The organism is Butyricicoccus sp. Marseille-Q5471 (genome assembly GCF_951230135.1).
In the GTDB taxonomy this organism is placed as follows: Bacteria; Bacillota; Clostridia; order Oscillospirales; family Butyricicoccaceae; genus Agathobaculum.
This window is the reverse complement of the sequence record NZ_CATNVC010000003.1, coordinates 1-57671: the sequence shown is the minus strand read 5'-3', so window position 1 is coordinate 57671 and position 57671 is coordinate 1. Positions and strand designations below refer to the sequence as shown.

56 protein-coding genes, 2 tRNA genes and 1 riboswitch (1 of these 59 running past the window's edge) are annotated in these 57671 nt (G+C 47.8%); of the genes, 40 read left to right on the top strand and 18 right to left on the bottom strand.

Annotation, left to right across the window (positions count from 1 at the left end):
• The 4 genes from QOX26_RS04805 to QOX26_RS04790 all read left to right on the top strand — a co-directional run.
• Positions 1-220 carry the 3' portion of a hypothetical protein gene (locus QOX26_RS04805; protein WP_283673773.1) on the top strand. 626 nt of this gene lie to the left of the window's left edge, so only the last 220 of its 846 coding nucleotides appear in the window; its start codon lies off the left edge, out of view; it ends in the stop codon at positions 218-220.
• Between the two features lie 43 nt (positions 221-263).
• Positions 264-338, top strand: a riboswitch (Fluoride riboswitch).
• Positions 339-383: 45 nt separating this feature from the next.
• On the top strand, positions 384-1550 hold the full coding sequence (locus QOX26_RS04800; protein WP_283673772.1) for a cation:proton antiporter domain-containing protein: 1167 nt from the start codon (positions 384-386) through the stop codon (positions 1548-1550).
• 45 nt (positions 1551-1595) lie between these two features.
• Positions 1596-2078: a DUF523 domain-containing protein gene (locus tag QOX26_RS04795; RefSeq protein WP_283673771.1), complete on the top strand. Its 483-nt coding sequence runs from the start codon at positions 1596-1598 to the stop codon at positions 2076-2078.
• Positions 2065-2829, top strand: a complete 765-nt coding sequence (locus tag QOX26_RS04790; RefSeq protein WP_283673770.1) for a 4Fe-4S dicluster domain-containing protein — start codon at positions 2065-2067, stop codon at positions 2827-2829. The genes QOX26_RS04795 and QOX26_RS04790 overlap by 14 nt, the downstream gene beginning before the upstream one ends.
• A gap of 108 nt (positions 2830-2937) precedes the next feature.
• Here the strand turns inward: QOX26_RS04790 and QOX26_RS04785 are convergent, their stop codons facing one another.
• The 4 genes from QOX26_RS04785 to QOX26_RS04770 all read right to left on the bottom strand — a co-directional run bounded on the left by QOX26_RS04785 (position 2938) and on the right by QOX26_RS04770 (position 7499).
• A complete protein-coding gene (locus QOX26_RS04785; protein WP_283673769.1) occupies positions 2938-5406 on the bottom strand; it encodes an ATP-dependent Clp protease ATP-binding subunit in 2469 nt (822 codons plus the stop codon).
• Between the two features lie 35 nt (positions 5407-5441).
• Positions 5442-6443, bottom strand: a complete 1002-nt coding sequence (locus QOX26_RS04780) for an ATP--guanido phosphotransferase (RefSeq protein ID WP_283673768.1) — start codon at positions 6441-6443, stop codon at positions 5442-5444.
• Positions 6440-6976, bottom strand: coding sequence for a UvrB/UvrC motif-containing protein (locus tag QOX26_RS04775; protein ID WP_283673767.1), 537 nt, complete (start codon positions 6974-6976; stop codon positions 6440-6442). Before QOX26_RS04775 ends, QOX26_RS04780 begins: the two co-directional genes overlap by 4 nt.
• A gap of 70 nt (positions 6977-7046) precedes the next feature.
• A complete protein-coding gene (locus QOX26_RS04770; RefSeq protein ID WP_283673766.1) occupies positions 7047-7499 on the bottom strand; it encodes a CtsR family transcriptional regulator in 453 nt (150 codons plus the stop codon).
• A 303-nt stretch (positions 7500-7802) separates the two neighbouring features.
• Here QOX26_RS04770 and QOX26_RS04765 point away from each other — a divergent pair, with 303 nt between their 5' ends.
• The 7 genes from QOX26_RS04765 (at position 7803) to QOX26_RS04735 (ending at position 12734) form a co-directional block, all read left to right on the top strand.
• A complete protein-coding gene (locus QOX26_RS04765; protein ID WP_283673765.1) occupies positions 7803-7973 on the top strand; it encodes a DUF362 domain-containing protein in 171 nt (56 codons plus the stop codon).
• 260 nt (positions 7974-8233) lie between these two features.
• A complete protein-coding gene (locus QOX26_RS04760) occupies positions 8234-9460 on the top strand; it encodes a cation:proton antiporter (RefSeq protein ID WP_283673764.1) in 1227 nt (408 codons plus the stop codon).
• 133 nt (positions 9461-9593) lie between these two features.
• Positions 9594-10421, top strand: a complete 828-nt coding sequence (locus QOX26_RS04755) for a hypothetical protein (RefSeq protein WP_283673763.1) — start codon at positions 9594-9596, stop codon at positions 10419-10421.
• Between the two features lie 27 nt (positions 10422-10448).
• The gene (locus QOX26_RS04750) at positions 10449-12089 is read left to right on the top strand and encodes a SulP family inorganic anion transporter (RefSeq protein WP_283673762.1); all 1641 of its coding nucleotides are present in this window, start codon (positions 10449-10451) and stop codon (positions 12087-12089) included.
• 18 nt (positions 12090-12107) lie between these two features.
• Positions 12108-12455, top strand: coding sequence for an arsenate reductase family protein (locus tag QOX26_RS04745; RefSeq protein ID WP_283673761.1), 348 nt, complete (start codon positions 12108-12110; stop codon positions 12453-12455).
• A gap of 65 nt (positions 12456-12520) precedes the next feature.
• A tRNA-Ser gene (locus QOX26_RS04740) sits at positions 12521-12609 on the top strand.
• 35 nt (positions 12610-12644) lie between these two features.
• Positions 12645-12734 (top strand) — tRNA-Ser (locus tag QOX26_RS04735).
• A 114-nt stretch (positions 12735-12848) separates the two neighbouring features.
• Here the strand turns inward: QOX26_RS04735 and QOX26_RS04730 are convergent.
• From QOX26_RS04730 to QOX26_RS04715, 4 genes are all read right to left on the bottom strand, one after another.
• Positions 12849-14498 (bottom strand): recombinase family protein, encoded by a 1650-nt coding sequence (locus QOX26_RS04730; protein WP_283673760.1) that lies wholly within the window; start codon positions 14496-14498, stop codon positions 12849-12851.
• The gene (locus QOX26_RS04725; RefSeq protein WP_283673758.1) at positions 14495-14635 is read right to left on the bottom strand and encodes a hypothetical protein; all 141 of its coding nucleotides are present in this window, start codon (positions 14633-14635) and stop codon (positions 14495-14497) included. The genes QOX26_RS04730 and QOX26_RS04725 overlap by 4 nt, the downstream gene beginning before the upstream one ends.
• Before the next feature lie 116 nt (positions 14636-14751).
• Positions 14752-17016: a hypothetical protein gene (locus QOX26_RS04720; RefSeq protein WP_283673757.1), complete on the bottom strand. Its 2265-nt coding sequence runs from the start codon at positions 17014-17016 to the stop codon at positions 14752-14754.
• A gap of 121 nt (positions 17017-17137) precedes the next feature.
• Positions 17138-18511, bottom strand: coding sequence for a hypothetical protein (locus QOX26_RS04715; protein ID WP_283673756.1), 1374 nt, complete (start codon positions 18509-18511; stop codon positions 17138-17140).
• Positions 18512-18829: 318 nt separating this feature from the next.
• On the opposite strand from QOX26_RS04715, the gene QOX26_RS04710 reads away from it, so the two are divergent.
• Positions 18830-20524 (top strand): hypothetical protein, encoded by a 1695-nt coding sequence (locus QOX26_RS04710; RefSeq protein ID WP_283673755.1) that lies wholly within the window; start codon positions 18830-18832, stop codon positions 20522-20524.
• A gap of 447 nt (positions 20525-20971) precedes the next feature.
• Here the strand turns inward: QOX26_RS04710 and QOX26_RS04705 are convergent, their stop codons facing one another.
• From QOX26_RS04705 to QOX26_RS04670, 8 genes are all read right to left on the bottom strand, one after another.
• Positions 20972-22240: a HipA protein gene (locus QOX26_RS04705; protein WP_283673754.1), complete on the bottom strand. Its 1269-nt coding sequence runs from the start codon at positions 22238-22240 to the stop codon at positions 20972-20974.
• 109 nt (positions 22241-22349) lie between these two features.
• Positions 22350-23084, bottom strand: a complete 735-nt coding sequence (locus QOX26_RS04700) for a Fic family protein (RefSeq protein ID WP_283673753.1) — start codon at positions 23082-23084, stop codon at positions 22350-22352.
• A 96-nt stretch (positions 23085-23180) separates the two neighbouring features.
• Complete coding sequence (locus QOX26_RS04695; RefSeq protein WP_283673752.1) at positions 23181-23732, bottom strand: recombinase family protein; 552 nt, start codon at positions 23730-23732, stop codon at positions 23181-23183.
• A 228-nt stretch (positions 23733-23960) separates the two neighbouring features.
• Positions 23961-24248: a hypothetical protein gene (locus tag QOX26_RS04690; protein ID WP_283673751.1), complete on the bottom strand. Its 288-nt coding sequence runs from the start codon at positions 24246-24248 to the stop codon at positions 23961-23963.
• Between the two features lie 13 nt (positions 24249-24261).
• On the bottom strand, positions 24262-25197 hold the full coding sequence (locus QOX26_RS04685) for a class II glutamine amidotransferase (protein WP_283673750.1): 936 nt from the start codon (positions 25195-25197) through the stop codon (positions 24262-24264).
• Between the two features lie 2 nt (positions 25198-25199).
• Positions 25200-26303, bottom strand: a complete 1104-nt coding sequence (locus tag QOX26_RS04680) for a zinc-binding protein (protein ID WP_283673749.1) — start codon at positions 26301-26303, stop codon at positions 25200-25202.
• A 78-nt stretch (positions 26304-26381) separates the two neighbouring features.
• Positions 26382-26750, bottom strand: a complete 369-nt coding sequence (locus tag QOX26_RS04675; RefSeq protein WP_283673748.1) for a DUF3846 domain-containing protein — start codon at positions 26748-26750, stop codon at positions 26382-26384.
• Between the two features lie 97 nt (positions 26751-26847).
• The gene (locus tag QOX26_RS04670; protein WP_283673747.1) at positions 26848-27180 is read right to left on the bottom strand and encodes an XRE family transcriptional regulator; all 333 of its coding nucleotides are present in this window, start codon (positions 27178-27180) and stop codon (positions 26848-26850) included.
• Positions 27181-27262: 82 nt separating this feature from the next.
• Here QOX26_RS04670 and QOX26_RS04665 point away from each other — a divergent pair, with 82 nt between their 5' ends.
• Together QOX26_RS04665 and QOX26_RS04660 are read left to right on the top strand one after the other, a co-directional pair.
• A complete protein-coding gene (locus QOX26_RS04665) occupies positions 27263-27580 on the top strand; it encodes a hypothetical protein (RefSeq protein WP_283673746.1) in 318 nt (105 codons plus the stop codon).
• Positions 27581-27665: 85 nt separating this feature from the next.
• Positions 27666-27926, top strand: a complete 261-nt coding sequence (locus QOX26_RS04660; RefSeq protein WP_283673745.1) for a hypothetical protein — start codon at positions 27666-27668, stop codon at positions 27924-27926.
• Positions 27927-28140: 214 nt separating this feature from the next.
• Here QOX26_RS04660 and QOX26_RS04655 read toward each other — a convergent pair whose 3' ends face one another.
• Together QOX26_RS04655 and QOX26_RS04650 are read right to left on the bottom strand one after the other, a co-directional pair.
• The gene (locus tag QOX26_RS04655) at positions 28141-28644 is read right to left on the bottom strand and encodes a VanZ family protein (RefSeq protein WP_283673744.1); all 504 of its coding nucleotides are present in this window, start codon (positions 28642-28644) and stop codon (positions 28141-28143) included.
• Complete coding sequence (locus tag QOX26_RS04650) at positions 28641-29099, bottom strand: VanZ family protein (protein WP_283673743.1); 459 nt, start codon at positions 29097-29099, stop codon at positions 28641-28643. Before QOX26_RS04650 ends, QOX26_RS04655 begins: the two co-directional genes overlap by 4 nt.
• A 297-nt stretch (positions 29100-29396) precedes the next feature.
• Here QOX26_RS04650 and QOX26_RS04645 point away from each other — a divergent pair, with 297 nt between their 5' ends.
• The 26 genes from QOX26_RS04645 (at position 29397) to QOX26_RS04520 (ending at position 57533) form a co-directional block, all read left to right on the top strand.
• Positions 29397-30248, top strand: coding sequence for a tyrosine-type recombinase/integrase (locus tag QOX26_RS04645; protein WP_283673742.1), 852 nt, complete (start codon positions 29397-29399; stop codon positions 30246-30248).
• A gap of 432 nt (positions 30249-30680) precedes the next feature.
• Complete coding sequence (locus tag QOX26_RS04640; RefSeq protein ID WP_283673741.1) at positions 30681-31352, top strand: HD-GYP domain-containing protein; 672 nt, start codon at positions 30681-30683, stop codon at positions 31350-31352.
• Entirely contained in the window at positions 31345-32055 is a 711-nt protein-coding gene (locus tag QOX26_RS04635; RefSeq protein WP_283673740.1) for a helicase associated domain-containing protein, read from the top strand. Before QOX26_RS04640 ends, QOX26_RS04635 begins: the two co-directional genes overlap by 8 nt.
• Before the next feature lie 346 nt (positions 32056-32401).
• Positions 32402-33139, top strand: a complete 738-nt coding sequence (locus QOX26_RS04630; RefSeq protein ID WP_283673739.1) for a YveK family protein — start codon at positions 32402-32404, stop codon at positions 33137-33139.
• Positions 33120-33986 (top strand): CpsD/CapB family tyrosine-protein kinase, encoded by an 867-nt coding sequence (locus tag QOX26_RS04625; protein WP_283673738.1) that lies wholly within the window; start codon positions 33120-33122, stop codon positions 33984-33986. The genes QOX26_RS04630 and QOX26_RS04625 overlap by 20 nt, the downstream gene beginning before the upstream one ends.
• Positions 33976-34668 carry a CpsB/CapC family capsule biosynthesis tyrosine phosphatase gene (locus QOX26_RS04620; protein ID WP_283673737.1) on the top strand — a complete coding sequence of 231 codons (693 nt, stop codon included), beginning with the start codon at positions 33976-33978 and terminating at the stop codon, positions 34666-34668. Before QOX26_RS04625 ends, QOX26_RS04620 begins: the two co-directional genes overlap by 11 nt.
• Positions 34669-34766: 98 nt before the next feature.
• On the top strand, positions 34767-36677 hold the full coding sequence (locus QOX26_RS04615) for a polysaccharide biosynthesis protein (RefSeq protein ID WP_283673736.1): 1911 nt from the start codon (positions 34767-34769) through the stop codon (positions 36675-36677).
• Positions 36678-36710: 33 nt separating this feature from the next.
• Positions 36711-37448 (top strand): hypothetical protein, encoded by a 738-nt coding sequence (locus tag QOX26_RS04610; RefSeq protein WP_283673735.1) that lies wholly within the window; start codon positions 36711-36713, stop codon positions 37446-37448.
• Positions 37449-37474: 26 nt separating this feature from the next.
• Positions 37475-39277 carry an S-layer homology domain-containing protein gene (locus QOX26_RS04605; protein WP_283673734.1) on the top strand — a complete coding sequence of 601 codons (1803 nt, stop codon included), beginning with the start codon at positions 37475-37477 and terminating at the stop codon, positions 39275-39277.
• Between the two features lie 636 nt (positions 39278-39913).
• Complete coding sequence (locus QOX26_RS04600) at positions 39914-40516, top strand: DegT/DnrJ/EryC1/StrS family aminotransferase (RefSeq protein ID WP_442870208.1); 603 nt, start codon at positions 39914-39916, stop codon at positions 40514-40516.
• 591 nt (positions 40517-41107) lie between these two features.
• Positions 41108-42268: a DegT/DnrJ/EryC1/StrS family aminotransferase gene (locus QOX26_RS04595; protein WP_283673733.1), complete on the top strand. Its 1161-nt coding sequence runs from the start codon at positions 41108-41110 to the stop codon at positions 42266-42268.
• Between the two features lie 127 nt (positions 42269-42395).
• Positions 42396-43124 carry a sugar transferase gene (locus QOX26_RS04590; RefSeq protein WP_283673732.1) on the top strand — a complete coding sequence of 243 codons (729 nt, stop codon included), beginning with the start codon at positions 42396-42398 and terminating at the stop codon, positions 43122-43124.
• Entirely contained in the window at positions 43124-43774 is a 651-nt protein-coding gene (locus tag QOX26_RS04585) for an acetyltransferase (RefSeq protein WP_283673730.1), read from the top strand. Before QOX26_RS04590 ends, QOX26_RS04585 begins: the two co-directional genes overlap by 1 nt.
• Before the next feature lie 28 nt (positions 43775-43802).
• Positions 43803-44462 carry a 3-hydroxyacyl-CoA dehydrogenase family protein gene (locus QOX26_RS04580; protein WP_283673729.1) on the top strand — a complete coding sequence of 220 codons (660 nt, stop codon included), beginning with the start codon at positions 43803-43805 and terminating at the stop codon, positions 44460-44462.
• A gap of 53 nt (positions 44463-44515) precedes the next feature.
• Positions 44516-44764, top strand: coding sequence for a hypothetical protein (locus QOX26_RS04575; RefSeq protein ID WP_283673728.1), 249 nt, complete (start codon positions 44516-44518; stop codon positions 44762-44764).
• 5 nt (positions 44765-44769) lie between these two features.
• A complete protein-coding gene (locus QOX26_RS04570; RefSeq protein ID WP_283673727.1) occupies positions 44770-46020 on the top strand; it encodes an acetyl-CoA acetyltransferase in 1251 nt (416 codons plus the stop codon).
• 15 nt (positions 46021-46035) lie between these two features.
• On the top strand, positions 46036-47112 hold the full coding sequence (locus tag QOX26_RS04565; RefSeq protein ID WP_283673726.1) for a glycosyltransferase family 4 protein: 1077 nt from the start codon (positions 46036-46038) through the stop codon (positions 47110-47112).
• 13 nt (positions 47113-47125) lie between these two features.
• Complete coding sequence (locus tag QOX26_RS04560; RefSeq protein WP_283673725.1) at positions 47126-48130, top strand: glycosyltransferase family 2 protein; 1005 nt, start codon at positions 47126-47128, stop codon at positions 48128-48130.
• Positions 48127-49209 carry a polysaccharide pyruvyl transferase family protein gene (locus QOX26_RS04555; RefSeq protein WP_283673724.1) on the top strand — a complete coding sequence of 361 codons (1083 nt, stop codon included), beginning with the start codon at positions 48127-48129 and terminating at the stop codon, positions 49207-49209. The genes QOX26_RS04560 and QOX26_RS04555 overlap by 4 nt, the downstream gene beginning before the upstream one ends.
• A 156-nt stretch (positions 49210-49365) precedes the next feature.
• On the top strand, positions 49366-50451 hold the full coding sequence (locus QOX26_RS04550; protein WP_283673723.1) for a glycosyltransferase: 1086 nt from the start codon (positions 49366-49368) through the stop codon (positions 50449-50451).
• 193 nt (positions 50452-50644) lie between these two features.
• Complete coding sequence (locus QOX26_RS04545) at positions 50645-51658, top strand: O-antigen ligase family protein (protein ID WP_283673722.1); 1014 nt, start codon at positions 50645-50647, stop codon at positions 51656-51658.
• Entirely contained in the window at positions 51645-52736 is a 1092-nt protein-coding gene (locus tag QOX26_RS04540; protein ID WP_283673721.1) for a glycosyltransferase, read from the top strand. Before QOX26_RS04545 ends, QOX26_RS04540 begins: the two co-directional genes overlap by 14 nt.
• Before the next feature lie 450 nt (positions 52737-53186).
• Positions 53187-54143 (top strand): ATP-grasp fold amidoligase family protein, encoded by a 957-nt coding sequence (locus QOX26_RS04535; RefSeq protein WP_283673720.1) that lies wholly within the window; start codon positions 53187-53189, stop codon positions 54141-54143.
• Positions 54143-55630 (top strand): lipopolysaccharide biosynthesis protein, encoded by a 1488-nt coding sequence (locus tag QOX26_RS04530; RefSeq protein WP_283673719.1) that lies wholly within the window; start codon positions 54143-54145, stop codon positions 55628-55630. The genes QOX26_RS04535 and QOX26_RS04530 overlap by 1 nt, the downstream gene beginning before the upstream one ends.
• Positions 55631-55751: 121 nt before the next feature.
• The gene (locus QOX26_RS04525) at positions 55752-56297 is read left to right on the top strand and encodes a hypothetical protein (RefSeq protein WP_283673718.1); all 546 of its coding nucleotides are present in this window, start codon (positions 55752-55754) and stop codon (positions 56295-56297) included.
• A 36-nt stretch (positions 56298-56333) separates the two neighbouring features.
• Entirely contained in the window at positions 56334-57533 is a 1200-nt protein-coding gene (locus tag QOX26_RS04520; RefSeq protein ID WP_283673717.1) for a Coenzyme F420 hydrogenase/dehydrogenase, beta subunit C-terminal domain, read from the top strand.
• Positions 57534-57671 lie beyond the last annotated feature (138 nt).

Genomic DNA, 57671 nt, shown 5'->3' with positions numbered 1-57671 from the left:
GCATAGCGCCGATCAGTATGATGCTTATTATATGGAGTTTGCTCCGTCGGAGAGCGAGAGCACGGGCGGTGCGCCGGAGCTGATGACAGACAGCCGCTGGCTTGTGCTTTACATTGACCGCGCGACCGGCGACGCCTCCTTCTGGGATTACGATGGACAGTGTGCCACGCTGTTTGGCGGTGCGCAGGAAGTCGCAATCTGGCAGGTACAAAATGGCTGATTGGGTCTTGCATCCGGTTGGCTGACGTGGTATGATAAATACAATCCAATATGGGAATGAAGCGCTCCCACGGGAAACCGAAACCGCATATCAAAATGCTGATGACTTCTGCTTTTACGCAGAAGTTGTCGGCATTTTTTTGTATTTTTAAGGAGGAAAACATATGTTAACCAGTCTCGCAATTGTACTTTTGGGCGGCATGGTCGCGGGTGCGCTCGCGGCACGCCTGCGTTTGCCCGCGCTCACCGGCATGGTGCTGTTCGGTGTGCTCGTCGGCCCGGGCGTGCTGGGCATGCTCAGTCCGGAGCTGCTGAATATCTCGGCCGATTTGCGTAAGGTTGCCCTTATTATCATCCTCACCCGCGCCGGGCTGGCGCTTGATTTGGGCAAGCTGCGGCAGGTCGGCCGGCCGGCGGTGCTGCTGTGCTTTGTGCCTGCGGCCTGTGAAATCCTCGGCTGCATCCTGCTCGCGCCCCGGCTGCTTGGCGTGAGCGTGCTGGAGGCTGCAATCCTGGGTGCGGTCATCGCAGCGGTGTCGCCCGCCGTGGTCGTGCCGCGCATGCTGCGCCTGATTTCGCGCGGACGGGGTGGCAACATCCCGCAGATGATTATGGCGGGCGCGTCGGTGGACGACGTATTCGTCATCGTGGTGTTCACCGCGCTGACCGGTCTCGCGGTGGGCGACGGCTTTTCCGCGCTGAGTCTGGTGCAGATTCCGGTTTCAATCGCGCTGGGCATCCTTGTCGGTGTGCTGTGCGGCCTTGCGCTGCATTGGGTGCTGCTCAGAATCGAGTGCCGCGACAGCATCCAGACGTTGGTCGTGCTCAGCCTGTCGTTCCTGCTCTGCGCGGTTGAGGATGCGCTCAAGGGAACGGTTCCCTTTGCATCCCTGCTCGCCGTCATGGCGATGTGCGCGGTCATTTTCCGTAAGGATGCCCCCCGCGCCGAGCGCCTTGCGGGCAAATTCGGCGAGCTTTGGGCGGGTGCGGAGATTTTGCTGTTCGTACTCGTCGGTGCGACAGTGGACCCGCGTTATGCCGCACAGGCAGGCTTGGCCGCCGCCGCACTGATTGGCGGGGCGATGCTGTTCCGCATGGGCGGTGTGCAGCTTTGCCTGCTGAAAACACCGCTGAAAAAGAAGGAGCGGCTGTTCTGCGGTTTTGCCTATATGCCAAAAGCGACGGTGCAGGCCGCAATCGGTGCGATTCCGCTGTCGATAGGCCTGCCCTGCGGTGAAATCGTGCTCACTGTGGCGGTACTGGCCATCCTGCTGACCGCGCCGATTGGCGCCGCGCTGGTGGACGGCACGGAAGAGCGCCTGCTCGGTTGAGCTTGCGGTGTGCCGCGGTGCGTGGTACACTGAAGCAAAGGAGCGATGCGGATGGAAACGGTTTTGATCAGCGCGTGCCTGCTCGGCGTGCGCTGCCGGTACGATGGGGCGAGCAAGCCTTTGGCTGAAATCGAGGCACTGCGGCAGCAATACCATCTAATTCCGGTGTGCCCAGAGGTGTTCGGCGGCCTGCCCACCCCGCGTGAGCCGGCAGAGCGGCAGGGCGAGCGGGTGGTCACTCGCAGCGGACAGGACGTGACCGACGCCTACCGGCGCGGTGCGGAGGAAACGCTGCGGCTCGCGCAGCTGTTCGGCTGCCGTCTGGCCATTTTGAAGGAGAAAAGTCCTTCGTGTGGGTCGGGTGAACGCTATGACGGCACCTACTCCGGCACGCTGACAGCAGGCAATGGCGTCACCGCCGACCTGCTTTTGCAAAACGGCGTGGCGGTGTTGGGCGAAAGTCAAATTCGCATAAGCGATGGAAAAATAATCGAAACAACGGGGAGATGGACAGATGAGCGTATTTAAACTGTATTTCAGTCCGACCGGCGGCACAAAAAAGGTCGCAGATCGAATCGGTGACGCGTGGGAAGAAGGTGTGCAGAGCATTGACCTGTTTGCGTGGGAGCAAAACAGGGAAGGGACGGCGTTTTCCCCGCAGGATGTGTGCCTGATTGCCGTACCTGCCTTTGGCGGCCGTGTGCCCGCACTTGCGTTGGAATGCTTAAAGACCATGCAGGGAAACGGCGCACGAGCGGTGCTGATTGCGGTTTACGGCAACCGCGATTTTGATGACACCCTGCTTGAGCTGCAGAACGCGGCAGAATCCTGTGGTTTTACGTGCACTGCGGCAGTTGCAGCCGTGGCGGAGCATTCGATCTTCCGCCAATTTGGCGCAGGGAGACCCGATGTGCAGGACAACTTGCAGCTATCCGCCTTTGGCAAAGAGCTGAAGGCGCGGCTTGAGCAAGATGATTGCGCCTCCACACTTTTCGTTCCGGGAAAGACGCCCTATCGGGAGTATCACGGCGTTCCGCTCAAACCGAAAGCGGATAAAAGCTGTACAGCATGCGAACTGTGCGTCAAACAGTGTCCGGTGCAGGCAATCCCCGCAGACGCGCCGCGCACGGTGAATGAGAAAATCTGCATCTCCTGCATGCACTGTGTTGCGATTTGCCCGCAAAAGGCCAGAAAAAATGCCAAAATGCTGATGATGGTCGGTGCGAAAAAAATCGGTCAGGCGTGCGCGGAGCGAAAAGAGAATCAGCTTTTCCTATAATCCGAATCGGCACCTAGTATCCATAAAAAATCAGGGTGTCATCGTTTTTTGAACAATGACACCCTGAAATACTAGTTCTGTCTGGCAGCTCGGTTCCCGAGCTGCTTTTTATTTTGCCGGTACTTCCTGTGCGGCTTGCAAAATCAGCTTGCCGTCACCCTCATCGAGCGTCACGTGGTCGCCCGACTTGATTTCGCCCTTGAGCATGCTCTCGGCTACGAGATCCTCGACCTGATTGGTGACCGCTCTGCGCAGCGGACGCGCGCCGTACACCGGATCGAAGCCTGCCTTGGCCAGATGACGCTTGGCAGCGTCTGTCCAGTCCATCTCGATGCCGTTTTCCTGCATACGAGCCGCAACCTGTGCGAGCATGCTGCCCGCAATCTGCGCAATCTCGTCCTCAGACAGGCGGCTGAACACAATCACATCGTCAATGCGGTTGAGGAATTCGGGGCGAACCGTGTTTTTCAGCTCGCCCAGCACCTCTTCCTTGATTTTCTCAAAGGTGGGCGCACCGCCGGTCTGCTCGCCCGCCGTAAAGCCGAGCGATTTGCGTCCCGCGCCGGTAATCTTCTGCGCGCCGATGTTGGAGGTCATGATGATAATGGTGTTTTTGAAATCTACATGGCGGCCCTGACCGTCAGTCAGCACACCGTCCTCGAGAATTTGCAGCAGGATGTTGAACACATCGGGATGCGCCTTCTCAATCTCATCGAACAGCACGACCGAGTACGGGTGGCGGCGCACCTTTTCGGAGAGCTGACCGCCCTCGTCGTAGCCGACATAGCCCGGAGGCGAGCCAATCATACGCGAAACGGCGTGCTTTTCCATGTATTCGGACATATCAATGCGAATCATCGCGTTTTCATCGCCAAACATGGACTCTGCCAGTGCCTTGCACAGCTCGGTCTTGCCAACGCCAGTCGGGCCGAGGAAGAGGAACGAGCCAATCGGCCGCTTGGGATCGCGCAGGCCGACGCGACCGCGCCGGATGGCTTTGGCGACCGCAGTGACGGCTTCTTCCTGACCGACGACGCGTCCGTGCAGCGTGTCCTCCAAATGGAGCAGACGCTCGCCCTCGTCCTCAGTCAGGCGGGAGACAGGCACGCCTGTCCAACCTGCGATAACAGCGGCAACATCGGCTTCGGTGACCGCGCCATGCGCACGGGTCTGGCTGTCCGACCACTCCTTCTTGCGCGCTTCAAGCGCGTCACGTTTCTGCTTCTCCTCGTCGCGCAGACGGGCGGCATTCTCATAGTCCTGCCCCTTGACGGCCTCTTCCTTTTTGGCGGAGACAGCCGCGATTTCGTCCTCGAGCTCCTTGAGGTCGGGGGGCGCGGTCATGGTCGACAGACGCACGCGGGAGCAGGCCTCGTCAATGACATCAATCGCCTTATCGGGCAGAAAACGTCCGGTCACATAGCGTACCGACAGCTTAACGGCGGCGTCAATCGCTTCGTCCGGGATGTTGATGCGGTGATGTGCTTCGTAGCGGTCGCGCAGACCCTTCAGGATGGCAACCGCATCCTCGGGGCTCGGTTCGCCCACCTGTACAGGCTGGAATCGACGCTCGAGTGCCGCGTCCTTTTCTATATTCTTGCGGTATTCGTCAAGCGTGGTCGCACCGATCACCTGAATTTCACCGCGAGAAAGGGCAGGCTTTAGAATATTGGCCGCGTCAGCTGCGCCTTCGGCCGCGCCTGCGCCCATCAGCATGTGCATTTCATCGACGAACAGGATGGTGTCGTGGCTGCGGGTCAGCTCCTCAATCACGCTTTTGATGCGCTCTTCAAACTCGCCGCGGTACTTGGTGCCGGCAATCATGCCGGTCAAATCAAGGGAAACAACGCGCTTGTTGCGCAGCGTCTCGGGCACATCGCCGGCAATGATTTTTTGCGCCAGGCCTTCGACAACGGCGGTTTTGCCCACGCCGGGATCGCCAATCAGGGCAGGATTGTTCTTGGTGCGGCGGGACAGAATCTGGATGACGCGCTGAATCTCATCCGCACGGCCGATGACCGGGTCGAGCTTGCCTTCGCGTGCGGCCTGTGTCAAATCGCGGCCGAACTGGTCGATCGCCTTACCGCCGGCCTTACCGGACGAAGCGGGCGCTCCCTCCATCTGCAAATCATCCTGTCCTGCGCCGAGTGTTTCGGACAGCTTGGCGGCAAGGCTGGACGTCGTGACATGCAGGTTTCCAAGCGCGGTCAGGCCAACATTCTGCCCCTCGCGCAGGATGCCGAGCAGCAGATGTTCTGTGCCGACATAGCCGCTGCCCATCTGTCCGGCCGACTGAATGGCCAGCTCGATGATGCGCTTGGTGCGCGGGGTCATGCCCTGCGGCGCGGATGCATCGGGTGTGCCGCGGCCGGACAGGGTTTCGATTTCCTGCACGAGCGCGTCGTCGGTCACGCCCACAGCGGTCAGTGCCTTGGCAGCGGGGCCGCCGCCCTCACGCAGCAGGCCGAGCAGCAGGTGCTCGGAGCCGATATAGCTGTGGCCAAAGGAAGCCGCGGCGTCCTGTGCCAGTGCAAGCGCACTCTGTGCGCGCTCGGTGAAACGGTTTTGTTGAAACATGTAGAACACTCCTTTCGAGCGTGTAAGTGATGAGTTTAGGTGAAAGATAGGTTTTGCGCGGCGTTTCGCATGAGCTGCGCGCGTTTTTCATCGCGCTCCTGCGGTGCGCCGCCAAGCAATGCGGGTCGAACGGCTTGTTCGAGTGCATAAAGTGACTGCGGGTCAATGCCGGTTAAGTACCCCATCTGCAGTCCGACCAACACGTCGGAAATGCAGCCGATGGCCTCGCCGGTCTCCATCAGAAAGGCTGATTTCATCGAACCCGCCGCGCGGCAGATGCGGTCGCGCAGCTGTGGTTCCTGACGGGCGCGAACCTGCTCCCGCGCTTTTTTCTCCGCGTCGATGACAGCGGTTGCGGTTTCGACCAGACGGTCGGTCAGGTCGGCGGCCGATGCGCCGAGCGTTACCTGATTGGAAATCTGGTAAAATCCGCCGACAGCCTCTGAGCCTTCGCCGTATGCGCCGCGCACCGCGCAGCCGCGGCTGCCTGCAAAGCCCGTAATCTGCTGAATGCCGCCTGTCAGCGTCAGAATGGGCAGGTGCAGCATCACCGAGGCACGCAGGCCGGTGCCCACGTTGGTGGGGCAGGCGGTCAAATAACCGAGCCGCTCGTCATAGGCAAAGGGTGTTTCATTTTCGATGAGAGTCGCCACGCGCTGCGCGGTTTCCAAACACTCCTTGGGGCAAAGACCTGCGCCCATGACCTGCAGACGGAGGTGATCCTCCTCGCCGATCATAATCGCCACGCCGCCTTCCCTGGATGCGATCAGCCAGCCGCCGTTCTGGGCAAGCTCGGGCGAAATCGTATGCTGCTCCACCAAGGCCGCAGCCTCGGTCGAGTGCGGAAAAATCTGTTTCTTTTCAAATTCCGCGCCGATGGCGGGATTGCGCCGCAGGGCGGAGAAAATCTTTTCGGCAATCTCCTCGTGCTGCTGTTCGGTCAACCGGAAGGGATAGCCTTTTAAATTGCGCGCCAAACGCACGCGGCTTGAGGCGGCAAGCCCCAAAAAGCCGCCGGTGATGGAAAACGTACTCATTTCTGCTCGCCCTCCAATCTGCGGATTTCGTCGCGCAGATGCGCGGCCTGTTCGTAGTCCTCCTGCTCAATTGCGGTTTTCAGCTGGGCTTTGAGCGTGTCAATCGTGTCGGCTTTTGCCGGCTCGGCGGCAGGGGACGCGCCGATGTGGCGGGTCGCGCCGTGCACCTTTTGCACATAGGGGTCAAGGATGTCGGCAAAGGTTTGGTAGCAGTCGGGGCAGCCGACGCGGCCGGTCTGACGCAGCTCATGTTCGGTCAGGCCGCAGGTCGGGCATCGGCGCTCGGTGTCAAGCATGGTTGCGGCTGGTGTGCCAAGCATATCCTGCCAGAGTGAACCGAAGCCGCCGCCGAGGAAGGAGTGGAAGGGGTCGCTCCAGAATCCGCCGAACTCCTGAAACGCGGATTCAAACGCACTGCCGAGGTGCTCTTTCTGTGCACATTCGGGACATAGGTGCATTTCGCGGGTGGTACCGTTGATGGTTTCCTTGTAATACATGGTGGCTTCATTCTTGCCGCATTTTTCACATTTCATAAGATAGCGCTCCTTTCCGAGAGCTGTATGGTGTAAATTTGTTGACAGAGAGAAGAAAATCGGGTTGCCGTCAGGTGGCAATGCCCAGAATGGCACATCGGAAGATGGCTGCGCGCAGGCGGTCACGATCGTTATGATCGACCTCGGCAAGTGCGCCGTCCGAGCAGGCGGAGAGCAGCAGCTGTCCCTCAGTCGGACTGAGCAGCCGTGCGCCGACCAGTGCCCGTGTCAGCTTGGCCGCGCCATTTTGAGTCAGCCGGCCGCCGATGCCGCGCGCGGCCTCGACCAACGTGCGCTGCTTGTCATCCATCATTCGGACGATTCGGATATAGCCGCCGCCGCCGCGCTGGCTTTCCACAAGGTAGCCGTTCTGGGGAGAAAAGCGGGTTTCAATGACATAATTGATCTGACTGGGCACGCAGTCAAACTGCTCGGCCAGCGTTTTGCGCTGCAATTCGGCCACACCGCCGCCGTCAGACAGCATCTCGCCGATAAAGTCGGCGATTAAATCAGACATTTTCATGGGGTTGATTCTCCTTCGGATCAGGGGCCTCATTTATCTGACCTTTCCTGACCTATGATTCTATTATATACAGTCTGGTCAAGAATGCAAGTGAAATTTCTGACCATTTCTGACCAATTGGAGAAACTAGAGCGAATTAATAGTTGGTTTTCTCGCTCAATCTCTTGATATCATTGAAATTCATTGATTTTCGCACAATTTTAAATAGAGAAAAGTTAACGGCAGCTAACCATGTTTTGGGTTTGCTTTTCTGCAAGGTTGTGTTACAATAAGTTTGTAAATCATTATGGAGGTGCAATACCAATGGCATATGTTATTTCTGGCGGCTGCATCAGCTGCGGCGCGTGCGCGGGCGAGTGCCCGGTTGGCGCGATCGCTGAGGGCGATGGCAAGTACGAAATCAACGCAGACGCTTGCATCGACTGCGGCTCTTGCGCTGGTGCCTGCCCGGTAGGCGCTATTTCCCAGGGCTAAGTTTTTTACTTAGTGCTAGGTGATACATAGCGAATAAGAAATCCGTTTTGCTTTGGCAAAGCGGATTTTTTATTTTTCTTCGGACAAGCTAAGGTTGCACAATTTAACCAAGAGGTACCCATTTTGCACTGGAAAAAATGGCTATGATTACGATTGCCTTTGTTTGGGGCGAGGACTATAATTAAGCATGCTTCATTCGGGCGTATATTTAATAGGTAAGAGCACGTCTTTTGACGTGCCGGGATTAGGGGGGAATATTTATGGATTATTCATTTCTGTTGGTCGTTGCATTGATTATGCTTTCAACCAAGGTGCTGGGGCTTGCATCGGAAAAGGTGCACATGCCGCAGGTTGTCGGCGCGCTGCTGGCAGGCCTGCTGCTTGGGCCGAGCGCATTCAATGTTGTTACCGAAACGGATTTCTTGATGAAGGCCGCCGAAATCGGCGTTGTCATTCTCATGTTCACGGCAGGTCTGGACACGGATCTGGAAGAACTAAAGAAAACAGGCTTTGCTTCCTTCATCATTGCGGTCATTGGCGTTGTTGTGCCGTTTATCGGCGGCGTCGCCTGCTATCTGGCGTTTGACAACAACGGCGCAGACCCGATGAACATGCTCAAGGCTGCATTCATCGGCGTTGTGCTTACCGCCACCTCGGTTTCGATCACGGTCGAGACCCTGCGTGAGATGGGTAAGCTGAAAAGTAAGGTGGGCACTGCAATTTTGGGTGCCGCTGTCATTGACGATATTCTCGGTATCATTGTGCTGACTGTGTTGACCGGTTTTACCGATCCCAACACCAAGCCGCTGATGGTATTCGGACGTATCGCGCTCTTTTTCGTGTTCCTTGCAGTGGTCGGCGTGGTCATGTATAAGGCATTCCACAAGATGGACAGAGTTTGGGGTCAGCATCGCCGTATTGCGATTTATGCGTTGGCGTTCTGCTTTATCCTGTCGTTCGTGGCCGAGCATTTCTTCGGTATTGCGGATATCACGGGTGCTTATTTTGCAGGCATCATCCTGTGCAACATCTCGGATACCAGAGAATATGCGGCAAAGAAGCTGACGGTATTGAGCTACATGCTGTTTTCGCCCCTGTTCTTCGCCTCGATCGGTATTAAAACGCAGCTCAGCGGTCTGACACTGACCATGGGACTGTTTGCGGTCGTACTGACGATTGTGGCCATCCTAACCAAGGTCATTGGCTGCGGGCTGGGCGCAAAGATTATGGGCTTCCAGGCGTATGATGCAATGTCAATCGGCCTGGGCATGGTCTCCCGCGGCGAGGTTGCGCTGATTGTCGCGCAGAAGGGCGAACAGGCGGGCTTGATTGACCCGCATTTCTTCCCGCCCATTGTATTGGTCGTCATCGTAACGACGCTCATCACACCCATATTGCTCAAGTTCGGTATGAAGCGGCAGACGCCCGCCAATACAGAGATGACCGCGCAGGAGACTGCCGGTCTTCCCAAAACAACACATATTTAAACGTTTGACAAAAAAATCGCCGCTTGCGGCGATTTTTTTTGTTGCCGGCGCGGCAAAAAGGGTTTCCGCGCAGCACTTTGTGTGCTATACTAAAACTGTATGTCAATATGAACCAATAAGGAGGAAACCATAGATGAAACTGCAAAAGGTACTGCCGCTTGCGGCGGTTGGTCTGTGTGTGCCCGGCGTGGCGCTGCGTGGGCTGCATTTGCTCAACGGCTTCGACTTCGGGACAGGCCTGCCCGCGGTGGGTGACCGCTGGTTCTGGTTCTGTGTGATTTTTTTCGTGCTGAGCGCTGCTGTCTGCCTTGCGCTTTCTCTGCCGCTGCGGCAGGAGCGTGAGACGCCGTTTGAGACGCTGCTCGGCACAAGGGCCGTGGGTTTTCGCATGGCGGCCGTCGTTGCGGGACTGCTGCTGATGGTAAGCGGCGCAGCGTATCTGTATTTTACACTGACCGTGCCGGAAGAGGATGCTGCGGCCTGGGCGCACATTCTGGAATATGTTTACGGCGGCGTGACCCTGCTGACCGGCGCAAGCCTCATTGGCCTTGCCAAGGCGCAGGGAACCGAAATGACTGCTCGCTCCGCCGGACTTACCTTGGCCCCGCTGATTTGGAGCTGCCTGCACCTGCTGGTCACCTATCGGCTGACGTGCGTGGATCCCAAACTGCCCTCATTCACCTTTGGACTGATTGCCGATATTGCGGTCGTACTGGCCTGTTATCATCTGGCGCGCCTGCTGTATGGAGCGCCGCGTCCGGCAAGCCTTGCGTTTTTTGGCGGTCTGGCCTGGGTTCTGGGGGTATCGGATTTGGGCGGCTACGGTCTTGCGTGGCTGATGGGGCAGCGTGCGGTTGAATGGCCGGCGAAAACATTGCTGCGCAGTGGGATGACAGTTGCGGTGTGCATCCTGCTGTTAGCTGAACTGTGTGTGATGACACGGGGTCGCAGCGAAGAATAAGAGCGGATAAAAGGGGAATAAAAAGATATGGTAAGCGCGTTTATCAATGATTTAAAGCGGGAATTTAAGGGGTATAACGGCCAAAAGCTGATGAAGGACCTGATGGCGGGTCTGACCGTCGCGGCAGTGGCGCTGCCGCTGGCGCTGGCCTTTGGCGTGTCATCCGGCGCTACGGCGGCAGTTGGTTTGGTCACGGCTATCATCGCGGGACTGGTTATTTCCGCGCTGACCGGCGGCTATTATCAGATTTCCGGCCCGACTGGCGCGATGGCGGCCATTCTCGGTTCGCTGATTGCGGTTTACGGCATGCAGGGCATGTTTATTGCGACTTTTCTTGCCGGTGTGCTGCTCATCCTTGCGGCTGTGCTGCATCTGGGCAACCTGACCGCTTTTGTGCCCGCACCGGTCATCACGGGCTTCACTTCGGGCATTGCGGTGATTATCGCGCTCGGGCAGGTGGACAACTTCTTTGGCACACATTCGGAGGGCGGTTCGGCACTTGCGAAGCTGCTGTCCTACGGCAAGCTGGGTTTTCGGCCTGATTTCGTCACCGTGGCAATCGGCCTGATGGTCGTACTGCTGATGGTATTTTTCCCGAAAAAGTGGAATGCTGTCGTGCCGGCCTCGCTGATTGGTATTATCCTTGCAACCGCAGTGACGATGATTTTCAAGCTCGACATCACGACAGTGGGCGAGATTCCCAAAACACTGATGCTTGAGGAGCGGCTGAGCCTGTCCGCGCTGGATTTGTCCACCGTTTCCGCACTGATTGCACCTGCATTCTCGATTGCCATGCTCAACATGCTGGAAAGCCTACTGTGCGGCGCGTCCGCCGGACGTGCAACCGGTGTCAAGCTCAATAACGATCAGGAGCTGCTCGCGCAGGGCGTAGGCAATCTGGTGCTGCCGTTCTTCGGCGGCATCCCGGCCACGGCTGCACTCGCGCGTACCTCGGTTGCCGTTCGTTCTGGCGCGCAGACCCGCCTGACCGGTATTTTTCATGCAATTGGTCTGCTTGTGATGATGTTTGTACTCGCACCGGTCATCCGCTATGTGCCGCTGGCCGGACTGGCGGGCGTGCTCATGGTCACCGCGTGGCGCATGAACGAGTGGGAAGCCATTCGTTACATGTTCGGACACCGCTTCAAGGGCGCGATGGCAAAGTTTTTTGTCACCATGATTTGCACCATTGTATTCGATTTAACGGTTGCGATTCTGGTGGGCGTCATTCTGGGACTGATTCTGATGGTAGTTCGCCTGAGCAAGCTGCAGGTCAATTATGAGCGCGTGGACATGAAGCGTGCAGGCATTCAGGATGAGGCGCTAGGCGAGCGGTACGGCAATGCGATGGTGGCGTATATCACCGGACCGATGCTGTTCGCCAATATTTCCGCAGTGGAGCAGATTACCGCGCGTGTTGAGGGGTGCGATACCGTGCTGCTGTCGATGCGCGGCGTGCCGACGGTGGACATCTCGGCGGCGCAGGTGATGCTGAGCATGCTCGAAAACCTGAAGGAGCAGGGCGTGGACGTTGTGCTGTGTGGCCTGCCCTCCGGCACGATGCAGATGATGCGCCGCGCGGGCATTGTCGACCTGCTGGGTGAGGATGCGTTTTACTGGAGCGTCGAGCGCGCGCTGCTCGATCACCGTCCGCGCTTGAGCGCGTGAATGGAGGAGGAAACAAGAATGCTGTTTGTATGCTATCCGAAATGCACCACCTGCCAAAAGGCACAGAAATGGCTTGAGAGCAAGGGTGTAAGCGCTGAAATACGCGATATCAAGCTGAATAATCCGACCGAGCAGGAGCTGCGGGTGTGGCATGAAAAGAGCGGTTTGCCGCTGAAGCGGTTTTTTAACACCAGCGGGCTTCAGTATAAGGCGTTGGGACTGAAGGATAAGCTGCCGCAGATGAGCGAAGCGGAGCAATTTGTCCTGCTTGCCACGGACGGCATGCTGGTCAAGCGTCCGATTTTGGTGGGCGAGGATTTCGTGTGCGTGGGCTTCAAAGAGGAAGTCTGGGCAGAGAAGGTTTAAAAAGAAATGAATTGACAGGACATGCCCGATATGCTATAATCAATATTGCTTATCGGGCATGATATGGAGCGGTATCGAAGTGGTCATAACGAGGCGGTCTTGAAAACCGTTTGTCCGAAAGGGCGCGTGGGTTCGAATCCCACCCGCTCCGCCATGATTATCTTGGTGAGCAGAAGTGCATATTGGTATGGAGAAGTACCCAAGTGGTGAAGGGGCTCCCCTGCTAAGGGAGTAGGGCTGGAAACGGTCGCGAGGGTTCAAATCCCTCCTTCTCCGCCATTCAAGGTATCGCGTGATACCGATACGAAATCCCGTCGAGAAATTGACGGGATTTTTTCTTATTTAAAAGAGAATAAAAAGTTCCGTCTGAAGAATTAGAGACCTGTCGATGCATCAATCAACAGATCTCCTTTTTTCTTCTACGGTTAAGAGCTGACGCAGCTTTTGGGATAAGAAAACCGCCGAATTTTCATCGGCGGTTTCTTTCTGTTCGCTATGAATTGTCTCAGAAGGGTCAATTCCGAGGTTGAATCGAATTTCAATGCGGTCATGATAAACCAGCACCTTGTCTACAAAGAGCGCCAGAAGCTCACGAGAGCGCTCATTTCGCAGGGTACCCGATGCGAACATCGTGCGTGCGGTACAAAATGCATCATGAAGTTTGTCCAGATCCACAGTGGCCTGCGTCTGCTGTCGCATCAACGTATCCAGCTGATGCTCGGTCTGCACCTTTTGGGTCTCCAACTCCTGGAGCTTTGCAGAGAGGGTAGCGGATCCGGTGGTCATCATCACATTGACAATGTTGCGGATGTTCCGGTCGATCTCTTTCAGCCGCCTTTCGGCAGCCTCCCGCTTGATAATTGAAGCAGTGTCAAGAGAGCGGAGGTAGTCCTGATATGCATCTGCAATATCCGGAAAACTTTGCTCACTGAAGATATAGCCCGAAAGCTGCTTTAGGACGAGCTGTTCAATATAATCCCGACCAATGCTGCCATTAGAACAGCGACTAGCGCCATGATGCTGTGAACAGCGATAAACCACTCGTTGGGGATGATTGGCACGAGGCTTTTGATTAAGGCCCGTATATGCGGCACCACATTCCCCACATATGATTTTGCCGGAGAGTAGGTACACTTCTTTGGCGGTATAACGTCCGGACTTGTGTCGGCGCTGATTCATCTTCGATTGGACTGCATCGAACATTTCCCGCTCAATGATGACAGGCACGGCGTCTTCAATTCGAATTACGTCGCTGTCAGGCTTATGAGCGTGGCGGTTATACTTGCCGTCGACGTCTTTTGCTGCACTTTTGTTGTAGACATATGTACCGCAGTACTTTTCATTGCGGAGGATTTCGTACAGGGAGCCTTTGCCGAATGGGCGATTCCGCTTGGTGTGATAGCCTTCTCGGTTCAGAGCCTGGATGATTTCCGTATATCCGCAGCCTTCCGAGTACATGGTAAAGATCAGGCGAACGGCTGCAGCCTCTTGTTCGTTAATCTGCAGCTTCATGGTGTTTCGATCGACGTCATACCCAAGTGGAGGGACGCCGCCCACATGCAGTGCCTTGTAGGCGTTCTCCCGTTTACCTTTTTCGACTTCGCGGGCGAGGTTGCGCACATAATACTCGTTCATCGCCTCTAAAACAGACTCAGTGATGATGCTCTCGGGTGAGTCGGAGTCAAACTGCTCAAGCACCGAGATTAGTTGTACTCCGTTTCGCTTGAGAAGACTACGGTACCCGATGCTGTCGTATCTGCTGCGCGAGAAACGATCTAGCTTGTGAACAATTACAAGGTCGAACCGCTTTTCCTTTGCATCCTGAACCATACGCTGAAAATCTGGCCGTTGGTCGGTCGTGCCAGATACCGCGCGGTCGACATAGGTGTCGACCACGGCGATATGATTCTGGGCAGCAAAGGTTTCAATCGCGCGAAGTTGTCCTTCGATAGACTCTTCACGCTGCAGATCGCTACTGTAGCGGGCATAGGCTACAGCGCGTATTGTTCCGCTTTGAGCACGCAGGCGGTCAAGCATGCTCATGCGGCATCACCACCGGATAAAGCCGTTTGGTGAATGGTCATCAGCTCGTGAAGGTCAGGGAGCAGAATCTGCAGAAAAGCAGACGCTGTAACCTGCTCTTTGGTGCTTTGGATAACAATTATTTTACGATCGATCATGATGAGCCTCCTTGAGTTTACGTGATAGGGTTGGGTCTTTGAACTATAATTTATACTTGAACACCGAGCCCAATCAGATATCCTGAGGAGTTAAATGATTGGGCCTGGTTGAAGCGTTAAGCCGCTTCCTTCTTCATGAATAAAACATTGGGGCCGCGGCCTTCACGGATAACGCCATATTTTTGCAGCAAATTCTGCATACGAGCTCCTTTTTGCAGCTCTTTCCATGCAGATTTGCTGATGTCGGCTTGGGCTTGTATCTCGGCAGGTGTGATCGGCTGCCCATCCCAATCGGAGAAAAACAAAAGCAACCGGTTATAGGTGGTAGGCTTGCCCTTATAGCGGCTTGTTTCGGCCTTGCAGCGGTCGAAGCAGGGGGGAAGGTCATCGATGTAGTCAGTATGACACCCGCCAAACCGAGAATGCAGTAGTCCCCAAACCCGTTCAGGCGGCGCGAACAGAAACACATGAATCTCGTCCTCGCAGTCATGCTTTCTGAGGGCGCATCGATAAATTTCCTGCTCTAAACGAGAGGCGAGGTGCATGGCCTCATATTCCAACAGCATAGGCAGTTGGCGCAGCAGGTCACGCGGCGGTTTCTTGCCACTCGTTTGCATCTCGATGTTGACGCGGTCTGCCAGATCACTCAGGTCATCAGCAAATCCTGCCTCATCCCAATAGGTATACGCGCGAGCCAGATAATCACTTGGAGGCAGGCGCGGATAGCCCAACAGGATAACATTGGTGCAATCCCGAAAAGTATTGGCACCATTGGTTCCGCCGAAGTACGGGAGACAGTCCTTGTTGCTATTGGGCATGCGTGCCATCTGTTCCAACGTTTCGTCAGCCAATGCAGCTGCCAGCGTGGGTCCCAGATCGCGGTAGCAGCAAAGAAAGGTCCGACCGGGATGCTCCCGCAGGATATCATCCGTCAGCTGGGCAAAGGCGGGGAGCTTCCATGGCTTGCTCATTGCAGAACGGGACACGTTCAGGCCATGGTGGCGATACACGTGGAATGTCAGCTTACGCAAATGCTTCGCCGGCGAGGATGGCAACCATATCACATTGGACAAATGCTTGTAATCGCCATCGGCCTCAGCAGTCGCATCAAAGATGATGGTCTGCGCATTGCCAAAGGAGAGCTGAGGTGGTGTGCTGTGCAGAATGCTGAAGTTCGGGTATCGCGTGAACAGGCAACGCTTTTCGTGCAGGGCACGCGTTACCTCGATGCACTCATGCAAAGGCTGGCTGAGAAAACCAGCATTTGTGCCCTCAAAACGTAATGCAAAGGCTTTGAGATCCTCCAGTGAGCTTGCGTCTTGATCAGAAAGCGTGCATAAGCCAAAGGGGTGATCTCGTGTCTGTCCATCATCGCAGATGATTGTGCTATTTCGTCGCAACGTTTCGAACGGCCGTTGAATATGTAGGGAGAGTCCAGTTTCTAGGCCGCGGATTCTTTTGTCACTTGCATCGCGGCTTTGTCCGCATTTTTCTAAAGCCGAACTTGCGTTGTTGATTTTCGTGAGATCCAGCATGGTCTGCTGAGCCATTTCAAATTTCTCATCAAAGATGATAAAACGGCGCGTGACAGACCCTTTTGCCCCGACACGGGTCAGTAAGTGGTCTAGCCCATCAGCACTTTGTCGGAGCAGGCCGAAACGTGCCTGAGTGATGCCGACGATGTAGCTCTCTTCAGCGTTCGACCTAAACTTGAGCACTGCACAGCGGTGTGCATAAGGGCAGCTGTCGCGTTGGCAATCCTCAAAGCGTTCGACCGCCTTGTTGGGGCAGTAGCCTGCACGTTGGCTTGAGGGAGTCCATCCCTGTAGCGCCGCCATGATGCGCATTCCCTCATGGGGGAATGCCCTCTCAAGCTCTGCTGCAATCTCGTTGAGCGTCTCGACCTTCTGAACAACAAGCAGCACACCGCCCAATGCCTCAGCTAGCGGGTCTTTATTGGTCTGTAATTCTGTGAACGCCCTGAGGAACGCGACAATCCAGGTTGACTTGCCTGCGCCTGCCCGAGCAGGAACAATCACGACCTCATCGGATGATGCGATGCCCAGAATTTGCTGGGTGACTTCGCCCCAATATTCGAAGTCCACGGCAGCCTTGCGATTGGCACAAATAGCGTTGAGATGCTTGACAACCAGTTTGACGAAGCGCTTGAGCTGGTATGGGCTGAGTGCCCACTGGCCTTCTGCATCGTTTGGGCAAGTCGGGCATAACACAGCGGCCTTGGAGACAGACGCGGCGGCGCCAATTGCCCCGTTAAGGGGGTTGAGCGCTTGGCAGATATCGGATTGCACGGCGGATGCGTTCTCCTTTGCCGAAAAAACGCTGCTTTTAAACATGCCGATTCTGTTTTTAGATTTATGCATTTTAATATTTCTCCTTTGATCTAACACGAAATAAGTTCAATTTTTATTGATATGGGTGGGCAAAAGCGCTGGCGCGGCGCGTTGCCTGAAGACAGCGCGCGTTGCCATGCTTTTAGCCAACTCATTTACCAATCGGCAGGGCTAGCACATACGTCTTATCCCGTGTGCCGTTGTCAAAAATGTCGTACCGATACCGGGAACCGGCGCTGGGCTGTTTGATGACCCCAGCCTCACCGAGCAGCTTCTGCAGTTCCCGCTCCCAGTTCGCTTGTTGGGCGAACGAGGTTTCAAAGCCGGCCTTGCGTGCAGCCTGCAAATAGGCTCGCGCCCAGGTGCCTTCTGGCATGACAAGAAATTTTTCACCGCCGATCTCCCTGTATGCCCCGAGGGACTTATCTGCCTTGACAAATCGCTCTCCAAGCGGTACGATTTTGGTGGATGTATCTTCCAGAAAAGTCGACATAATCTCGCTGAACACGTCTAGCTGTTCCATACGGCGAACCGGCTTCTCCTCGATTGGATCGGGATCAAAAACTGCTTTTGCACCCGCTCGATGAGTATCCGCCTGCTCTGCAGTTAGCCAGCCGCGCTCGACCACAAAATCTAGGAAGCTGAGGAGCACGCGGTAAGCAACTGCCTCGCGCAGCTTCTTTGGATCCAAAGTGACGGAAATGTAACGACTATCTGGGCTCCCGAATGATGCCCGGGCATCTGCGACAATCTCCGCTGCCCACTGGTTCTCATCCTCAGCACCGCTCCACCACTCGCGCAGGACAGCGGCGATTTCGTAGCGATGGTCGCGCAGTGCTTGCAGCGCAGCAGGAGCGTAATGAGAGAGTTCGTCCGGTGAGAGCCGTGCCGATCCCCATTCGTTTTTGCCGCAGCCAATGAGGAACACACAAGAATTCTGCATGTACTCATCCGCCTCCCGTAAGAAAGCACTGTCCGCGCCCAGAATGCAGGCAATTGTATCGGTGTAGGGGATTGGTAATACAATCTTCTTTTTCGCAGTGCTCGTTTGCCAAGCACTTTGGACCTTTGGCGCGCGAAGAATTACTCTGCTATAATCATGAAAATGATATCCAATGTACTGTGACTTTGAACGACAATCGATTATGGCTTTTCTTTTAACGCGGCAGTTCTTTCCGCTCCAGTGGTGCATGGTCACGCAGGCTTCTGCTATTGCGCTCATGATTTCAGTTGTTCCATCGCTTTGATCGGATGTTGATACTGCAAATCGCAAGTCGGGTACGGCCTTGCGAATAGCCTTACAACGCATTCCGCTTAGAAGGTACGCGAGTATCCGATTCCCAGATTGCGATACTTCATAGAGCTCTGGCAAGGCCAACAGCGTTTCGACTCCGATTCGATATTGATCAGATGTAGGTTCTAAGTTATTTCCGAACGCATCCCTGATTTTGCGGGGTGTATTCGTCAGAGGAAATGGTGGCTTGACGGTCTGAACGACCTCGCAGCTGTCCAGAAACTTAGCCATAGCCCGTTTTCTACCGCGTTCACTCAACTCCGCGAATCCTGGGATAAGTTTCGTGTAAAGCCGATCATTCGGTAGCCTCCAGCTCCCTTTATATTCAATTAGGATTCCCACACAATAGATTAGAATTATTAACATATTTTATCTCCTTCGGTGAGTTTGGTTACGTAACAACGATATCTTACAACAATGCCTTTGATATAAATAGAACGAAAAAACGGCTTAAATCTGACTTTTTTTAATTTATGACATGTTTTTTTGTATAATGTGAATGAAACTGCAGTTAAAAGTAAAATCAACCGGATTGGAGAGTGAATTTTTGTGAAAAATACCGATAACATGTCATTTGTAAACTATTTGAGCACGATTACAGAACGCGAAATGGATGCTGTTGTAAGATGGTGTTGGAGCCCGGGCTATTATGATACGGACAATTCTTTTTTCGACAGAATTGATACGCAAATTAATAAGATGTATGTACAGTGGATTGCGCGTATAGAAGTCGGGGGGCGATGGTGCGGTAATGATTCTCAAATATATTCAATAGGAAAAAACGTCTGGGATGGTTACAAAAAAGCTACGCGTCGTTATGATGTTTGCAGAGAATATTCTGGATTTGATAATACTGTGGAGCAACTTCTGAACTCCGAGTTTGCTTGGCGCGTCAAAACCATAACCACGGATCCGGCCTTGGCTATACATAGTTGGGATAACATGTATGAGAAATTTGTTAATGATTTAAATGATAAGCACGTAAGAAAGTGTGTTGATTCAGGTTTCGAAAACTTCCTGTATAGCTCCCTTTACTATCTCAGCTGTTTTTCATCTGATGGGCCGCACTTTCATGATCCACTCCGAATATACACTTATTTGAAGGACGCGCTTAATAGTACTCTGGAATGCATGGCAGAACTCAAGCGCAGGTATAGCGCGCTGCCTAATCTGACCGCTCAAAAATTAGAGGCTCCACATTCCCCATTGAAGATAAAGGGAAGAATCGTAAAATTTTTGCAGATAGTATCCAGAGAAGATATGGAGACTATCCTTCAAGCGCGTTTCAAACAATATTTGTCAACTGAGTTTTACGAACGAAATGATATATATATTATGGGTGAACTTGAGAATTTGCTAAGTTGGGCATATAGTATTCCGGATTATAATTACCTTCTTCCATTCATTGCTTCGCATGTGTTTGCTAGGTTTTATGAAGCCAGTCAGGTAACGGATCCCAAAATGGAAACGCTAGTGGATTGTTCCGCGACCTTTCCGACATATCTGCGACTATTCGACCGACATCAAAAGAGTCGCATATATTTGGAAGATGATCGACCTGAGTATGATAACCCTAATATTAGTCACCCCGTTATTAATTTCATGGACAGTATGATCCATGACATGTTTTCTCCGAACCTATATCCACACAAATGGGCGAATGCCAGCGCATCCGATTATTCTGCACAGATTCGTGTAAACTGGTTGGCCTTTTATCTGGAACAAAACCGCTATATGTTTGATCCAGCACGCTTGGACACGGTTTGTGTATTGCAGAGGTGGGATGTTATTTTGAAGATGTTTTTCAATGATTTAGATATTAATGAACAGAGATTATTGCGCGCAGCACATATTAGGCAGGAAGATATCATACCGCAGGACGAGGCTGAAGCTATACTGCAGGATTTTGAGTGCTTCAAGGAAAAACTTTCGGATATTGAGGAGGCAGCATTAGCCTTTATTTTATTAAAGATACCGGACTGGGAATGTGATGAACCGGTATTTGAATTTATCGAGGAGGAACAGGCCTTTCATATGTTCAAAAAATTTGCAATCCGTCAATTTGAAAAATATGGATGCAGAACCTCATCTCAGAGACGCAAAAAATTAGGCGCTATCCGATATGTCGCAGTAAAACATTTCTACAAAGAGTGCGTAAAAGATATGATCGATTTTCTAGAATCGTTAGTAGATAATAAAACACTACAGAATTTAGCCGATGTAATATTTCCCAGCAATTCCTAAGGGGGGGAACCCGTATAATATATAAGAGAATCTCCCCCTTCGAGACAGTCCTAGCCTGCTCGCATGTTCGCAATCAAGGGATGTAACTGTTTCGTCTCGACTCGTCTCACAATGTCGACTCGTCTGCGCCGACCAGAGGCGCATGCGGGAGCACATGTTCGCGGGGCTCCATGATGCACCTGCTCCTCTGGACACCTGCAACGCATGGCTTGTTATATGATATTTACTTCTTTAAAACACTTGATTAATATAACTTCGGCTTGCGATTCCGAAAGAAAAGGATGATCCTGACGAAGAGCTCCTTGGAGAGTCGAGTCAGAGAACATCCTGCATGGTTTCGGAAGGGGCATTGTTTTCTTTTGGGAACGCAAAAGCATTAAAAGTGTATCGAGGAAAAATCCAAATAAAAAGGCCGTCTTTTTCAAGACGGTCTTTTGTTATATCCAGTTATTTCAATATGGCGTGAATCTGATGATTTACAATCTGGCTTAAGGCACCAATGCGCTCTTTAGAAATTGCAATATCGGGATGCGGCTGAAACTGAAAGCCAGCCAAGTTCCTCAAATCTTGTTTAATTTCAACTGTTATTAACCCGCGCGCGGTTACAATGAAATCTTTTCCCAATCGTGGACGACATTTTTGGATATACCATTCCGGCTTAGCTAGTTGATCATCATCTAGCTCAGGGAACAGACTGCGGTTGTTGTCAAACACTGGTGCCATTTTTAAGACCTGCATGGTATCGGTATTAAATAGCACACCGAAATTGCCATAATGGCGATCAGGATTTAGAATCAGTGCATCCAATACACACATGCGCCGGAATGCATCTTCGCTGCCAATCGATGTGAAATACTTGAGCAGTGCCGGAATTGTACGCTCTCCCCGAAAGACACTGCTGGCTTTAGCAAAACCTAGTGTTTCAGTAGTAAAAAGCCGACATTTGCTAACCAACTTTCCGTGGTAATAATCGAGCTCATAGGAAACGGTGTCAGGACATAACACAGCGACAAGTTGCGATGCAAAGTATTCGGACAATGGTTCCAGTTCATATAGGGAACTGCCGCTTTTATATAGTTGGATATTGCGCCCCTCACGAACCCAGCACTTAGCATAATATCCGTCTGTGCCAAATTCGGGAGAAGTTGAAGATAAATCTGATTCGCTGAACGTACCATCAAACGCGGCTTCGCTAATGAGTTGGTCAAATTCATTTTGATATAGTGAAACATCTTCCCATGTCAGAGCTGAACCTGCTTCTTTCACCCAAAATGTATCATTTAAAGAAAGTGCATGTGTTACCTTGAGGAAACCTTCGAGGTCGTCGCATCCATACCGCTCCAGCAATTCCTTGATGTGCTGGCGGTGCTTGGGTGCTTTGCGTTGTTCCAGAAAAACAGTTAAGTCAATGTAGCCAATGGGCCGATTTGCAACAAGCCATGCCTGCTCTTGAAATTCTGGCTCATCAAACGAATTTCGGGTACACAAAAAATGCAAAAGACAGGTATCCTTGTTCATCAGATAATATGTAGTTGAATGATTCATATTGGATGCCTCCTTCTGCGTTATGGCAGTATTATACCACATAACGCCTTCTTGTGATACTAGGAAGAACCAGACGAAGCCTAGGATGTCAATCCGCCTATCTCTCATATCAAGCTGATCAAAAAAGAGCATGCCCAACGCATGCTCTTTCGATTTTTCAAAGCTATCCATTAACGAGCCTATATAGTATTCCGTGCTTTGAGTGATAGAATATTGACATAAATTCATTCGGCAAGCCAAGTTGTTCAGATGTTTACGTTAACACTATGATGCGAAAAGCTTACCGCAAAATCTCCAATCGATGCCGCAGCGCTTGTTCTTCATAGGAAGCAATCAGGCTGACAAGCGGTGCGGCATTGGGTGGATCACTGTAATATCGGTCAAAGCTATCGTAGTATTTACGCCGATCCGTAAACTTGATATTCACAGGAAGGAGTCCGGCTTTCATTAGTTCAAAGTTGAGTATCAACCGGCCTGTTCTCCCGTTTCCATCAATAAAGGGGTGGATGCCCTCGAAACGAAGATGGAATTCCGCCACAGCTTCGATGATGTGCATTTGCCGCTTCATCTCCTCGTACCAAGCAACCAATGCTTCCATTTGCACAGGTACCAGATACGGTTGCGGTGGTTCGTGACTGGCGCCGAGAATCCGGACCGGCAGACTACGGTAAACGCCGCGGTTGGCCGCATCATTCATTAGAACTAACGAATGAATCTGTTTTACTACGGATTCTGATAGTGGCGCATTCGAATCCACGAGCGAGACGATATATTCAAATGCATCCTTATAACCAATTGCCTCTAGGTGCTCCTTGATTGGTTTTTCAGCAATGGTAATACCCTCTTGCAGAATTAATGCGGTTTCACGCAATGTGAGCGTGCTGCCCTCAATTGCATTGGAGTCATAGGTGTGCTCAATGATGAACTCATCCCGAAGGCGTTGGAGTTCGGTTTGATTGAGAGGACGTCTTCCTTTTAATTCGGCTAGCAACTCATCAATCGCGGAAAAATCCATATCGGAGCACCTCGTTTCGTAAGAATATTTTAAGTATAACCAAGCTGACAGACAAAGTCAACGGCAGAGCACATATGACGTGTTGCATGCGTTGCGTCAATTCTCTGATACGCGCCGATAGAAAGTATTCGGTTTCATCCCAAGTTTCCTCATAGCCTCTACAGCCGAGATTTCGCCGTGCCGCCAGCGGGAAAGGACGGCGTCGAACTGTTCCGGCAGTGGTTTCCGCTTTCGTCCAGTATACTTCCTCTGCTCCTTAGCAATCGCGATGCCCTCGTGCTGACGTTGGAGAATATGCTCGCGCTCTAATTCGGCCACCGCAGCGAAAACGGTCAGCATAAACTTTCCGGTTGGAGTGGTGGTGTCGATGGCCTCCTTCTTTGAGACAAACTCCACATCTTTGGCGGTTAGTCGCTCCACCAGTTCGAGCAAGTCCCGAGTATTGCGTGCGAAGCGACTAATCGACTCGACAATCACCGTGTCGCCCTTGCGGACATATTCAAGCATGCGGTTCAGTTCTTGGCGATTGACGTTCTTCCCGCTTGCCTTATCAATAAACAGCTCATCCACGCCAAGGTCGCGCAGCAGCACCTCCTGTCGGGCGGTGTTCTGCTCCTCTGTGCTGACGCGGATGTATCCGATTCTCAATAAAATCACCTCCCGGTATTGCAATAGGGTTGGCTTGGATTCTGACATATGTCAAAACCCTGAAACCGACCCTATTGCCACACTTTTGGCCTATGTCATTGGGGTATACCCTATTGACATGGCTCGTCCTCGTCATCACTGTCCAACAGCTCGCCCAGGATCATACCTGCGGCCATGATGATGGTGCCAAGATTCATGCGTCTCCCCCCCCTCGCTGTGCTCATGAAATTACCAGCAGATATGCTCTGTTCGCTGCCACACGCCGCCGATATATCCGGTGGGACGGAAGGTGTAGCCATTCTTCTGAAATTCCTGTTTTACCGCATCATAGTAGTTAATGCAGCGACTTGCTCCATCCGCATCAGTACACCGGTACAGGCTGGGATTGAAGCAGCAGTCTAGCCGCCCTTCCTTTCTAGCCTGTTCAATTGCGCGGACAACGGATTTTACCGCTTCTTCAAAACCGGTTCCCGTGGTTTCATGCCGCGTCTGGTTAGCGCTTGGAATCGAAAGCATCAATTTTCCCTCCTTAGTATGCATACAGCAACTCACCCGTCAGCTCATGGAGCAGTGCCGGGTCATAAAGCAGTTCCTCAATCTCATCGGTCGTGCAGCCATAGTCGAGCAGCGCCTGCACCTCGTCTTCGCTGATACCCATCGCTTTGGCAGCGTCAATCAGATAATCTGTTTCAAGCGAGGTGTCTTCGAGTAGGTAGGAGCTGTAATACGGCGTATTTCGCCACCAGTGTGAGAAGGTGTGGTGCGGAATGAAACTGCCGCGGGTGATGTGTCCGTCGCGGTCAATTCTCAAAATTTCACCCTCCTCCGGCTCGATGATTTCGTTTGGCTTGCCGAGTTGCAGTCGGCGGACAGTCTTTCGAAGTATTTCACTGGTGGAGGCATAGAGATCGAATCCATCGTAGCGATAGATTGCAAGTGGGTTGTTGCCCACGACGAAGAACAGATTATCCTCACCATCCAACACCGTGAATACAAAAGAGCCCTCGACCGTTTCAGCCATGTCTTTCAGGCTGTCAAAGTCGAGGGTACTGTTTTGTTCGAGAAGTTGTACGGCGACGTAGCTATCGGTCTCGATTTTGGTCTTGGGCAGCTGCATGCGCAGTTCCTCATCGTTCCAGAGAACTCCGTTATGCGCAAGCGCAAACTGAGCATGCTCAGCCTTGCCGAGCCACGGATGGTTATTATAGTTTCTTTTTGCAGCACCCTGAGTCACCATGCGGGTATGGCCCATGATGACGTTCACTCCGTTCGGTACCCGGAATCGAAGTCTGTGAGCTGCAAGCGGGCGCTTATAGATGCGAAGTCTTCCGTTGTAGTTATAGGCGATGCCGGTAGCATCCGTTCCACGCACTTCGCACTCATGGGAAAGTACGCCGAGCATTCGGTTCTTTTCTTTTGCGCTGAGTACACTGTTGTAGTCAATTAATCCAAACACACTGCACATATTCAGTCCTCCTCCCGCATTTCCACTGGTTCATTCACATACAGCCGCCGTTCCTTTAAATAGTCAATCAACTCCGGCTCATTGATACGCTCCAGAAAGTCGAACCAACTCATATCCTGAAGTGCCTCGTCAGACAGCAAAACAGCCACGTCACAGAGGTGGTTTACCATCTGCAGCGTGGCCAGTAGAGTGTTCAGTTTAAGCGTTCCTCGGAAGATGCGAATCTCAATGGTATCGCTGTTTGTGAGGTTGACGGCAGTATATCTCCCAGCACAGGAGTTCTTTGCGTGGTCGAGCACCTCGCGCGGGCAGAGCTTCATTCCATATCGTGCCGCCCAACGGTTAAGCTGACTCTGTGTCCGCCGACTGAAGCGCAGCAGCTCCGGCCAGAATTTCTCCACGAAGAACACGAGACGCGCAATGGCCGTTTCCTGTTGCTCATATGTACAGCCGAAGGCCAGTCGCGAGATATGAACGTGAAGTCCGCAGGTCTGCGCGCGGTGACTCAGATAATACATGCGGAGTGCTTCACTGAGCACTTCTGCCCACGGCATCTCGTTCATGTGGTAGTTCAGAGTCATGGGGTGGGTGACAAGCTCCATGCCATCGTCCAAACTGCCATCTGTTTTAATGTAGAGATTTTCCGCATCATGATTCGCTACCTCAAGAATCTGCTTTGCGTTGGCGGAGCTCTGGCCGCCGCAGTCAATCTCAAGCTCCACGCCGAAATGACGCAGTCCTTTTCCGTGGAACACAAGATCCGGCATGTAGTTGTATTCGTGGATGGGACAGCACTCCTCCTGCTCATCATAGCAGTTTTCGCACAAAGTTTGGTCGTTCCACGCTGGGTGATAGGCATTACAGCTGCGCAGGAGCCCTCCGCAACTATCGCACCGGGTATAATGCTGCTCGAAGCAATCCTCGCACAGCACGTGATAGGCGTCCCCTTGGTCATCGTCGCGATAAATGCGCTGTCTGCACTCATCACAGAGAATGCTGTGCTCTCCTGCGCATTCACGGCACAATAAATCTTCTCCGCAGCGGAAGGCCTCATCGAGCGGAAAGGTTTCACCGCAATGCTCACAGATAAAAGTATTGGTATTCATGTGATTTTCCCCCTAAAATGAAAATAGCCCACCGATATCGGTGAGCGGTTTGTGTTGATGTCTTTACAATGCCTGTGACTAGTTTAAAATACAGATTAGTTGGCCGTCGAGGTTCAGGAACTCTTCCGGACGATCAAACAGCTTAGCATATCGAGCTAGCTGTTCTTCGCTAAGGCTTTCGAATTGCTCGCTCTCGGGCGGAGCAGCGCAGAGAAAACATGTGCCTGCGATAATGTCGTAGATTTCTCCTGTTTCCGGATACCGAAGCGCTCGGTTTAGCGGCAGGTTCAAAAGCTTACCCTCCTCGTGACAAATCAGTGCTACGGATTCCCCAAACGGATAAACGGCTTCGATAGGGCCGCCTACCATAGCCTGCATGTCTGCCAGACAATCACCGATTTCAACCTGCTGCGGAGACTGATGCGGTTCCAATAATAGAATTTTCATAATCATAAAGCTCCTCGAAACAAAGTAAGGACCCGAAGCGCAATGCTTCGGGTCCTTCTATCATTATAATATATACGTTAAATCTGTCGTTGTGGGTTTATGATTTCTCAATCTGTCCCAACAGCCATCGAACGTCAACATCGAGGATTTCAGACAGTGCTTTGAGCTCAATATCGGACACCGGACGTTTTTGCCCCTCAAGAAGCGACAATGCCGGAAGGCTAATCGGGACGCCTGCGACTTGCATCCGAGCAAGTAAATCTTTTTGCTTAAGACCTATCTGATTACGAGCTTCTGTTACCCGCGCACCGACGATGTTTCGGTTGCCGAGCGCTAGCTTGCGCTTATTCATTTCATCACCTACTGATTGCTTTTTATCAGTATAGTGAATTTTGCTGTTGCATAATTTGGCATTACCAAATATAATCAAAATAAGTAATCTATTATTGATTGCTTATAACGGGTATGCAGCATGTGCTGTGCCGAAACGATTTTTGTGGGAGGAAAAGTAGATGAAAAAGAAATATATCGATGGGAGCATAACTGTAAAAACACGCAAAGAGCTTGCAGATGCTATTAAGGCAAGATATAGAAGCATAGTTGTCATTGGCTCGTTTGCTGACGAACTTAGAAAAGACCTGAACAAAAAGCACACTGGACGAAAGGTGGGACAGGCGGCATCTTGGATTAGTCTCTTGGTAGGTCTTGTTGCATGGCCATACTTACTCGTAGCGCTTGCAGGATTTGCGATTACGGCGGATGATTTGGCGAACTATACTGTTTCAAGTGCTGAAAACACGATTACATTAACAATTAAAATGAAGAAGTAGTAGTGCAATAAGTATTAACTGAGCAAGGGGATATCGTAGAGTCAATCTTGCAGAATATCAAATTTTAGATAATAGGAGAAAACCAGTGTATACACAAAAAGACTTATTACTCCAATCAGCAGCGCGGCTTTACACGCTTGGCGTGGATTTGGAGGGGGCGCGGGAGACGTTGCGGCGGTTGGTGTCTATGCAGATGCCGTACGATTCTCCGCAGATGATTGCTGCACTCCAGAATTTTGAGGAGCTGGAGATGCAGTGGAAAGAGTTAGAACTACAACATTTAGGGCTGAAAACTCAGATGGACATTCGAATAGGCAACTCAACTAGATTTTCAATAGACACGTAAAGATTCGGGAAACAGCAACCATATGACGTGTATTCGCGTTGCTGAGACGATTTTAAGCTGTATTAGGAAACCAAATGCCAATTTATAATCCCATAAGAATATAGAAGAAGCCCATCATTACTGATGGGCTTCTTCTGTCGCTGATGGATAGAAAATATGGTCAATTTAGAGGGGTGATGATAATGGCAGAAGTAGCACCGCCTCATCTAGCAAGTCATACTTTGGGCTTTGCACTAACGGTATGATTTTCGATTGTGCTGATGTCCGCCTTCAGCGCATGGAATTGACGGAATAAGTAGGCAAATAGGCTGACTAGCGCATAACCGAGACACACACCGGTAAAATCAACCCAGACATCAAGTACATTCCCGGCTTGCCCCGTTGCAAAAAGTTGAATGGTCTCATCTACTAATGCAACTGAAAGCCCGCATAGCAGGGGGAGAGCGCTGCTACAGCGATATAATACGCGAGTTAGTAATGACAATTCAACGCCGAGCAGTGCAAATTCAGACGCATGTGAAATAAGGTGTAGCAAATCATTGCTCGATAATGATGTAATTGGCTCAAGATTGCCGGAAAGTGCTTGAAATACGAGTTGTCCCCATGCACTGTTTGTTGAAGGTAAAAGGTTCGGAAGAAGGGAGTAACCTAAAATGAACCACAGAGTCAGCAGAAGCAGAATGCATAAAAGGGTTTCCACGATACGACGTTTTATCATTGTTTTGATTTCCTCTTCGTAATCAAATGAATCGTGATTCCAGAGATAAAGCAGCCGATGGAGAAGCCGAGTAGATCAATCCAAATGTCTTTAATTGTAGAGGTACGCCCAGTAAACAGCTGAATGGTCTCATCTGAAAGCGCAATCAGCATGCCGAGCAGTAAAATACCCGGCAACGAATGCACCGGTTTCTTTTGGCGACGCACTGATAGTAGGGTTAGCACAGCACCCAACCCGGAAAATTCTGTGATATGTGCCAACTTGCGAATGTGAGAAGAGGTAAGAATGGTGGTTGCGGCGGCTTCCTGCTCATCGCTGTGTGTAATTTCACCACCGAAAGAGATTGTGATTGTATCACTGATATGATTTGAAATGCTAGAAGACAGGGCAGAATTGCCCCAGATAAAGCATAATATTGCTAAAATCAGTGCAATTGAAAAAAGGTTTCGTTTCATCTATTTACACCCATCGCATTCCCTCATTAGAACAATACTGGCGCTGTCAAAAGCACAGCGTTACAATAAATTTCCATACAATTGTAATACAGAGGAGCGAGGTTTGTCAAATAAATCTCTGCGTTGAAATATCGGTATGGAAAACAACGCGGATCAGATACAAAACGAGAGCAAAGAATAGCGACATGTTCGCGAATATAAAATGCAAAGTCCGAAAAAAGCAATCAATAGAATAATGGAAAGGGACAAGGAGAAAATAATTGTGGTAAAATATCCATTCAAGAGAGGAGAAATAGCATGAAAAATGTAACCTGTCGAATGAATGACACCATGATTAGAGATTTCGTCTGTTACCTGACCAAGGAGGAAAAAAGCCCGGCAACGATTGAAAAATACCAGAGGGATGTGAGGGCTTTTTATAAATACCTCAATGTGGACAAAACAGTGGATAAGGAAATCACAATTGCATATAAACAGGAGCTCATAAAAGCATACAGCCCAGCCAGCGTAAATTCTATGTTAGTTTCAATCAACCGCTTTTTGGGGTTTGTTGGCTGGAATGATTGTCAGGTGAAGGGCTTGAAGATCCAAAGACGTGCATTTGCAGAACCTGAATATGAGTTAAGCAGGGCGGAATACCAAAGGCTGTTGGAAGCTGCTAAAAACACAAAAAAAGAGCAGCTTTCACTGGTGATGGAGACAATCTGTGCTACGGGAATCCGTGTCTCAGAGTTGGAGTTCATCACGCTTGAAGCTGCTCGTATCGGCCGAGCTGTTGTGAATTGTAAGGGCAAGCGCCGGGTGATTTTTTTACCGGCAAAACTAACGAAAAAGCTGCTTGGGTTCGCGAATCAGCGAAAGGTTTCGTCGGGTTATATTTTTCGCACGCGGAAAGGGACTCCGATGAACCGCACAAGAATTTGGGAGGCCATGAAATCTCTGTGCCAGGCAGCTGGTGTACCGCGAGAAAAAGTCTTTCCGCACAATCTGCGGCATCTGTTTGCAAGATGCTATTACCAATTGGAGAAAGATATCGTCCATTTAGCTGATATTCTTGGACATAGCGATGTAAACACCACTAGAATTTACACGAGGGAAAGCGTGCTGGTTCATGAACGGCAGATAGCTCGATTGGGATTAATTATATAAAATCGGACATAATCCGCATTATGTTCGGAGAAACAGCTCAGGATTGGCATTCATCTACATAGTTCAATTTTCTGTCTTCATTGTATTACAAATATCGACAAAATTCAATACAAATATACATTTAGTTGCAAAGGCATATGGAATGACCTTTGGAATTTGCGCGGGCCAAACAGGCCGGGGCTTCATTAGCCATGCCTTCCGACCGTAAATATTTAGAGTTTGAATAAGCAGTGTATGCAAATGCGTATGCTGCTTATTTTTTTATTTAGATAAGCACCATCAATGGCCTTTCTCCGAACATAATGCGGATTATGTTCAAGGTGTAATAAAGCGGGACTAAAGATAAGTGTGATTGATGCTGATTGAAGCGGATTACATGATCTTAGATACATTAAAGGAATACTCAGTCTTGCAAGAGAAAGGAGATATAATATGCCACTATCAATAATGCGTTTTTCCTATAAAAGGAACACTCGACAGGAATCAATTGAGTCTTGGTTGATGCAAGATGAATGGATTTGTAAAGAGCTGTTGGAATTAGAGCAATGGGATTCTCAAACAGCCGCCCACTGCTTGCGTGTTGCAGAGCAAGTATGGCGTATGGCGGAAATACTCCATTATACCAATGATCAACGGATAAGCATTACGATAGCGGCAGCATTACATGATGTTGGAAAGATTTTTACTCCGTTAGAAATCCTGCATAAGCCGACAAAACTGACTGAGGTGGAATATGCCGTGATACAAAGGCATTCACTAGATGGTTATTCGAAACTGCGGGCGCGGCAACTTCCAGAGCAGATTGCGCTAAGTGTCCTTTATCATCATGAACATTGGGATGGGACGGGCTATCCAGCTAGACTAAGAGGTCTTGAAATCCCCCAAGATGCTGCTGTGATAGCACTATGTGATAGTGTAGATGCAATGCGTTATCGAAGGATTTATCGGAAATGTGAAATGACAGATATACAATGCCAATTAGAGCTAAAGAATAATAAGGGTAGGCAATTCGCTCCGAAACTAGTAGATGTGATTCTAAAGTATTGGGAACAAATTGTTGTTCGGGATCCAGTTTCCTTAAAGCTGGAAAAGCGGCATGGATAAAAGGGAAGCCCGTTGGATGCACTGGATAGAACTTGCTAAAACTTATAGAAGTTTGAATGGTGATTTGTTGGTTTCGAGGGACTATACTACCCCGAATGGTGAGAAGTTAGGACGCTGGATTGAACGACAACGGGCGGCTTATCATGGAAAAGGAACTTGTATGCTGGATCAAGATCGGATTCTCAAACTAGAACAACTGGGCATGGTTTGGGAATTGGAAGTGCGCACAGACTGGGATTCTTGGATTGATTTGTGCAGAGCATATCTTCGTGAGCACGGAGATTTACGCGTGCCAAAAACAATGAAGCAATCTGGACGCGCATTGGGAGAATGGATTTGCAGGCAGCGTCAACTCTACCACAGTGGGGGGCTTACGGAATTACAGCAGCTTGAATTGGAAGCATTGCACATGGTGTGGAGTGTAAATGAACGCATTCCGTGGATGGAGTGGTTTGGTATGGCCAAACAGTATTATGAGGAGTATGGAGATTTGCGTGTTCCGCTGCATTATGTAACACCCGAAGGCAAAAAACTGGGGCGATGGATTTGCATACAGCGAGACCGCTATTACACCATGGTGGAAAGGTGGAAAAACCACAAGGGGAGAAAACCTCTGAGTAAGCAGCAAATTGTGCATTTAAATAGCATCGGAATGCCGTGGGGACAGTATCGTACGAGAAAGGCCGCGACCCTGGAGAAGTAATGATAAGTGTACTTTGAGGAGTATGCCATGGTCATGGTTCAGACTAAAGTATGAACGAAAACCTGCCAAGTTTGCACGAGGCCTTGAACCATTCAGAGAATTCCTCTATTTTATTGATAGTGTGCTATCGACCGTGGTAATATTATGTGATATAATATGAAAATAATGGGTTATTATGTAGCCGGTAAAATTATACTATTACTTTTGTTCAGATCTTAGCAGCATCATTGGTTTAGCATTAAACCTTTCAAAGTCAAAGCTTTTAATGAACATTTGAAATGAATTTAGGCATAGTTGGATGACCGGAACAGAACTGCAAGCCAAATAAAGTGTGTGGAGAAGAAGAATGGACAAAGAGATTGAAATAGACCTTAGGGATTTACTGGTTATGTTCTGCCGCAGTATCAAGGTGATTGTATTGTCAGCGCTGCTTGGTGGCACGCTGGCATTTATGATTTCATACTTTGGGGTGACACCGATGTATACCGCATCAGCTTCGATGTACGTATCTAATAATGATAAACGCGGAAACGAGAGCATTACCGCCGGAGACCTGTCTGCTTCTCAGAGTCTGGTCGATACCTACATTGTAGTACTTAAGAGTGATTCGCTTCTGACGAAGGTCGCAGCACAGCTGCCGTCCGATTATGGATACACGCCCGAGGATATCCGAAAGGAATTCTCTGCAAGCTCAATCAATGGCACAGAGGCCTTTATGATTAGTATCGCAGATCCGGATCCGCTCAAGGCACAGACAATCGTCAACACGATTGCTGATGTGGCGCCGAGTGAAATCATTCGTGTTGTAAAAGCCGGCGAGGTTGAGGTGATTGACTTCGCGTCCCTGCCTGAAGTGCCGGATTGGCCGCTGATGCGCAATACGGCGATTGGCATTTTGCTGGGGCTGCTCCTGTCCATGTTAGGTATCGTATTCAAGAATCTGCTTGATGTGACGATCCATACCGAGGAGGATTTGATCAGTCACTATGATTTGCCGGTGCTTGGTGAAATACCGAATATTGCAGCAATGTCGACACAAGTCGAAGTGAGAAGGGCGAGCGCAGATGAAAAAGTTGAAGTTTAAAAAAGATGTGGCGCACGCTTCGCTGAGGGATGAAAGAAGCCGACTGTTGTATCATCAAAACCCATTCAGTGTGCAAGAGGCGTACCGCAGTGCACGGACAAATCTGATGTTCCTGCCGCAGCAGACCGAGGGCCGAGGTCAGATTCTGGTCATCACAAGTGCAAATATGGGTGAAGGTAAAAGCACAAGCTGTGCAAATCTCTCTATTGTTCTGGCGCAGAACGGAAAGCGTGTTCTGTTGATTGATTGTGACATGAGAAGTCCAAAGCAGAACAAACTGATGGATTATCCCCAGAGTCCCGGCCTGAGTGAATATCTTGCGGGGATTGAGTCAACGTTGACGGTACGTCGCAACGAGTGTGTTGATACACTGGATGTTGTCACCGCAGGCAGTACACCCCCTAATCCTGCAGAACTTTTAAGCTCTCCCAAGATGCAGAAGCTGCTTGCAGGAGTCTCTCAGGAGTATGACTATATTATGCTTGACACCCCGCCAATCAATCTGGTGGCAGATGCATTGGTGGTGAAAGCACAGGTAGATGGCTATGTTCTGATTGTCCGAGCAGATCACACTAATCGGACCGAACTGGATCATGCGCTGCTCAGATTACAGCAGGTTGAAGCACATGTGTTCGGCTTTGTGCTCAATGATGTCAATCCGAAATCGGGGAAGTACGGAAAATACGGAAAATACGGTAGATACGGTAGATACGGTAAGTATGGCAAGTATGGTGAGTATGGCAAGTATGGTGAGTATGGCGCATACGGAAACTATGATGCAAATGTTTATGGAGATCAGACGCATGATACATTCCGCATGACGACAGTACAGAGCCATGCTGATTGACTTTCATGCACATATTCTTCCGATGGCGGACCATGGTTGTGATAGCTTGGCAACCGCAAGGCGTCAGCTGCATTTGATGCGCCAGGCGGGAATTGCTGCCGTTGTTGCAACACCGCACTTCTATCCGCATCGGCATACGGTCGAACAGTTTCTTGCACGACAGAATCGCGGGATGCAGCTGATAAGTGACATGACAGAGGCTCCGGAAACTCCGACAGTGCTTGCAGGCGCAGAGGTGCTGGTCTGCTCAGGCCTTGAGCGGATGGACGGATTAGAACAACTGTGCATATGGCAGACCAATCGTGTGATTTTGCTGGAACTACCGTTTCAGGAGATTACAGAGGATATTTGGGACACGATTTGCGAGATAGAGGGAAAGGGTTTCCAACCCGTGCTTGCGCATCTGGATCGGTATGAGCCAAAGGTGGTGCATCGCGCATTAGAATTGAAACTCCCGATTCAGCTAAATGCATCAGCTTTCCGGAACGTTTTGCAGCGGCGCAAATGGAAAACCCTTGTGGAACAGCGGCAAGTCTGCGCCCTTGGCAGCGATTTGCACGGCGTAGACGCGGGTGTGGTCCGCCAGTTTCAAAACGCTGTCCGAATTCTGGGGGACAGTGCGGACATTTTGATGCAACGGACGGAACGGCTGCTGAAACAAGGTGTATCCGCTTTGAAATAGATGGAAAATGACAGATAATGCACAAATATACATCGGGAAGGTGGGGAAGCGAAATGCCGAAATTATTTGTGAAGCACCGAAAACTGTTGGTATTTGCTATGGATATGACTATTATGGCCTGTGTTGCTGTTATTCTGTTTATCCGCAGTCCGATGGGAAACGGTACGGGGGACGACCACCTGTGGCCGCTTATTGTTAATCTGGCGGTTTGGTTTATCTGCGTGATGGTGTTTAATGCACTGTTTCATACCTATGATAGCCTTTGGCGCTATGCGGAGGGCAAAGAGTATCTAGCACTGCTCAGTGGCTTTGGGTGCGGAACGATTCTGTATCTGGGCTGCACCAATCTCTTCGTGAAGAGGCAGCTTTCTGGACTGTATATGATTTCGGTCCTCGGCGCCTCGCTGCTGATGATGCTGTCGGTGCGGTTTCTTTACCGTGCTTACCGCAGAGGCGTGAAGCAGAAACAACGCAAAGCGCAGTTAAGCGTGCGCAAAATCGGTATCATTGGCATGGGAAACGCGGGATTTTCGCTGCTGCGCGAAATTGTCGGCAATGAAGCTTCGCCCTATGAGCCGATTGTTATCTTTGATGATGACCCAATGAAAATTGGGACAAAAGTGTTTGATATTCCGGTCAAGGGCCCAATCAACAAGATTCCGGAATACTTAGAAAATGGTGCAATCACTGATTTGTTCCTCGCAATTCCGTCGTTATCGGGTGAGCGGCGGAGTGAAATTCTCAAGCTCGGCGCCAATACCGGATGCAGGCTGCATATTCTGCCGGATCGTGTCAAGTCCATGGCTACCAATGCTCCGCTTCTGTCACAGATTCGCAATGTCAGGGTGGAGGATTTGCTCGGGCGCGAAGCGATTCAGTTGGATGGTGTGGGCACGCGTGAAATGATTCATGGCAAGACTGTGATGGTCACGGGCGGCGGCGGATCAATTGGGTCGGAGCTTTGCCGCCAGATTGCAGCAATGAGTCCGAAGCGCCTGGTTATTCTGGATGTCTATGAAAACAGCACTTATGAACTGCAGCAGAGCCTGCTGCGGCAGTACGGCTCCGCGCTGGATCTGAAGGCTGAAATTGCAACCGTTCAGGATGCGGCGCTGATTAGCGATTTGTTCAGAAAGTATCAGCCGGATTTGGTGTTTCATGCCGCAGCGCATAAGCATGTGCCGCTGATGGAGGCCAGTCCGCGCGAAGCGGTTAAGAACAACGTTTTCGGTACGCTGAACGTCGTACGCGCCGCGCATGAGACTGGCGTCGCCAGAATGCTTCTGATTTCGACAGATAAGGCGGTCAATCCGACCAGCATCATGGGCGCGACCAAGCGCCTGTGTGAGATGATTCTTTCGAGCATGCAGGGACGCAGCAAGACGGAGTTTGTCGCGGTGCGCTTCGGCAATGTGCTCGGCTCGAACGGTTCGGTAATTCCGCTCTTTCAGAGACAGATTGAAGAGGGCGGTCCGGTTACAATCACAGACAGGCGCATCATTCGCTACTTCATGACGATTCCGGAGGCGGTTTCTCTTGTACTGGAAGCCGGTTCATTGGCAAAGGGCTCACAGGTCTTTGTTCTGGATATGGGCAAGCCTGTCAGCATTTTGACCTTGGCGGAAAACCTGATTCGGCTCTCCGGATACATCCCCTATCAGCAGATTCAGATTGACGAGATCGGCCTGCGTCCGGGTGAAAAGCTGTTTGAAGAGCTGCTTGTCGGAACGGGCAATCAAAGGAAGACACAAAATGAACTGATCTTTGTTGAGGATGTACAGCCTGTTTCACCGCATTATCTGGAACAGATTTTGGAAGACCTGCGGGCTGCGGTTGAATCTGGAGATGATGCAAATGTTTTCGCGGTGCTGCACCGATATGTACCGGAATTCCGAACCCCGGCGGAAGCGAATGCCCGGTTCGTGCCGTCGGAGGAGGAACAGGGGAGCTTGCAGACCGAACAAGTTACATTTACCCCGGCACTGGCTGCAACCACGGGTCATGTATAACGGTCAAGCTGAATCAAAGGGAGGGTTGCGCGTTTGACAACACAAAAACGATATCGGCCGCTAAAAATCATTGCGATTGTGCTACTTTGCCTGCTGCTAGTCGGTGCTGGGCTTGCGGTATGGCAGCGGGATAACCTGCGTGCGGTCGTGGATTCCCAGCGATACAGTACAGAGGAATTGCAGCAGATGCTGCAGCAAAACGAAGAAAAGACGCAGGAGGTCATTGCGAAACTTGCCGGAGTGGAGGTGCGTTCGCCCACGCAGGAGGAGGTCACTGCCCTGCAAAGCGGTGAGATCACCGAAGGTGAGTTTGTTGCCATGCTGATGGGACAAGCTACCGCGTCCGACAGTAATGACACACAGGCAGCACCCTCTGAGGAGGAAGCCGCCAAGCAGCAGGCGGACGAACAGGCTGTCAAGCAGGCAGAGGTTTCTGCGCAGTTGTCGGCACTGGTAGGCCGCGTGTATGCGCTGCAGGCTAGCTTTACTGGTCAACTAGATGGATTGCTAGGTTCTGCCAAGCAGGAATATCTAAGCCTTCCGGCATCGAACCGTACGGCGTCAACTAAGGCCTCCATCGCAGAAAAATATATTGGACGTGCCGGCTCGCTTGAATCCTCCTGCGACGCGCAGATGGATGGGATTATTTCCGAGATGCGTCGGCTTCTCAAGAGCAGTGGGCAGGATGACTCACTCGCCGATCAGGTCGCTTATGGCTATGCCCAGGAGAAAAGCCTTAAAAAATCATATTATTTAAGTTATTATGGTTGATAATAACGGAAAAGGAGAAAAACAATATGAAAAGAAAGTTTTCCAAAGCACCCTTTGCCGTACTGCTGGCGCTGTCAGTAGCTGCAATGTCTACATCGGCACTTGCAGCAACTTCGAGCGAGCTGTCCGGTAAGTGGTACGAAGGTGCCATGAGCACCTGGATGGAGCGCGGCATCATCAAGGGGTATGAGGATGGCAGCGTTCAGCCCGAGCGCAGCATCACGCGCGGCGAGATGGCGGTTGTACTTGACCGTGTGATGGACTATCAGAGCAAGGCGAAAAACAGTTACACCGACCTCTCGACAGATAATTACAGCACAGACGCGATTCTTGGTGCATCTGCGGCAGGCGTTCTCAAGGGCTATGACGATGGGACGGTACGTCCTAACGAGAAGATTACTCGTGAGCAGGCGGCTGTTATGCTGTCCCGCGTTATGAAGCTGGACGGGACGAACACTGCTTCTGCCGGCTATCAGGATCAGGACAAGGTCAGCTCCTTCGCGGTTTCGTCGGTCAATGCAATGAAGGCCGCTGGCTACATGAAGGGCGATGCCAACGGCAATTTTGCGCCGCAAAGTGCTGTAACCCGCGCAGAGATTGCTACCGTGCTCGATAACATCTTCAAGGGCTACTATAATAAGGCTGAGACCTATACGGGAACCGTCAGCGGCTCTGCGGTTATTAATACCTCGGGTGTTATACTTAAGGATATGACCATCACCGGAAACCTTGTGATTGCCGAAGGCGTTGCAAACGGTGACGCAACCCTTGAAAATGTTACAGTTAAGGGGGCTGTTATCGTCCGTGGTGGTGGCACGAACTCCATTCATATCACGGGCAATTCCTCCATCGCAAATATCTCTGCAGCCCGTACGGACGGAGCAGTACGTATTGCGGTAGAGGGCAGTGCGGTCGTCAGCACGGTTGTGGCAGACAATGCGGTTGTGCTGGACGGTACAATCGGTTCGGTGACCGTTGCAGGTGCTGCTGCTCCTATCACGATTAACGGCAAGGTGGATTCAGTAGTCGTCGCCGAAACAGCGCAGGGTGCGACGCTGAAGGTTGCAGAAAAAGCAACGGTTGGCACACTCACGATCAGTGCGCCGAAAACATCGGTAGAGATTTCCGGTACGGTAAAAACGGTTACTACGACCAAAACGGCAACGAGCGCTGCTGTTACCACTACCGCGACGGCAAAGGTTGATACGGTTGTCGCAAACGGCACAGGCACTGCGATCAGCGGTACCGGCAAGGTAGCCAATGTATCCGCAGCGGCCGACAATGTCAAGGTTGATACCTCTGGCACGAAGGTGACGGTTGACTCCTCTGCATCCGGCGTAACGGCGGGCGGCAAGGATGTCTCCGGCGGTTCGAGCACCACAGTGCCTGACACTGGCAGCGGCTCTGGTTCTTCCGGCGGCGGTGGTGGCGGTGGTTCGACTACCACGACGTATAAGTTGGACGTATCTATTACAGACGGAACCAAAACGGTAAATAGTTCGGCCGATTATCAGCTGAGCAGCGAGAAGATTGTGAATGCACTGGGCACTGCTTATAGCAGTAAGGTGACGGAGCTCAAGGCTGCGTTTGGCGGAAGTCTAGGCCTTTATGCAATTGCAGAGGAAGGCATGGCTGCACGCAGCGATGCAACCAAGTGGGCGGCATTTGTAGAGAAGTACGAGAATGAGGTTACAGGCGATGGCATGGATTTGGTCGAGGATCTGGATCAGACGCTGGCCGATATGACGTTGGACACAAGTTATCAGCTTCAGTATACCCCTGTTGCTGGCACAACCTATACGGTCACGTTTCGCGTAGTCAGGAAATAAGCGTTCTGCGTGGAATGATAGATCTGTAGCAGGATAAACCGGACGTGATAAAAAGAGACGCCGGTCTGCGGCATACGTTGCAGTTTCGGTGTCTCTTTTTAACCGGCTTTCGGCGAAAAATGATGGATTAGTGCGAATGATGAGGGATAATACGCTTTTAGGTAGTTTTGATTGCATAAGAGATGTTTTATGGAATCAAAAGTGTTTTGAAGTATTTGCCTGAGGCCAAGAAATCATATTTAAGCGGATGGGGACAAAGGGTAATAAACTGAAGTTTTGAAACAAAATATCCGGCTAAAAAAGCCCCCAATTGTATGATGGTGAAAAATTTGATGATCAAATTGGAAAAGGGGGAGCTTTTCTCAGTCAAAACAATATGGAAAAATTCTATGTGCAAAGGTACTGCATCCGTTCCAAGTCATAGGGTGTATTTCCGCACATTCCTATATAATAACACGGTTTGATTATGGTGATTTAACTGCCCTGAGGCAGTAAGTGATATGCACGCGAGGGTTAAAGAAAATATCCATGTTGAGTGCTCGTCCGCAGTAAAAAGATTTCGGGTATCCCGCTGCTGTCGGTCATCTCTGGCAGCAAGTTGATTGGGACAATTATGATTATGTGCGAGGTGATAATATGGTTAATAGTAAAATTTGGCTGTCATCTCCCACGATGCACAGCAATGAAATGAAGTTTATCCAGGAGGCATTTGACTCCAATTGGGTTGCCCCTCTTGGACCTAATGTGAACGAGTTTGAAAAGGAGATGGCGGTTTATATTGGAATAGGCCATGCAGCTGCCTTGGTTTCCGGTACCTCTGCGCTCCATTTGGCTATCAAGCTTGCAGGTGTGAAGCGAGGGGACATTGTATTCTGCTCGGACATGACGTTCTCGGCAACAGTAAACCCGGTGTCTTATGAGGGTGGCATTCAGGTATTCATAGATTCCGAACGTGAGACGTGGAACATGGATCCAAGAGCGTTGGAAAAAGCGTTTGTAAAATATCCGCAGTGTAAGTGCGTGGTAATTGCCAATCTCTACGGTACGCCTGCCAAACTAGATGAGATTCGTGACGTCTGCGATGCACACGGTGCGGTGATGATTGAGGATGCTGCGGAGAGCCTGTCCGCTACCTATAAAGGCAAGCAGACCGGCACTTTTGGACAGTATAACACGATTTCATTACATGGTGACAAGTTCCTAACTGTTAAAATGTCTATACAAAATATAGTGAGTTAGAGAGCTGTGTATACAACATATTGCGGTTTAGGCTGATAATAAGATTAAAACCCTGCATGAGAAAAAGAAAATAACGCGAAATATTTTGCAAAACAACCAAAGCAGGTCATATATCGGGACCTAATTGGTTATCTTATACAATAATTTTTCTCTTTCTCTTTCTCTTGCGATTTTCACGGGGTAAAGTTTCTTACAAACATCTGATATTACGGTCACCTCAAAAAGCCTTATATATCAACACTTCTACGGCTTTTTGGTTTATATATTTTTAAGGCAACACCGCACAATTCTAAGTGCGGGATTGCGCAGTCAAATTTTTTGCCAGATGTGTCAAAAAGCGCAGCAAATACTTTGTGTATTTGCGAGCATTTTTGGCGCATATGACGGAAAAGATGCAAGCAAGCGTGCGCTTAAGGCGCTAGCCGCGAATTGTGCGGTGTTGCCTTAAGTTATTTTTAGATTTTCAACTGAAGTTTTGCAGTAACAAAGCTACACCCGCCACGAGGATAAGTTCCTTACAAAAACAATGAATGTTATGTAATTATCTTTACCTCATCAGTGTGTGCGTGACTAAAAACAAAGGAGTAAGAAATGAGCAATAGAATTTTTTTGTCGTCACCTACAATGCACGGAGACGAACAAAAATTCATAACAGAAGCATTTGAAACTAACTGGATAGCTCCTTTAGGCCCAAATGTTGATGGTTTCGAGCGTGAGATAGCTGAGTATGTCGGAATTAGACATGCCGCAGCTTTAGTGTCGGGCACGTCAGCTTTGCATCTTGCAGTAAAACTTGCCGGTGTCAAGCGTGGGAATGTTGTCTTTTGCTCAGACCTGACTTTCTCCGCTACTGTCAACCCCGTGTCATACGAGGGCGGTGTACAGGTTTTCATTGATTCCGAGAGGGATACTTGGAACATGGATCCAAAAGCTCTCGAAAAGGCATTCGAGAAGTATCCTGATTGCAAATGTGTAATCGTTGTTAACTTGTACGGAGTACCTGCAAAACTTGACGAAATACGCTCCATTTGCGACGCTCACGGTGCGACTTTAATTGAAGACGCAGCTGAGAGCCTTTCCGCTACATATGAAGGCAAACAAACAGGCACGTTTGGCAAGTATGGTATCTTTTCATTTAACGGAAATAAAATTATCACCACCTCTGGCGGCGGAATGCTTGTTAGTGACGATGAAGCGGGAATAAAGAAAGCTCGCTTTTGGTCAACACAATCCCGTGACCCGGCTCCGTGGTATCAGCACAGCGAGATAGGCTACAACTACCGCATGAGTAATATTGTCGCAGGTATAGGTCGTGGACAACTATTGCACATTGAGGAACATAGAAACCTCAAGGAAAAGATTTATCGTAGATATGAGGAAGGTCTAAAAAGCCTGCCACTCAAGATGAATCCCTACCTTGAATATAGCAAACCGAACTTCTGGCTGAGTTGTATTCTGATTGATAGGGGAGTAAATGTAACCCCCGAGCAGATTCGACTCAAACTTGAGGACGCAAACATTGAGGCTCGTCCAATATGGAAGCCCATGCATATGCAGCCGATATACCGGACCAACCCGTTTGTCACAGTCGAAGGCAACGGTAGAGGCCGCACAAATGCCTATATAAAAGGCTCTGGAATCGATGTTGGAGCCGATATTTTCCGGAGAGGGTTGTGCTTACCTTCGGATAACAAGATGACAGAAGAGCAGCAAGACCGGATTATTGAGATCATTCATAGGTGCTTTTTGTAAAAATGGGAACATCGACTGGGCATGGCTGAGAGCGTAGATAGGAAGATAAAACATCTGCTGAACATCAATTAGGGATGGGAATTCGCATCAGCATGTATTGGGTAGCCACATAGATTGAGGAACATAGATGATAATAGTTTGGATTATCCTTTGGATTATCGCGATTGCGTTTGCTGTCGGTGTGATTGCCGTCTTAGCAGACGCAATCGGGAAGAAGGACAGTAAGCATAAGCCTTATGGCCCATACGAGCATTTTGTAAAGCGTGGATTGGACGGTTTTCTTGCTACTGGGGCACTTATAGTTCTTTCCCCTGTTTTGCTTATTACAGCAATCATGGTTCGTGTGAAACTTGGCTCTCCTGTTCTCTTCACACAGGAGCGGCCCGGCAGAGACGGAAAAATATTCAAACTCTACAAATTTAGGACGATGACCGATGCCAGAGATGAAAAGGGAGAGTTGCTTCCTGACGATCAACGACTCCCGGCGTTCGGACAGAAACTCAGGTCAACTTCTCTTGATGAGCTGCCAGAGCTGATCAATATGATAAAGGGCGATATGGCTGTGGTTGGTCCGAGACCCTTGTTGGTTCGATATCTCCCACGATACAACGCACACCAAGCTCGTCGGCACGAGGTCAGACCAGGCTTCACGGGCCTTGCGCAAGTCCACGGCCGGAATGCCATTAGCTGGGAAGAGAAGTTCGACTGGGATGTGAAGTACGTTGACAATATTACATTCAAGGGCGATCTGCAAATAATCATAGATACAGTAAGGACTGTGCTTAAACGAGAAGGAATCAATTCCGATACTTCAGCAACAATGGAAGAATTTATGGGTACTGAGGAGAAAGCCTAATGAAAGATTTAATTATTTTTGGTGCCAGTGGCTTTGGCCGCGAGGTTGCTTGGGCAGTCGAAAGACTGAATAAAGTTACTCCCACCTGGAATCTTCTCGGTTTTATGGATGATGCTGATGATATCCAGGGAACCGAGATAAACGGGTACAAGGTACTCGGTAAAACTGCAGATGTCAGTAATTATCCCGATGCCTATTATGTAGTTGCTGTTGGTGCTTCAAGGACACGCGAGAAAATCGTCTCCAATATGAAGACGGTGAATCCTAGCATCAAGTTCGGAACAGTTATTGACCCCTCTGTTGAGATGTCTGATCTTGTGACCATCGGTGAAGGCACGATCATTTGTGCTCACACTATTATTACGGTCAATATTGAGATTGGGTCCCATGTAATTATCAATCTCGATTGTACCGTTGGCCATGATGCTGTCCTCCAGGATTTCGTTACTCTTTACCCGTCCGTAAATGTGTCCGGTATTACGAATATCGGTCACGCAGTAGAACTTGGAACAGGGATGCAGATCATTCAGGGCAAGACCGTGGGTGATTACAGCATAGTAGGAGCTGGAGCTGTGGTTGTCAAAGACATTCCGGCAAAATGTACGGCGGTGGGAAGCCCCGCGAAGCCAATAAAGTTCTTTGAAGAATGATGATGGAACGGATAGAGAGGATAGCTGAGTGGATATAAAGACAGTAACAGTTATAGGCGTTACCGGTACCATGGGCGCGAACGTAGCAGGTATCTTTGCCTCTTTTGGAGATGCAAAAGTTTACTGCGTCGGACGCGACATTGAAAAAGTTAAGAAAACGATTCCCCGTATTGTGAAGTCTGTAAAGGCAGACGCAATTGCGAAGAATCTGGTTCCTGCTGACTTCTCTATGTTGGAGAAGTGTGTCGCAGAGTCAGATCTCGTTTTTGAAAGTAGCAAAGAGGATATCGGGGTAAAGAAAGAGATTGCAGGTCAGGTTGCCAAAACCCTACAGCCGCATGCTGTTTCCTGCACTGGCTCTTCTGGCCTTTCAATAACAGAAATTGCAAACTGCTATCCTGACGGATTGAAAGAACACTTCTTCGGTGTTCATATGTTCAATCCGCCTTACAGTATGTCGCTCTGTGAACTGACACCGACAGCGTTCTCTGATCATAAGATGCAGGCTGAACTGAAGGAATATCTCAGTACAAAACTGATCAGAACTGTAGTCGAAGTCAAGGATTCTCCTGCGTTCCTTGGCAACCGAATCGGCTTCCAGTTTATCAATGAGGCACTTCGGTATGCCGAGCGTTTTAAGGACAACGGCGGTATCGACTATACCAGAAAGCTTTCGAGAGGCTTGTAAACAACCACTCGCTTGAAGCTGAAATCTGCCGGTACTTCCTGCTGGACTATATTGTGTACAGCCTTTATGCCACTAAGGAAGTGGGTTACACGATTGAGGCGGCTGATGATGTAATGGCCACGGGATTTAACTGGTGTCCGCCGTTGGCAATGTATCAGGCACTCTCTACTGTTGCCGATGTTCCGACACTCATCAGAGAAAACCTTCCTGATGTCTGTAAGAAAGTCAACATTGATGAGCTTCTCGCAGAAGTGAAGCCTTCAAAGTACGATTACAGACTGTATTTCAAATCTGGGAGGTAAATCAGATGAGCAAAGTTTACATACTCGGTGGCGCTCAGACAGATTTTGAGCGCAACTGGAAAAAAGAAGGCAAGGGCATGGTCGCCATCTTGAAAGAGGTTATGGCAGATGGACTTGCCCACGCTGGATTGAGTTTTGATGATGTAAAGGCACTTAACGGTGATAACCGTGTGGCTTGTTTCGTAGGTAACTTTATTGCAGAGAAATACGTGGATCAGGGTCACCTTGGTGCATTTCTGACTGAAGTTGATCCGGCTTTTTACGGTGTTCCGAGTGCAAGATATGAAGCCGCATGCGCTTCTTCCTCAGTCGCTATTGATGCAGCCGCAACGAAAATCCACGCTGACGAATACGATGTCGATATTGTCGTTGGCTGGGAACTGATGAAGACTGTTGACTCTAAGCTGGGAGGAGATTTCCTCGGCAGGGCTGCCTACTACGAGAAGGAAGGCAAGGGCATTGAATTGCCGTTCCCGAAACTGTTTGGTCGGCTCGCTGATGAAACTCTGAAGAAGTATCCGGAGCTTGATGAAAAGCGTTACATGGATGCGTTAGCGAAGATCTCAGTTATCAATTACAGCAACGCCAAGCGCAATCCTCTCGCTCAGACCCGTAAATGGTTTATGAGCTATGACCAAGCAAGCACGAGAGGGACAGATACGAATCCGCTGGTCGGCGGTAAGCTCGGCGTATCCGACTGCTCACAGGTGACGGACGGCGCTGCTGTCGTGGTGCTGTGCAGCGAGAAGTTCATTGCTGAACGAGGATACCAAGACAAGCCAGTCATCAAAGGCTATGGTCACAGGACTGCTCCGATGCTCTTCGATAAGAAAATGGCTGATAACGAAGGAAGCGAGTACATCCTTCCCTGGACGAGACAAGCTGTATTGGATGCCTACAAGAGAGCTGGGTTGATGGTAGATGACATAGATGTGTTCGAGACGCATGACTGTTTCACCAGCTCTGAATACGCAGCCATTAGCGCATTTGGTTTGACGGCTCCAGGGTATGAGTATGAAGCAGTAGAGAGTGGCCTGATCGATTTCGATGGTGACAAACCAATCAATCCTTCCGGTGGGCTGATTGGCTGTGGACATCCTGTGGGTGCTTCAGGTGCGAGAATGTTCCTTGACTTGTACAAACAGGTCACTGGAACAGCCGGTGGTTATCAGGTCGAAAGTGTGAAAAATGGCATGATGCTGAATATCGGCGGAAGTGCCACGACAAACTATGTGTTTATAGTTGGGAAAGAATAGAAAGGTTATGACGGGATGAGGGTATTAATCCTTGCCAATATGGATATTGGTTTATATAAGTTCCGGAAAGAGCTAATTGAGGAATTACTAAGTAGGGGCAATGAAGTGTACATCTCGCTTCCCGATGGTGATCTTGTCCGGCCATTTGAAAAGATGGGCTGCACTTTCATCGATACTCCAGTTGACCGCCGTGGGATTAACCCCAAGACGGATTTTGGCCTCTTCCAGCACTATAGGAAGATGATGAAAGAGGTTAATCCTGATCTCATTATTACATACACCATTAAACCTAATATCTATGGTGGTATTGCAGCGAGGTTGGCAGGTAAGCAGTATGCAGTGAATATCACAGGACTTGGAACAGCATTTGAAAATGCAGGACTGATAAGAACTGTTGTTGTTAATCTCTACAAATTCGCATTAAAGAAAGCGAAGGTCATCTTCTTTGAAAATAGCAATAATAAGGACGAGCTGTTGTCGTTTGGATGTTGCGATAAAGAGAAGACAGTAGTTCTTAACGGTGCTGGCGTTAACACAGAGACTTATGCCTATCAGCCTTATCCTAATAATAATGTTGTAAAATTCCTCTTCGTCGGTCGGGTTATGAAGGAAAAGGGCATTGATGAACTATTCGCTGCTATGCGGAGACTGGTAGCGGAAGGCCAGAAGTGTTTCTTGGATGTTGTAGGACCGTTTGAAGAGAATTATAAGGAAAAGCTGGAAGAGTACGAGAAAGCAGGATGGCTTAAGTACCATGGATACCAGGAGAATGTGATCCCCTTCATTGCTGCTTGTGATTGTTTTGTTCTTCCTTCTTATCATGAGGGGATGGCAAATACAAATCTTGAGTGTGCAAGCTCTGGTAGACCGATTATTACAAGTAATATCCCTGGTTGCAGGGAAGCGATTGTAGAGGGAAGTGGCTTATTGTGTGAGCCAAAGAACAATGAGAGCCTATATGAAGCTATGAAGGCAATGATAGAAAAGACCAGGGAAGAGCGAGAGCAAATGGGCCAAGTCGGTCGTAAGCACATGGAAGACGTCTTTGATAAGAAAAAGGTAGTAGAAGAAACAATAAAACATCTTATGTGAAGAGGAAAAGACAGTGGCAAAACTCAGTATTGTTGTTCCGGTCTATAATGTTCAAGATTATATAGACGAATGTGTTAGAAGCATTATAGATCAGAATGAGAATGACATTGAGATTGTTCTTGTAGATGATGGGTCAACCGATCAGTCTGGCAAGATTTGCGATTCATGGGCAGAAAGAATATCCAAAATCAAAGTAGTTCACAAAGAAAATGGTGGATTGTCCTCAGCTCGAAATGCTGGACTTGAAAAAGCCACTGGAGAATACATTCTATTTGTGGATTCCGATGATAGGATCGCTGCAGATAGTCTGACAGCTATTCTTGACTGTATTGAGGAAACGAGAGCCGATTATTACTTCCTATCTGGAAAGAAATTTTATCCAGACGGAAAGGAAGAACCTCTCGATGATCCGATACCGCGAGAAGACATTACAGGGAAAAAAAGTATAGATGTTGTCCGCTATATAGCGGGTCTTACCAAATACCCAGGAAGTGCATGTACAAAGGCGTACAAACGTGATTTTCTCGAAAAGAACTCTATTCGTTTTCCTTCTGACAGAAGGTTAGCTGAGGATTTGGGTTTCACACTTAGATGTATACTTGCCGCCACATCGTTTGATGTCTGCGCACATGATTATTATTTATACCGTCAAAGCCGAGAGGGCTCAATTACAAGTGCAACCACAGGGATAAATAAATCTTTTTGGAACTTAGCCATTTTTATTAAAGAATCAATATCTCAGCTTTCTGAAAACCATGAGCCAAAAGGTGAGAAAGAAAAGTATGCATTGAGTTTAGTTGCATATGAGTACTCTGTGGCCCTTGTTCATTTTTGTAGAGTCACTGAGCGTGTTGATGAAGCTTATTCACTGATGAAAGATGCAAAGTGGCTGAAGAATTATCTTGGTTCAAAAAGAGGGAAAATAATATCTCTTCTGCTGAGCACCTTAGGCATAAGAACAACGTCAAAGCTTCTTTCATATGCATACCTGAGAAGGGAAAGGATCAATAACAGATGAGAGTAGCAATAGTGACATTACATAGAGTTTATAATTATGGCTCTGTTTTACAGGCGTATGCTACTCAGGAAGTCTTTGAGAAGCGTGGACATGACACGAAGATAATAGACTATATAACCCCTCAAAGAACTAAATGGCGTTTGTTCTGGGGAAAAGGTGCCGAAGGACAGAGTAATGTCATCTACAGAATTGCAAAAATTGGGTCTTTCATTCTGAAGGAAAAGACTTTTGGAAGATTTGTGAGAACCCGGCTTAATCTGACCAAGAGATATGTAACAGCTGATGATCTGCAGAGGGATCCCCCGGAAGCTGATCTCTATGTAACAGGAAGTGATCAGACGTGGAATAGTCAATATAACGAGGGCATCGATAGAGGTTTTTTCCTTGACTTCCTTCCAGATACTGCTCGGAGAATTGCGTTTGTTTCAAGTTTTGGGAAGACAGAGTTAGATAAAGGGGAAATCGAAGAGACCAAGAGATTACTCAGAAGATATGAGAAAATTTCTGTACGAGAAGACTCGGCTGTAAAGATTATGACAGACATGGGGTTGGAAGCACCTACCCACCTGATGGATCCAACTTTGATGTTGGATAAAGAAGAGTGGTTGAAGATTGCATCTCCGAGACTCGTTAAGAAGCCTTATTTAATCCTTATGCTCTTATATAACGAGGACAACCACGCAACAGAATATGCAAGGAAAATAGCAGATGAGAAGGGGCTGAAGCTTGTAAAGATTTCTTGGGAGATGAAGAAACCTCCGTTAGTCGATCAGCTCTTCACCCATAGATCACCTGCTGATTTCTTATCCTTATTCTATTATGCTGATTTCGTCGTAACGAATTCATTCCATGGGCTGGCTTTTTCACTAAATCTTGAGAAGCAGTTTATCATTGTGCCTCGTAATGAATTCAATTCACGGATAGAAAGTCTTCTTAGATTGGTAGGATTAGAAGATAGATTGATTAACGATGGCAACATAAGTATAGCGCAAGATAGAATTGATTATTCCTTGCCTAACAAGAAAATAGTGCAAGAACGGAAACGTGTTGATGAATTCTTAAATCAGCTGAACATATAGTGCTTTCATTTGTATCTTGATCGTAAATAGTCAGATTAAGAAGACGCGTTTACGAAACAAGTTATAATGTGGTTCAACAGCTCTTGTATTTTCATTGAGTTTATATAGCAATTAACGAAGATAGGTGTAGGACTTATGTATAATATCCTTCATGTTATGGCTGGGGCAGATGCTGGTGGAATATCGATGGTGGTTCTAAACTATTACAAGTATTTGGATCACAATCGGTATCACTTTGACGTTGCTATAACATCGGATCATATTGGGATGAATGGAGAGAAACTGATTGAATTAGGAGCCAAAATTTATTTTCTTCCGCTGAAGTCTGAAGGAATAAAGAAATATAAAAAGGCATTATCAGAAATTCTTGATACAAATCAGTATGATTGTATTCATGTTCATGAGAATGAAACTTCTTATGTTGCACTTAGTGTAGCAAAAAAGCATAACATTAGTCGGAGAATCGCACATTCACATACAACATCACCATCATCGTCCTTGAAGAATGAATTGAGAAGACTCTCTGGATGCTTCCTTAACGGAATATATTCAACAAATATGGTGGGGTGTGGAGAGCTTGCAGGAAGACGTGTGTTTGGTAATCATAATTTCAATAAAGGCAAGGTAATTGTATTACCAAACGGAATTGAAACAAAGAGATTTAGCTACAATCAAGATGTGCGCAATAATGTCCGAAATGCATTGAATCTGGAACAAAATTTTGTTGTTGGTATGGTTGGAAGAATAGACTATCAGAAGAACAACATTTTTGCTATAGAGATTTTCAAACAAATTCATAAGAATATTTCCACTGCAAAACTCGTTATTGCAGGAAATGGGCCTGATGAGAATGCGTTAAAGGATGCGATAAGTTCCTCAGGGTTAACAGAGGAAATCATTATGCTTGGTAGAAGGTCTGATGTGGATCAACTGTATCAGGCGTTTGATATATTTTTACTTCCCTCACGTTTTGAGGGATTTCCAGTAGCGGCAGTAGAGGCATTGAGCAGTGGGCTTCCTGTTTTGCTTTCTAATACTATTACTAAAGAACTTTCATTTGGCAATGCAGTAGAGTATCTGCCATTGGATAATGTATCGGAGTGGGTCTCAGCTGCTTTAAAGTACACAAATGACCCATTTCGAAGTGTTAGACAACGTGAGGTTCTTGAACAAGGGTTAGATATTATGAGTTGCAAGAACATTTTAATGGATATCTACGAGGGGAGAAGGGATCTTGAGTAGGATCAAATATATCAATTCAAAACCGATAAGAAAGGATTACCTGCTCTATTTGTATGCAATCCATGTGTTTCTAGTATACTTAGATGGGTTTGTGAAGTTCCCGACCATTCTTATAAATGTCACACAGTATTTATTTATTGCCTTAGGCCTTGTACGTATAATAAGGAATAAGATGCTACGTGTTACACCGTATATGGAATGGGGACTTTGTTTTATAATAGTTATGCTGTTATCGCTGGTATATGCGCCTAATGCGAATGATGGCATGTGGTTGTCAATTATTCCGTTTAGTATACAATTTCTGGTCTATATCGTGTTATTTGATAATATAAAGACACTGGATGATTGTACTTGGGTCATGCACTTGTATATGATTGCAGGGCTTTTGTTTTCACTTGTGGCATTGATTTTTTATACAGGAGATTTGTTTTCTGGAAGAAGATTTGGATTCTCATTAGGTTTTAATCCAAATGAAATCATGGTTCAAATGATTCTCCCAGCAAGCTTTGCTTTTTTCATGGCATATAAAGATGAGCATGTAAACTACAAATATGTTGTATCCTTTGCTTTATGTGCACTTGTTTTGTTAAGTACGGGATCCAAAAAATCTGTTTTAATAGCTTTATATGTAATCATCTTCCTGCTTCTGAAATCCGAGAGAAAAAGTAAAATTAAAACAATCGTGGGCTTAATTGTTGCCGGTTTGCTCGCATATTATGCGCTATTTAATGTAGATTTTCTGTATAACTCATTAGGCAGAAGGGTCGAGGCATTTTTTTCACTATCCAATAACGTGATTACTAACGCTAATACTACGGACTACACACGTCATATGATGCGCAGGGATGCGTTCAGATTCTTCTTAGATAGTCCGATATGGGGAAACGGCTGCGAATCGTTTCGTTCCATTAGCTCCTATGGTACATATTCGCATAACAATTATGCTGAAATCCTTTGCTCATATGGTGCAATAGGAGGCGTGGCGTACTACATTCTGCCAATTACATACTTAATAAAATCAGGCAACCGATTGTTATTTAAGAAAGAAAAAAACATATATCTGTGTTTGATAGTTGGCTTGATCATTGTTTATCTTTTAATTGACTGGGGCGCAGTAACAACAATTTCAAGATACAATATGTTCTTGTTCTCGTTCTGTTCTGCTCTCTACTCTATACAAAGGAAAGTAGAATATGCTGAAGCTTAAGAAGAAAAAAATATTCTTTGTTTTGCCAAGTCTAACTTCGGGTGGAGCAGAGAGAGTAGTTTCTATCTTGTCAAATAGCCTTTCGGGTATGGATTACGATGTCAGTATCATCGTCTTCAATGATAAGGATAAAGCCTATGAGATAGATAATGAAGTAAATATTATTCTTGCAGGAAAAGGGATATCGTATAATCAACGACTGAATACAATATTTAAACTTGTTGATTTGCGAAGTATTATTAAGTTATATCCCGGAGCGATAGTTATTCCATTTCACGATTCATGTTTGAAATACGCTATTGCTGCAACAAAGGGATTAAATGCTAAAGTCATCGCTTGCGAAAGAAATGATCCGTACCACCTATATCCTACGCAGAAGAGCGCAGAAAAGATAAGGCATTTATATAGAAAGTCAGACGCATGTGTATTTCAGACAAAGGATGCAAGGGATTTCTTTAACATTAAAAATTCTAAGAAATGCTATATTATCCAAAATCCTGTCACTCAACCCTACTATACATGGGAAGGTAATATAAAATCAGGAAGATTGATATCTGTTTGTCGGTTGTCTGCGCAAAAAAACATTTATATGGCAATTGATGCTGTAAAGAAAGCTCTTAAAAAGGGCAACTTGAAATTATCGTATCATATTTATGGACAAGGAGAGTTACTAGGGGAGTTAGAGGATTATGTAAAAAGAGAAGGAATGTGCGACTATGTTTCTTTTATGGGAACAACAAAAAATGTACAAAAAGAATTATCGACACATTCTGTTTTTGTTTTATCGTCTGATTACGAAGGAATATCAAATGCTATGCTAGAAGCTCTTTCTGTTGGAATGCCTGTCATATCAACGGACTGCCCTATTGGTGGAGCGAGAGAGACTATCACGGATGGCGTAAATGGCATACTCGTTCCAGTGGGTGATTCAGATGCTTTAGCTGAGTCTATTATCCGTTTACTATCAGATGAGCGTTTAGCTAAAGAAATCGGTGCGAACGCAAGAGAAATAATAGATAATAATTCAGTAGAGGCTATTTCGCAGCAATGGGTCAATGTTATCGAAGGGTTATGCTGATGAGTACATGAGGCGTAACCTTGAGGATATAATTGTGATATTTGTTGGATTATAATGTTGGGGACATTCACTTCAACACCTTCAGACCAACAATTTTAAGGTTGATGTTTTTGAAAAGGTCGCCCTTCTGCAAAAAAGTGTAGATTCAGTTGTGACTCGCCATCCGGTGAGATTGAGTCGATTATGTAAAAGATAAGTTTAAGGGCTATAGTTTGTGCTAAAAATATATGCCTTTAGGACAGATGTGTGTCCATTGTTAAGGGGGGCATCATACTGACACTATATAGAGATATGCATGTTTGCCGCTATGCAGCTATCCACTCATATCCTCGGGTTTAGTAGTGTGTTGAGGTCTGATGGATAATTATATTAATCTTTACATTCAAAGAGAAGCGGATACCTGGTTTCATAACCTCATCGTTTCCCTTCGCAGAAAGGCGGGATATAGTGATGAATTTTGCTGGAATAGGTTTAAAGATAAGGCGTTATATTACTGAATCTGATTATCGGTTTATAATAAATGATAGCCTCGGTCTTCTAAAGAGAATGCCGGACGAGGAGTTCTTAAAAAGAAAATTTAAAATTATCATGGGGTATGATCTAGATCTTGACAAACCAGTATCATTTAATGAAAAAATGCAGTGGTTGAAATTGCATGACAGAAAACCGATATATACTCAGATGGTGGATAAATTTGAGGCAAAACAATATGTGACAGATATTGTCGGAAAAGATTTTATAATTCCTACATATGGCGTGTGGGATAGTTTTGATGATATTGATTTTTCAACACTGCCTGAACGATTTGTATTAAAATGTACACATGATTCTGGCGGGCTGGTGATATGTCGTGACAAAAAAAACATGGATATTGTAAAGGCAAGACAGAAAATCAACCACTCGTTAAGAACTAACTATTATTATTCCGGAAGAGAATGGCCTTACAAAAATGTTAAACCCAGAATTATCGCAGAAAAGTTTATGTCAAATGATAACAGCAACAGTATTAACAATACAGATTTGCCTAGTGGCTTGATTGACTATAAATTTTACTGTTTCAATGGGAAACCTGAACTTTTGTATGTTTCAAAGGGTCTAGAGAATCATAAAACAGCAAGAATCAGTTTCCTTTCACTTGATTGGAAATTCGCTCCATATTGCAGAACAGATTATACTCCTTTTGAAGATCTACCTTTGATGCCTGAAAACTATAACAAAATGATTGAGCTGGCAAAACTATTATCTGCTGGCCACTCATTTTTGAGAGTTGATCTTTATGAAGTCAATAAACATGTTTATTTCTCAGAGCTTACGTTCTCTCCTTGCAGTGGTTTTTTGCCCTTTGGAAGTAGAGAGCAAGACAATATGATGGGAAGTTTATTGAAACTAAACACAGGAGATTTTTAATGGATCAGTCGATAGGTAGCAAAGTAAAAAATGCAACAAAGTGGTCTGTCATCACCGAAATAGCCGCCAAACTTATATCTCCTTTTTCTAATATGGTATTGGCACGGTTGCTCACCCCAGAAGCTTTTGGCGTAGTGGCGACTGTAACAATGATTACTAGTTTTGCCGATATGTTTACAGATGCTGGGTTTCAAAAGTATCTAATTCAGCACGAATTTTCGGATGATGATGATAGAAGAAAGTCTACAACGGTTGCTTTTTGGACAAATCTTGCTATTTCACTTTTGCTATGGATTATTATAGGCGTAAATAAAGATTGGATTGCTAATATAGTTGGAAATCCGGGGTTGGGCGATGTGATTCTTATTGCGTGCTTCTCCTTGCCATTGACTTCTTTTTCCAGTATACAAATGGCGCTTTTTAAGCGCGATTTCGATTTTAAAACGCTTTTTTTTGTAAGACTTATATCAATAGCTGTACCTATTGTAGTTACTATACCCTTGGCATTTATTACACACAGTTATTGGGCGTTAATAATTGGCACAATAACTATGAACTTTGTAAATGCTGTTGTGCTAACAATAAAATCTGATTGGAAACCAAATCTGTATTTCAGCTTAAATAAGTTGCGGGAAATGCTCTCGTTTAGTTGTTGGACATTGGTTGAACAGATCTCGATTTGGTTAACTTCATATATTGGAACTTTCATCGTAGGCGCTTTATTGACAACATACTATGTAGGTCTCTATAAAACTTCAATGACTACTGTCAATCAAATCATTGCTCTGATTACGAGTGCAACAACACCGGTACTATTCTCGGCTCTTTCTAGAGTACAGGATGATAATGAAGTCTTTGAAGATATATTCTATAAGTTTCAAAGAGGCGTTGGTCTATTTGTATTTCCAATTGGGGCAGGCATCTACCTATATAGGGCCCTTGTTACAAGAATATTATTAGGAAGTCAATGGGGTGAAGCAGCTTCGTTTATAGGCTTGTGGGGCTTTATGAGTTCCCTGACTATTGTTTTTAGCCATTATAGCAGTGAAGTTTATAGAGCAAAAGGTAAACCACGTCTATCCTTTTTTGTACAATGCGCTCATCTGATTTTCTTAGTTCCAGCATTAATAATAAGTGGGAAATATGGATTCGAAGCTCTTTACATTACACGTTCTTTGGCCAGGATTCAGATGATTCTTATAAATCTCGTTGTAATGTGGGCGATATTTAAAATAACCCCAGCAAAACAAATTTTGAATGTTCTTCCAGAAATGATAGCTACCATAGGCATGGTAGGGGTTTCGCTTCTTCTGAAGCAAATTGGAAACAGTATCTTGTGGGAGTTTATCTCTATTTTTATATGTGCGGTAAGCTATTTTGCTATTATTATGCTATTTAAGAGAGAGAGACAGGAGCTGTTTGGCATAATATGGCCGTACATAGACAAAGCAAAAAAAACAATTCAAAAAAATTCGAGAGGGTGTTGACTTTATGGTTTTCGATAATACAATTTCTTCAGACAGACAGACAGACAGACAGACAGACAGACAGACAGACAGACAGACAGACAGACAGACAGACAGGAATATTATAAAGTCAAAAAAAGATTTGAAAGATTGGCTGCAATATGAGAAACAAAAATATCCCAGCGTGAAACCTCTATATTGGGTTTATCCGATTACAGAGGGAGATGCGATTTGGAGGTGGCAGAGGCGTTTACGAGTGACTGAATATTATCATAATAGTGGAAAGAAAATCCTCTATTACATTTCATTTGTAATGCTTAAAAGGCTGTCTTTAAAATATGGAATTAATATCGGCGTTAACTGCTGTGGAGTTGGGTTGCAGATAATGCATGTGGGATCAATCCTCCTAAATAATAATGTTAGATGTGGACGCGACTGCGCTTTTCATATTAATACAGCAATTGTTGCTGGGGGAACCGATGATTATGCTCCTGTCATAGGCAATAACGTCGTACTTGGAATTGGATCTACAGTTTTAGGTAATACATATTTAGCCGATTCAATTGCTGTGGGTGCAGGTGCTGTTGTAAACAAGCCTTTTTTTGAATCAAATATAGCAGTAGCAGGTGTTCCTGCGAAAAAAGTTAGTAATAACGGCCGAAGTGAGTGGAATAAATCACGGCAGTAATGTCGGTAAATACTTTTATCTTTGGAGATATGTAAAATGCGATCAAATGAATTGATACAAAGCCCTGAAAAATGTTCATCTTGTGGTGCATGCGTGAATGCATGCCCAGTTTCTGCGATATCTCTTTCCAAAGATAGTAAAGGCTTTTTATTCCCTAAAATAGAGGAAAGCAAATGTATCAATTGCAAAAAATGTATTTCTATTTGCCCTTTAAAAAATGCTTTTCTTTCAAATAACAGAAAAGATAGAGTTTATGCAGTAGTTAATAAAGATAAAAATCTTCTACGGATGAGTGCTTCCGGAGGGGCATTTTCTGCAATTGCTAGTTGGGCATTGGATAATGATTACTTTGTATATGGATGTGCTTGGAATCCGGAAATGTATCCAATTCACATATGCGTATCAAACATTTCTGATCTGCCAAAACTGTTAGGATCCAAATATGTTCAAAGTGATGCGGGAAGCGTATTCACAGAAATCAAAGAGAAACTCTTTGACGGCAAAAAAGTATTGTTTTCAGGTACCCCATGCCAATGTGATGGACTGCGACGATTTGTTGGGAAAACATTTGATAATTTGATCTGCATAGAGTTGGTTTGTCATGGTGTCCCAAGTGCCACTTTGTTTCATGATTATATTGAATTATTAGAAGCGCGATTGAACGGTAAAATATATGACTTAAAATTCCGGGATAAAAAGCGTGGCTGGGGCGCGTTATTACGTATTGATTATATTAATTATAGAGGAAAGAAAAGGACGGCTTTTCTCTCGCCTGATGAATCATTTTACTATTCTTACTACTGGGATGGCTATTTGTATAGGGATTCATGCTATCAGTGTAAGTATGCAGGACCAAATAGACAGAGTGATCTAACTATTGGTGATTATTGGGGCATTCAAAAGGTTCATCCAGAAATAGATGCTTCGCTAGGTGTTTCTGTGGTTTTATCAAGTACAGAAAAGGGCGATATGATATTAAGACAGACCACTGACTACTTATCGATAGTACCTTCAGAGATTGAAAAAGCACAAATTGAAAATGGGCAGCTCTTAGATTCATCTCAAAAGTCCGAGCTAAATGAAGTTTTGCTAGAGATATATGAAAAAGATGGCATTGAAGGATTAAGAAAATACTATGTGTCAAATTCTAAAAAGAAGATAATTAGAGGTAAAATAAAACGGTGGATACCTTTGAAAGTTAAGCGAGCAATCATCAAATTAATCTCATCTAATTAGATGACTGAAAGTGTCCTGGTATAGTAAAGTTGTAACACCGCTCTCTAAAGTAGTATAGTAGAAGAAAGCAAAGGAGAGAGCCAATGGGACACTTTACCGAAGAGACAAAGAAGCGGGTAGTCCGATACCATATTCAAG

What these genes read in the sequence shown, in the direction of transcription:
- QOX26_RS04800 (WP_283673772.1), top strand. Translation starts at nt 384, where the DNA reads ATGTTAACCAGTCTCGCAATTGTACTTTTGGGCGGCATGGTCGCGGGT.
- QOX26_RS04795 (WP_283673771.1), top strand. Translation starts at nt 1,596, where the DNA reads ATGCGGATGGAAACGGTTTTGATCAGCGCGTGCCTGCTCGGCGTGCGC.
- QOX26_RS04790 (WP_283673770.1), top strand. Translation starts at nt 2,065, where the DNA reads ATGAGCGTATTTAAACTGTATTTCAGTCCGACCGGCGGCACAAAAAAG.
- QOX26_RS04785 (WP_283673769.1), bottom strand. Translation starts at nt 5,406, where the DNA reads ATGTTTCAACAAAACCGTTTCACCGAGCGCGCACAGAGTGCGCTTGCA.
- QOX26_RS04780 (WP_283673768.1), bottom strand. Translation starts at nt 6,443, where the DNA reads ATGAGTACGTTTTCCATCACCGGCGGCTTTTTGGGGCTTGCCGCCTCA.
- QOX26_RS04775 (WP_283673767.1), bottom strand. Translation starts at nt 6,976, where the DNA reads ATGAAATGTGAAAAATGCGGCAAGAATGAAGCCACCATGTATTACAAG.
- QOX26_RS04770 (WP_283673766.1), bottom strand. Translation starts at nt 7,499, where the DNA reads ATGAAAATGTCTGATTTAATCGCCGACTTTATCGGCGAGATGCTGTCT.
- QOX26_RS04765 (WP_283673765.1), top strand. Translation starts at nt 7,803, where the DNA reads ATGGCATATGTTATTTCTGGCGGCTGCATCAGCTGCGGCGCGTGCGCG.
- QOX26_RS04760 (WP_283673764.1), top strand. Translation starts at nt 8,234, where the DNA reads ATGGATTATTCATTTCTGTTGGTCGTTGCATTGATTATGCTTTCAACC.
- QOX26_RS04755 (WP_283673763.1), top strand. Translation starts at nt 9,594, where the DNA reads ATGAAACTGCAAAAGGTACTGCCGCTTGCGGCGGTTGGTCTGTGTGTG.
- QOX26_RS04750 (WP_283673762.1), top strand. Translation starts at nt 10,449, where the DNA reads ATGGTAAGCGCGTTTATCAATGATTTAAAGCGGGAATTTAAGGGGTAT.
- QOX26_RS04745 (WP_283673761.1), top strand. Translation starts at nt 12,108, where the DNA reads ATGCTGTTTGTATGCTATCCGAAATGCACCACCTGCCAAAAGGCACAG.
- QOX26_RS04730 (WP_283673760.1), bottom strand. Translation starts at nt 14,498, where the DNA reads ATGAGCATGCTTGACCGCCTGCGTGCTCAAAGCGGAACAATACGCGCT.
- QOX26_RS04725 (WP_283673758.1), bottom strand. Translation starts at nt 14,635, where the DNA reads ATGATCGATCGTAAAATAATTGTTATCCAAAGCACCAAAGAGCAGGTT.
- QOX26_RS04720 (WP_283673757.1), bottom strand. Translation starts at nt 17,016, where the DNA reads ATGCATAAATCTAAAAACAGAATCGGCATGTTTAAAAGCAGCGTTTTT.
- QOX26_RS04715 (WP_283673756.1), bottom strand. Translation starts at nt 18,511, where the DNA reads ATGGCTAAGTTTCTGGACAGCTGCGAGGTCGTTCAGACCGTCAAGCCA.
- QOX26_RS04705 (WP_283673754.1), bottom strand. Translation starts at nt 22,240, where the DNA reads ATGGATAGCTTTGAAAAATCGAAAGAGCATGCGTTGGGCATGCTCTTT.
- QOX26_RS04700 (WP_283673753.1), bottom strand. Translation starts at nt 23,084, where the DNA reads ATGGATTTTTCCGCGATTGATGAGTTGCTAGCCGAATTAAAAGGAAGA.
- QOX26_RS04690 (WP_283673751.1), bottom strand. Translation starts at nt 24,248, where the DNA reads ATGCTTTCGATTCCAAGCGCTAACCAGACGCGGCATGAAACCACGGGA.
- QOX26_RS04685 (WP_283673750.1), bottom strand. Translation starts at nt 25,197, where the DNA reads ATGTGCAGTGTGTTTGGATTAATTGACTACAACAGTGTACTCAGCGCA.
- QOX26_RS04680 (WP_283673749.1), bottom strand. Translation starts at nt 26,303, where the DNA reads ATGAATACCAATACTTTTATCTGTGAGCATTGCGGTGAAACCTTTCCG.
- QOX26_RS04675 (WP_283673748.1), bottom strand. Translation starts at nt 26,750, where the DNA reads ATGAAAATTCTATTATTGGAACCGCATCAGTCTCCGCAGCAGGTTGAA.
- QOX26_RS04665 (WP_283673746.1), top strand. Translation starts at nt 27,263, where the DNA reads ATGAAAAAGAAATATATCGATGGGAGCATAACTGTAAAAACACGCAAA.
- QOX26_RS04655 (WP_283673744.1), bottom strand. Translation starts at nt 28,644, where the DNA reads ATGATAAAACGTCGTATCGTGGAAACCCTTTTATGCATTCTGCTTCTG.
- QOX26_RS04650 (WP_283673743.1), bottom strand. Translation starts at nt 29,099, where the DNA reads ATGAAACGAAACCTTTTTTCAATTGCACTGATTTTAGCAATATTATGC.
- QOX26_RS04645 (WP_283673742.1), top strand. Translation starts at nt 29,397, where the DNA reads ATGAAAAATGTAACCTGTCGAATGAATGACACCATGATTAGAGATTTC.
- QOX26_RS04640 (WP_283673741.1), top strand. Translation starts at nt 30,681, where the DNA reads ATGCCACTATCAATAATGCGTTTTTCCTATAAAAGGAACACTCGACAG.
- QOX26_RS04635 (WP_283673740.1), top strand. Translation starts at nt 31,345, where the DNA reads ATGGATAAAAGGGAAGCCCGTTGGATGCACTGGATAGAACTTGCTAAA.
- QOX26_RS04630 (WP_283673739.1), top strand. Translation starts at nt 32,402, where the DNA reads ATGGACAAAGAGATTGAAATAGACCTTAGGGATTTACTGGTTATGTTC.
- QOX26_RS04625 (WP_283673738.1), top strand. Translation starts at nt 33,120, where the DNA reads ATGAAAAAGTTGAAGTTTAAAAAAGATGTGGCGCACGCTTCGCTGAGG.
- QOX26_RS04620 (WP_283673737.1), top strand. Translation starts at nt 33,976, where the DNA reads ATGCTGATTGACTTTCATGCACATATTCTTCCGATGGCGGACCATGGT.
- QOX26_RS04615 (WP_283673736.1), top strand. Translation starts at nt 34,767, where the DNA reads ATGGATATGACTATTATGGCCTGTGTTGCTGTTATTCTGTTTATCCGC.
- QOX26_RS04605 (WP_283673734.1), top strand. Translation starts at nt 37,475, where the DNA reads ATGAAAAGAAAGTTTTCCAAAGCACCCTTTGCCGTACTGCTGGCGCTG.
- QOX26_RS04600 (WP_442870208.1), top strand. Translation starts at nt 39,914, where the DNA reads ATGGTTAATAGTAAAATTTGGCTGTCATCTCCCACGATGCACAGCAAT.
- QOX26_RS04595 (WP_283673733.1), top strand. Translation starts at nt 41,108, where the DNA reads ATGAGCAATAGAATTTTTTTGTCGTCACCTACAATGCACGGAGACGAA.
- QOX26_RS04590 (WP_283673732.1), top strand. Translation starts at nt 42,396, where the DNA reads ATGATAATAGTTTGGATTATCCTTTGGATTATCGCGATTGCGTTTGCT.
- QOX26_RS04585 (WP_283673730.1), top strand. Translation starts at nt 43,124, where the DNA reads ATGAAAGATTTAATTATTTTTGGTGCCAGTGGCTTTGGCCGCGAGGTT.
- QOX26_RS04570 (WP_283673727.1), top strand. Translation starts at nt 44,770, where the DNA reads ATGAGCAAAGTTTACATACTCGGTGGCGCTCAGACAGATTTTGAGCGC.
- QOX26_RS04565 (WP_283673726.1), top strand. Translation starts at nt 46,036, where the DNA reads ATGAGGGTATTAATCCTTGCCAATATGGATATTGGTTTATATAAGTTC.
- QOX26_RS04555 (WP_283673724.1), top strand. Translation starts at nt 48,127, where the DNA reads ATGAGAGTAGCAATAGTGACATTACATAGAGTTTATAATTATGGCTCT.
- QOX26_RS04550 (WP_283673723.1), top strand. Translation starts at nt 49,366, where the DNA reads ATGGCTGGGGCAGATGCTGGTGGAATATCGATGGTGGTTCTAAACTAT.
- QOX26_RS04545 (WP_283673722.1), top strand. Translation starts at nt 50,645, where the DNA reads ATGGAATGGGGACTTTGTTTTATAATAGTTATGCTGTTATCGCTGGTA.
- QOX26_RS04540 (WP_283673721.1), top strand. Translation starts at nt 51,645, where the DNA reads ATGCTGAAGCTTAAGAAGAAAAAAATATTCTTTGTTTTGCCAAGTCTA.
- QOX26_RS04535 (WP_283673720.1), top strand. Translation starts at nt 53,187, where the DNA reads ATGAATTTTGCTGGAATAGGTTTAAAGATAAGGCGTTATATTACTGAA.
- QOX26_RS04530 (WP_283673719.1), top strand. Translation starts at nt 54,143, where the DNA reads ATGGATCAGTCGATAGGTAGCAAAGTAAAAAATGCAACAAAGTGGTCT.
- QOX26_RS04520 (WP_283673717.1), top strand. Translation starts at nt 56,334, where the DNA reads ATGCGATCAAATGAATTGATACAAAGCCCTGAAAAATGTTCATCTTGT.